Here is a 57671-nt window from a genome sequence, read left to right as displayed (position 1 = left end):
ACGACCCTTGACCAGGGCGCGCACGCCCTGCCCGGTGACCGAGTCGAAGGCGGTGGCCGCCGGCAGGTCCAGGCCGCGTTCGGTCGCGCCGGCGACGATCGCCGAGGCCAGCGGATGCTCGGAGGAGCGCTCTACCGCCGCCACCAGGCGGAGCAGCTCCGCCTCGCTGAAGCCCTCGGCCGGTAGGACGTCGGTCAGCGTGGGGGCGCCTTGGGTGATCGTGCCGGTCTTGTCCAACACCACCGTGTCCAGCTTATGCGCGGTCTCCAGCGCCTCGGCGGAGCGGATGAGGATGCCGTGCGTGGCGCCCTTGCCGGTGCCGACGGTGATCGACAACGGGGTGGCCAGCCCGAGTGCGCACGGGCAGGCGATGATCAATACCGACACGGCCGCGACCAGGGCGAACACCAGTGCCGGCGCTGGCCCGACCAGCGCCCAGACCACGAAGGTCCAGATCGCGATGGCGATGACCGCCGGGACGAAGTAGCTGGACACCTTGTCCACCAGGCGCTGGATCGGGGCCTTGGAGCCCTGCGCCTCCTGGACCAGTCTGATGATCTGGGCGAGCATCGTGTCCGCCCCGACCTTGGTGGCGGTGTACCGGAACGCGCCGGTCTGGTTGATCGTGGCCCCGATCACCGTGTCCCCGACCGTCTTGGTCACCGGGATCGGTTCCCCGGTCACCATCGACTCATCCACCGCCGAGCTGCCCTCCGCCACCTCGCCGTCGACGGGCAGCTTCTCGCCGGGACGGACCACGACCACGTCGCCGACGAGGACGTCCTCAAGCCCGATCTCGAACTCTTCCCCGCGGCGGACCACCCGCGCGGTGCGCGGCTGCAGCCCGATCAGGGCCCGGATCGCCTCTCCGGTGCCGGCCTTGGCCTTGGTCTCCAACCAGCGGCCCAGCAGGATCAAGGTCAGGATCACCCCGACCGCCTCGTAGTACACCTCGCGGGCCTCGACGGGTACCGCGCCGGGGGCGAAGGTCACCACCAGGCTGTACCCGTAGGCCGCGATCGTGCCGAGAGTGATCAGGGAGTTCATGTCCGCGGTGCGGTGTGACAGCGCCAGCCATCCGGTCTTGTGGATCGGCCAGCCGGTATAGACAAACACTGGGGTGATCAGCGCCAGCTGCACCCACGAGTTCAGCAACGCCTCGGGCACCCAGGTCGCCGCAAAGAACTCGTGGACCATCACCGCCAGCAGCACCGGCAGCGTCAAGACGGTGCCGACGATGACCCGGAGACGCAGATCCCTGATCTCCGCGGCCCGTTCCCGCACCTCGGCGTCCTCGCCCGGCGAAGTGCGCGTAGCGCGGTCACCGGTTCCGCTGTGCCGGGCATCACCGTGGTCCCGGTCGTCGTGGTTACCGACGTCGATGGCCCCGTGCAGCATGTCCATCCCGCAGGTGACCTCGTGGCGGCCCTCCGGCAGGGCCGGCAGCTCGACAGTGGTCGTTGCGAAGGCGGGCACCTCCACGTCCACCCCGAGGGCGGGGACCACGAACCGTTCCGAGCACGCCGCCTGCTCTTGGCGGGTCAGCTCCAGCCGGGTGGGCATACCGGGGGCGAGCCGCACGGTGTCGGGGTGGTAGCCGCCGCGGATCGTGACCTGCGCCACCTGCACTCCGTCATCGACCCGGACACCGGGCGCTGGCTCGGTCGGCACGTCGGTAACCGGCCGGGGTTGGTCGGCCACCGCGACGGCCGTCTCGGTCGGGATCATCGTGGTAGGTCCGGGCCGGTCCACCACGCGCACGCGCCCGTGCAGCATGTTCATCCCGCAGGCGAAGGTGTACTCCCCGGGCACCTCGGGTAGGAACTGCACCGCCGTCTGGGCGTTCGCGGGCAGCGTCTGATTGATCTTGAAGTCGGGGAAGACCACCCGCGAGGAGCACTCGCCGCTCTCCTGGCGGTCGAACACCAGCCGCACCGGCACTCCCGGCTGGACCTCGATCAGGTCCGGGCTGTAGCCGCCCTTGACGGTGACGGTCACTTCCTGGACACCATCGGCCACCTCGGCCCGGCGGGACTTCTTCGGCCCGAAGAAGTACCAGCCCAGTAGCACCGTCACCGCCAGCGCCACACCCACCACCAGCCAGTCGTTGAGATTCACCGCTCACACCTCCGACTCACGCACTGTCACGGTGAAGCCCCCGGCTCGCAGCGCCCCGCGCACACCCTCGATGTCCGGGGCAGGGGCGCCGACCACGGTCAGGGAGTACGCGTCCGCGGTGCGGTCCATCGTCGCCTCGTCGACACCCGCGAGGTCGAGGACCTTCCCGAGCACCTCGCCGATGCAGGCCCCGCACGTCAGGCCCTCGACCTCATACGTCGCCGTGCTCATCCGCCGTCTCCTTCCGCAACCCGATACCGGTAGGTGGTATCGCTCTTCCATGTAACGGCGGGTGGGGTGGGGTTTTGGCTGTGAAACAGTCAAGATTCGATGAAGACGCCGTCGTGCCCGGGCGGACGCGCGAGGCGCGGCGATGATGCTGGACCTTCTCCCGCGGTTGCTCCACCCCGGCGCTCGTCCCGCCGCGGCTGCGGTCAGGTGCGCGATGCGTCGGCGATCGATTCGATCGCCTCGTCCAGAACGGCGTCGAAATTCTTCGTCGGTCTGGTCGATGGCCAGGCCCTCGGTCAGCGCGCGGGAAAAGCTGGCGATCACCCCGTGATTTCGAGCCAGTCGGGCAGTGGCCTGGGCCCGGGTGTAGCCGCCGGACAGCGCCAGCACGCGAACCACCTGCGGATGGGCGACGAACTCCTGGTAGAAGTCGTCGACCTCAGGCAGGGTCAGCTTCAGGATGACTGCCTGGTCCTGGTCCAGCCGGTCCAGTTCGGCGCGGATACCCGTGCGGAGCTGCCTTTCCGCCTCGGTCTTGCGGGGGCTGTGGATGTCCACCTCGGGCTCGACGATGGAAACCAGGCCGGCACGCAGGATCTGCCGGGCGAGGGTGAACTGCTGGGCGACGACCTGGGTCAGGCTGGCACCGGGGAGACGGATGAACGAGCGCATCTTGGTGCCGAAGCATCTGCTCGCAGCGGCGCGGGTCAGCAGGGCGTCCAGGTCGGGGATCGGCTTCATGAGTTGGGCGCCGTCGGTCTCGGCGGCCAGGCCCCGATCGATCTTGAGGAACGGGACGATGCCCTTGACCGTCCACAGGTACTCAGCTGTCCGGACTCCCTCGATGTCCCGGTCCATGGTGTCCTCGAACAGGATGGCCCCGATCACGCGGTCGCCGTCGAAAGCCGGGCTTGTGATGATCCGGGTGCGCATCTGGTGCACCAGGTCGAACATCTGCTGGTGGCCGGTGTAGGCGTCCTCGCCAATTCCGTACAGTCCCAGCGCCTTCGGCGTGCTGCCCCGCTCTGATCCAGGGCTGCCACGAATCAGGTGCCGGTCCTGAGTCTTTCGGCCTGATCCATGTCCATACGTCAGTTCCTCGTGTTTCTCCTCTTCGTTCGGCGAATCGGTTCCCGCAATTCGCTCGCTGTCGATGGCCAGCCACAGGAAGTTCACAGGAAGTGCCCCTGCGCGTTGAAGGTCACCGAACTTGACGATGCCGCCGCCTCGCGCGGTGGGCGGTGGCCCGCCTTGGGTTTGTGGGGGAGGGGCGGACCGCCGCCAGCCGAGGGCGGTCACAGGGTCTGGTGCAGCTGCTCCATCTCGGCGATCTCAGCCTGCTGGTCGTCGATGATCTTCTGTGCGAGTTCGCGCGCCTGTGCGTTCTGCCCGTCGGTGAGTTCGTCCTCGGCCATGGTTACGGCGCCCTCGTGGTGGGCGATCATCAACTCCAGAAACCGCCGGTCGAACTCGGTCCCGGATAGTCCTTCGAGTTCGGCCATGGCTTCCTCCTGGCTCATCCCATCCATGTCCATGCCGCCGTGACCTTCCATGTCGTCCATCGGCGTGGTGCTCTCACCCCAGGCTTCCAGCTAGGAGGTCATCTGCTCGATCTCTGGCCCCTGGGCGGCGGAAATGCCCTCGGCCAAGGTCCGGACCTCCTCCGAGGCGGCCCGATTCACGGCCAGGTCGGCCATCTCGATGGCGCCCTCGTGGTGGACGATCATCATCTGCGCGAACATCGTGTCGGCGCCATTGTGGGCCTGATCGATCTCCCCCTCACCGGCCGGCCCGCTGGTCTGCGTCCCACCCGGGTCCTGGGTCACGGTGTCGGGCCCGGTCGGGTCAGCCTGGTCCTGCGGACTGCCGCAGGCGGCCAAGGTCAGGGCGAGGGCAAGCGCGCTGGCACCAGCGGCTAAGCGGGAGGTGATCTTCACGGGGAACTGCTCCTAAAGACGGTGACGTAGGGTTCCCTGCGAGTGAAGCAAGAACACGGGAACTGCCACCAGCCGGGCGGCCGATCTTCATCACCTCTTCATCGAATCCGGTCGAGACCTTCATGGCGCGCGCGATCGAAGGGCCCGCCGCGTGACCCGCCCACCGTGGGTGCACCGGCCAGCTGACCACCAGTGAGCATTCGCGACCGAACCCGGAAGATCACCGCGAACCAAGCCAGGTCGTGCGCCATCTCGGCCGGGGTCGTGGAGCATCGCTCGCGTGGGCCCGAAAAGATCCTGGACCTCCGGGGAAATCCAGGACCAGTGGCGAGCCGCGCCTCATGCAGCAGTCTTCGGCGGGGGCAGGAGGGGCAACGAGGCGCTGTCGGTCGCGCGTGGACTCGATTCCGTCCTGATTCGCCCAGCGGACATCGGGCAGGCCTCCACCGAGGCGGAGGCTGGCTGGAGGCTTCAGGGTTTCTTCGTCATTCCTCTACCCGAAGCACAAGCGACGTGCCCGAAGGTGGGATTGAACGAGGAGCAGCGGACATGGCACCCACCATCTGGTTGACGCTCACGGCGGTCGTCCTGCTCTATGTCACCCTCGGCATCTGGGCCGTGGCGACGATCTTCCCCGTCCGCGCCGACGATCAAGGAGAAGCATCCCATGCACACCAACCATCGTTCGCACCTGCTCAGCATGCTAGGGATCGCTGCGCTGGTCGTGTTGGCCCTGCTCGCCGCAGGCCGCTCGCTCGGTGAAGCGCTTCCACTGGCTGCCCTGCTCGCCTGCCCGCTGATGATGATCGGCATGATGTTCATGGGCCACGGCGCCCATGGTCACCCGCACCGGGGCGCCGATGCCCCACCGCCGGCCGAGCATCCCTCGGCAGACCGCTCACCCGGCGGCGGTAGCGAAGCCGTCCGCCGGTAGCGTCACGGTGAACGTGGCGCCCTGGCCTGGTCCCGCGCTGGTGGCGTTGACTGTTCCGCCGTGGGCGCGGACGATGGCGTCGACGACCGCGAGCCCGATCCCGGACCCGCCGTGGGCGCGGTCCCGGGCCGTGTCGGCCCGGTAGAACCGGTCGAACAGGCGGGGGAGGTGTTCAGCCGTGATGCCCTCTCCGTCGTCGGCCACCCGGAGCAGGACCGCCGGCCCCTGTCGTTCCGCGCTCAGCTCCACTCGTCCGCCAGCCGGGGTGTGCCGCAAGGCGTTGTCCAACAGGTTGGTCAGCACCTGCGCGAGCCGGTCGGGGTCGGCGTCCACCCGGGCTTGTGCCGCTGCGGCCGAGACCGCCCGTTCCAGGCGGACGCCACGCTCCAGGTAGCGCGCCTGCGCCTCGGCGTGCGCCGCGGCGAGCAGGGCGGTGACGGTGACCTCCCGGCGGTGCATCGTCAGCCCGCCCTCCTCTGCCGTGGTCACCAGCGCGATGTCTTCCCCGAGCCGGGACAAGCGGGCGACCTGGTCCCGCAGCAGCGTGATCGTCTCTTCGTCGGCGCCGCGCACCCCGTCCAGGATGGCTTCGAGGTAACCGTCGAGGGTGGCCAGCGGGGTGCGCATCTCGTGAGCGAGGTCCCCCAGCATCCGGGTGCGGGTTGTCTCGACCTCCGCCAGGTCCGTCGCCATGGTGTTGAACGCCTCGGCCAGGTCGTCGAACTCCCGGCCCAGCCCTACCCGGGGCACGCGAGCGGAATGATCGCCGGCTGCCACGCGGTGGGCGGCGTCGGTGGCCGCCACCAGAGAGCCGTTGACCCGCCGAGCCAGGAACAGGCTCACCACGACAGAGGCGACTAGGGCGGCGAGCAACGCCCCGGCCAAGGAGAGTGCCGAGGCGGACTGGAAGGCCTCCCCGGCGTGTTGGACCACGCCGGGCTCACTTGCCTGGCCCTGGATCATGTGGTCATGGAAGATGGCGGGGCCGACGGCGGCCACGACCACCCAGGCGGTCGCCCAGCCCACGAACACGACAACCGCCGTGGCTGCGAGCAGGCGCGCAGCCAGTCCCGACAGCCGTGTCATTCGCCGCTGCCCATCCGGTACCCCACCCCGCGGACGGTCTTGATGAAGATCGGGGTGGTGGGATCGTCGCCGAGCTTGCGCCGCAGATGCCCGATGTGCACGTCGACCAGGTGTTCATCACCCACCCAGCCCTCACCCCAGACCGCCTCGATGAGTTGGCGCCGGGTGAAAACCATCCGCGGTCGGGCCGCCAGCGCGGCCAGCATGTCGAACTCCGTGCGCGTCAGTTCCACCGGCTCTGCGTGCAGGTGGACCTCGCGGCCGGCAGCGTCCACCGTCAGGGCACCGAACCGTCTCGTCTGCGCATCCGGGTCAAGGCTCGAACGCGGGCGGCGCAGCATGGCCCGCACCCGGGCGAGGAGTTCACGCGGGCTGAACGGCTTGGTGACATAGTCGTCGGCGCCCACCGACAGGCCGATGAGCTTGTCGACCTCTTCCACCCGCGCTGTGAGCATGACGATGTAGCAAGTCCGAGAAGGTGCGCACCGTGCGGCAGACCTCGACCCCGTCGATCCCGGGCAGACCGAGGTCGAGGACGATCACGCCCGGGTCAAGCTGCCGAGTCAGGTTGATCGCCTCGCGACCGCTGCCCGTCGTCTCGACCTCGAACCCGTCGCGCTCGAAGTAACTCGCCACCAATCTCGCCAACGGCTCCTCGTCGTCCACGACGAGCACGCGCGGCAGGCCATCCATCGAAATCATGCCCCTATTCTCCCAAAGAGCGCGCCACCCGTCGGCGAGGCCATGCGCAGGGTGGTGAGCTATCTGGTGATGTCGATGTCTGTGGCGTTCTCTTGGCTCGGGCAGGTTTGTTCGAGCTGGAGGGTGGAGAAGTAGACGTCGAAGCGGTCCTGGAGCAGGGCGGTGGCCTGGTGCAGGACCCGGTCGCCGGTCGCAGGCAGGTCGGGCACGCGTAGGTGGGCGGAGAAGACGGTGCGCCCGGAGGTGATGGTCCAGGCATGGACGTGGTGCACGTCGGCCACCCCGTCAATGTCCTCCAGCTGTGCCGTCGCCTCGCGCACGTTCAGGTGCTCCGGAGTGCCTTGGAGCAGGATGCGCATGGCCGAGCGCAGGATGGTCCAGGATGCCCACAGCAGCACCAGCCCGAAGGCCATCCCCAACAGGGGGTCGATCGCCAGGAACCCGGTCAGCCGGATCACCACGGCGGAGACGATGATGATGAGGCTGCCGACGAAGGTCTGCAGGATGTGCCAGAACGCGCCTTTGAGGTTCAGGTTGGTCTTCTGCCGTTGGTAGAGCAGCCAGAAGGCGATCAGTTCGGTGACGATGCCGCCGGCGGCGACCCAGAGCATGACCGTGGTGGGCAGCTCGATCGGGTCGGCCAGGCGCATCGCCCCCATCCAGAACACGTACCCGGCCATGACGACCAGGAAGACCCCGTTGAACAGGGCCCCGAGGATCTCGGCGCGCCCCCACCCGAAGGTCTCCCTGCCGGTGGCCGGACGCTGGCTGAGGCGTTGGGCGACCAGCGCGATCAGCACGCCACCGACGGCTGAGAAGGTGTGGAACGCGTCGGAGAGCACGGCCACCGACCCCGACCACAGCCCCACGATCAGCTCGATGACGAAGTACACCCCGGTCAATGCCCCGGAGATCCGCAACGCGCGGCGATCTCCGTGGGCGGGGACGTGCCCGCCTGCGGCGTGGTCATTACTCATGCATTCTCCTGCTCGTCACTCATGCATTCTCCTGCTCGTCGGGACCGGGGTGTCCTGTGGTCAGCGGGCCTCGACGCTGGCCATCATGCCGGCGTCCTCATGGTCGAGGATGTGGCAGTGGTAGACGCTGCGCCCCGGGTGGCGGGCGAAGTCGACCAGGACCCGCACCCGGCCGCGGGCGGGGACGTTGACGACATCGCGCCGGGTCGGCTCCCTCACCGGTTGCCCGCCCGTCTCCATGAGCTGCATCGGCCACACGTGCAGGTGGAACGGATGGTCCATCGGGGTGGGGTTGGTGATGACCCACTCTTCCACCGTCCCGGCGCTCACCTGCTGGTCGATCCGGTCGGCGTCGAAGGCGCGACCGTCGAACCCGAGATCCATCATGTCCCGGCCGGGGCCCATCATCGTCCCCATGGTCATGGTGAACGCGATCTCCCGCTGCCCGGCGACGGGCTTGTCGCGCAGATCCGGAACCGCCGGACGGTCAGGCACCGGGCCCGGGGCAGCGGCCTCATCGCCGCTGACAGTCAGCGTGGCCAAGGTGCCCGGCCCGGACAGGCCACCGCCGCCCATCATCCCCATCCCGCCGCGGTCATGACCCAGCGTGCGCAACTCGCTGGTGCCGGCGCGCATGCTCACCAGCAGGTCGGCCCGGTTACCCGGCGCCAGCAGCACCTCCTCCACCGCCCGCGGAGCTGGTTCCCGGCCGCTGTCGACACCGAGCAGCTCCAGACGCTGCCCGGGCAGGGCCAGGCGCAGGTAGCGCGAGGTGCATGCGTTGATCACCCGCCAGCGTTCCCGCTGCCCGGGACGCGCCGACAGCTGCGGCAGGTGCTGACCGTTGACCAGGACCAGCTCCCCTTCGCGGCCCATCATCACCTCCGGGCCCGAGACCGAGGCGACCTGCCCGTCCGCAGTCAGCGAGAGGTCCGAGACGACCAACACCCGGTCCCGGCTGACCGGCACCTGATCGCCCTCGACGATCAGGGCACCGTACAAGCCGCCGAACAGCTGATCGGCGACCGTGCCGTGCCGGTGCGGGTGATACCAGAACACCCCGGGCGGGTGGTCCGCGGGCAGATCGAAGCGGTAGTCGAAGACCTGGCCGGGTTCGATGGACAGGAACGGGTTGTCCCCGTTGTCCTGCGGGGAGACCTCCAGTCCGTGGGTGTGCAGGTTGGTCGGGATGTCCAGCTCGTTACGCAGCCGCACCTCGATGCGATCCCCGGGCCGGACCAGCCAGGTCTGGCCCGGCACCGTGCCGTTGTAGGTCAGCACTCGGGCCCGCCGCCCAGCGACGGTCGACTCCTGGCGGGCGGCGACCAGTTCGACCCGCAGCACCCCGCCCCAGCTGCGCAGCACCTCCGGCTCCACCAGGGACCCTCCGCCGCCCCCGATCGAGCTGGAGCGCGGGGCTAGCCAGGGCAAGCCGCTCCACGACAACCCCACCCCACCGACCAGGACGCCGAAGCCGCCGAGCATGCCGAGCCGGAGCGCCTCCCGCCGAGTGATGGGCCTCACGCCTCAGGCCTCCCCGGCTCGTCCAGGCGCCGGCGGCGCTCGTCGTACTCGGTGTCATCGATCTCCCCACGGGCGTATCGCTCGTCGAGCACCTCCCGGGCCCGACTCCGCCCTGATCTGTGCACCTCGTCGGACCGCCGATCGCGACCGCTCAGCAGCCGGACCAGGACCACCATCAGCACGACCAGGCCCACGACAAACAGCGCCAGGAAAAGCCAGCCCCAGACCATGCCCCACCCGCCCATGTGGCCCCAGTTCCAACCCATACCTCACCTCCATCACTCAGTGCCCGCTCCGGACCGGGATCACAGGATGCACCGGGGGATTGGTCGTCCCCTCGATCCCAGTGGACATCGGTGACATCCGACATGTGCGGAGAACCTCCCGATCGAGTAAAGCAGATCGGCCCGCCGAGGCCCCGCCCCGCCCGTCGATCTTCATCGAATCTTCAACGCTCGACCACACTGAGGTCGGTGGGCCTGCCACAGAATGCGTTGTATGAAACGACCCGTGATCCTCCTTGCCGCGTTCGCCTTGGTGCTCGCCGGATGTTCCACCACCCCCGACGCGAGCCCGACGGCCAGCCCCCCAGCCAACACCGCCGCGCAGGCCGACTTTCTCGCGGCGCACGACCTCGATGGCATGGACGGGCAGCAGATCGTCGACCACCTCGACCGGATGCCCGTGGCCGAGCGGCCGACTGACCTCATGGCATCCGTGCGCGCGGACCAGCTTGTCCTCGCCGATGTTGAGCAGGAGGTCATGGTCCCGCTGGCAGAGGACCGGTTTTATCTATCCGTGGCGCCCTACGTCGATCAGACCCACGAGTGCTACTACCACTCTCTGACCACGTGTCGCGGCGAGCTGGCCAACGAGGACATCGGCGTGCGCATCGTCGACGAGACCGGCGAGGTCCTCGTCGATGAGCAGGCCACCACGTTTGACAACGGCTTCGTCGGGTTCTGGCTTCCGCGCGAGGTCGACGGCACCATCGAGGTCACCTATGACGGGCGCACCGGCCAGAGCCCGTTCTCAACCCGCGAGGACGGGGCGACCTGTTTGACCACACTCCGGATTGACGCCTGAGTATGAGACGCACCTCGGTCAGCGGGGACGGGCACCGCAGAGCCCGCGCCGGCAGACGCCGATTTCACCATCCTGATGGACCCCCGTTTTTCATGGAACCTTCATCGATTCACCGGCGTATCACCCATCGTGACGCCGTAGCGTCAGAAGGACCCTGCGGCGCCCGGTCCGCTCCGGCGTCGCACCCAATCACATGAGGGAGCAAGCCATGAAGACCGCCGAGATGATGAACACCTACCCGGCCGCGATCAACCTCGACCGAGACCTGCTCGCCCGCACCGTCGACGCACTCGTGGCGTGCGCCCAGGCATGTACGGCCTGCGCCGATGCCTGCCTGAGCGAGGAGATGGTGGCCGACCTGCGCAAGTGCATCCGCACTAACCTCGACTGCGCTGACATCTGCGCCACCACCGCCCGAGTCCTGTCCCGGCATACCGGCTACGACGCCAACCTCACCTGCGCCCAACTCCAGGCCTGCGCCCAGGCCTGCAAGTCCTGCGGCGACGAGTGCGAGCAGCACGCCGGCCACCACGAACACTGCCGCATCTGCGCCGACGCGTGCCGGGCCTGCGAACAAGCCTGCAACGAACTGCTCGCCGCCATCGGGTAACCCGTCGCCACCGACCGCTCGCCACTCAAGACGTGGGGGGCGTCCAGCGTCACCGGGCGGGCGGGCCAAGGGCATCCCAAATGTTGAGCGACGCCGCGTGCGCTTCCAAGCCACATGGCGCCATCGGAGGCCGTAGCCGCCAGCTTGAGCATTCACGGAGTCAGAGGAATACATGCAGAGCGCGCGGTCGGGCATGGCGCCCGGCCCGCCGAGGTGCTTGCTACCCGATTCGACCAACTGGCCTCGGGGAGGACTGCACCGGTGTGCTGCTCAGCCTCCAGCTACGGTCGTGCCCTTGGGATCAGGGATGCACTGCGGGATCAGGGATGCACTGCGTTCGCCAACGCGTAGCCGCAACTGGAGGCATGCGGGAGTGACCCTGCCTGAGGTCAGCGTCGACGACACCGACTGCCGGGCGCAGATCGACCGGCTCCTCCAGGACGAGCAGATCTCCCTCTGCACCCGTGTCGGTGACACGCTCTTATCCCGCCACGGGCTGAGCGATCCATTTAGCTGGATCGGGGGGGCGCCGCATGTGGGTCGGCGCGGACGCCGGGGGGTGAGCTCCGCTACTCGTTGTCCCCGCCGGTGTCGGAGCCGGGCGCGCCCGAACCCTGGGTGTTGTCGCCGTCCTGCACGACCCACTGCGTCACCTCGGGGAGGTCCTGGCCGTGCTTGCGGGTGTGCTGGCGGGCGCGTACTCGGGAGTCGAGCATCTCTTGGCGCAGGGACGACTCCCGCTCGGCCAGACCCACCCGGTCGATGGCGTCGATGACCAGTCGATAGCGGTCCAGGTCGTTGAGCATCAGCATGTCGAACGGTGTGGTCGTGGTGCCCTTCTCCTTGAAGCCGCGCACGTGGATGTTGTGGTGGTTGGTGCGCCGGTAGGTCAGCTGGTGTACCAGTGACGGGTAGCCGTGGAACGCGAAGATTACTGGCCGGTCGGCGGTGAACAGGGCATCGAAGTCGCGGTGGCTCAGGCCGTGCGGGTGCTCCCGCTCGTCCTGCAGCCGCATGAGGTCCACCACGTTGACCACCCGCACCTTCAACTCCGGCAGCCGCTCGCGCAGCAGCCTGGCCGCGGCGATCGCTTCCATCGTGGGCACGTCGCCAGCGCACCCGAGCACGACATCAGGTTTGCTGCCCGGCTCCTCAGAGCCGGCCCAGTCCCAGATACCGATGCCGCGGGTACAGTGCAGCACGGCCTCATCCATCGTCAGCCATTGCGGCCCGGGCTGTTTGCCGGCGACCACGACGTTGACGTAGTTGCGGGTGCGCAGCACGTGGTCGAATGTCGACAGCAGCGTGTTGGCGTCCGGGGGCAGGTAGATGCGGGTGACGTCGGCGGTCTTGTTCATCACCACGTCGAGGAAGCCCGGGTCCTGATGGGAGAACCCGTTGTGGTCCTGACGCCACACGTGGGAAGACAAGAGATAGTTCAGCGAGGGCACTGGTACTCGCCAGGGTATGTCCCGGCTGGAGTCGAGCCACTTTGCGTGCTGGTTGAACATCGAGTCGATGATGTGGATGAATGCCTCGTAGCTGTTGAGCAGCCCGTGACGGCCCGTGAGCAGGTAGCCCTCCAGCCAGCCCTGTACCTGGTGCTCGGATAGAACCTCCATCACCCGGCCTGTGCGGGACAGGTCGACGTCGGTGTCGAGCAGTTCTGCTTGCCAGGCCTTGCCGCCCGCTTCCACCGCGGCGCCGAGCCGGTTGGAGTGGGTCTCGTCGGGTCCGAAGACCCGGAAGGTCTGCCGGTTCCGGTCCACGACGTCGGCCACCCAGCCACCAAGTACGCGTGTCGCTTCCACGGTGGCGCCACCCGGTACTGGGACGTCGACGCCGTAGTCACGGAAGTCCGGCAGATCCAGGTCGCGGGTGAGTAGACCACCGTTGGCGTGCGGGTTGGCGCTCATTCGCCGCGTGCCGACCGGGTTGTTCTGCGCGACGAGGTCCATGATCCGCCCCTCGGGACCGAAGAGCTCCTCCGGGCGGTAACTGTGCATCCAGCTCTCCAGCAGACGGGTGTACTCCTCGTTGCCGCGGACGGCAGACATTGGGACCTGGTGGCTGCGCCAGCTGTTTTCGACCGGCAGTCCGTCGACCTCCTGCGGCCCCGTCCAGCCCTTCGGAGTACGGAAGACGATCATCGGCCACCGCGCCCGCTCGGTGAGGCGTCCGTCGGCAGCGCGAGCGCGGATGTCGACGACCTCGTCAAGGACCTGGGCAAGTAAGCGGGCGAACCGCCGGTGCGTGTTGGTGATGTCCTCGTCGTCGAAGCCGCCCTCGAAGAAGTAGGGCTTGTGGCCGTACCCGACTAGCAGCGACTCCAACTCCTGGCGCGGAATTCGATCGAAGATGGTGGGATTTGCGATCTTGTAGCCGTTGAGGTGCAGGATCGGTAGGACCGTGCCGTCCACCTGCGGGTCGAGGAACTTGTTGCTGTGCCACGCCGTCGCCAGCGGCGCGGTCTCGGCCTCGCCGTCACCGATCACTGCCACCGCGATCAGGTCCGGGTTGTCGAATGCCGCGCCGTAGGCGTGAGACAGAACGTAGCCGAGTTCGCCGCCCTCGTGGATCGATCCGGGCGTCTCGGGTGCGACGTGGCTGGGGATGCCGCCCGGGAAGGAAAACTGTCTGCACAGCTCGTCGACACCGCGGGCATCCGTGCCGACGTGGGAGTAAACCTCCGAGTACGTGCCCTCCAGCCAGGAGGCGGCTACGAGGGACGGGCCGCCGTGACCGGGTCCACTCAGGTAGATCATGTCCAGGTTGCGCTGGATGATCTGGTGGTTGAGGTGGGCATACAGGAAATTCTGCCCCGGGGAGGTCCCCCAGTGCCCGAGCAGCCGGGGCTTGATGTCTTCTTCCGCCAGTGGACGCTTCAGCAGCGCGTTGCCCATCAGATAGATCTGTCCGACCGCGAGATAGTTCGCTGCCCGCCACCACGCATCGACGGCCGCGGCGTCGTCGGGTGCAAGCAGGTATTCGGTGGTCTTGTCCTCGGCAGCCCCTCCGGCCACCCGCGCGTCACGAGTCATACCTCCACCATGTCAGCCCGCGCCCGAAGAAGTCTTCGCACTTCGCCCAGACGTCACTGAAGGAACATCGTTTCGCCACAATCGAACGGCGACACCGCCCCAGGTGTTGGGGGATGACGAGGGCGATGTCACCCAGAAGCGATTTCGTAACTGACCCACAGGGATAAGAAGCCCGACAGCAGGAACACCATGTAGCCGATTGACATTTCACCTGAGGAGCGGCGCTGCAGCGTAGTGCGCAGTTGCAACAGTGAGCGAGTGCCATGACCACCCCCGAAGTAGCGCAGGGACGGCAGGAAGAGTGCGCAGGACGAGTCCTAATTGGAAGCCCTCGTGCCGTGGGCGCCCAGCCAGCAAGAACGAAAAAGGGCCCGCAGTCGCCGTCGAGACGTGAATCGAAATCTGGTCTCCCTGGACGTGACAGAGCGCACGCAGCTGACGACGAGCGCGGCGGCCGGCTTCTCAGCCGTGCGGATCTCGCCCTGCTTCCGTCGATGAGCGACGCAGTCTCCCTTGGCAGCGCACAGAAGAGGTCCTCGCTTCGCCCTGTCTCCGAGTCGCCACACCTCTTGCAGATCGAAGTTGAGTCTGCTCCCGCGTAGGCCCGGGCTCTGGAACTAACGTGGCTGCATGAGCACTTGGGAAGGAGCAGTGCGCGGACTCGTGGAGTTCCCGGACGGCCGTCGCATCCGGGGCGCGGGACTCCGGCGTCCTCGCGGCGACATCGCGGCTCCTGAGTTCGCCCTCTACCTGCTCGGTAAGGACCCAAAGATCGAGAGTAGGCCGTACAGGTGGGTTCAGTGGCCGGACTTTCGTCGTCCCGACTCGACGGACGACGTGATCAGCGCACTACGTGAAGCTCATGTACGGGCGGAGTTCGAGCGCGTGGAGATTGCCTGCGGTGGCGGAGTGGGCCGCACGGGCACCGCCATGGCACTCCTCGCTGTCATGAGTGGAGTGGCGCCCGATAAGGCCGTCGCCTGGGTGCGCGAGAACTACCACCCGCGCGCAGTCGAAACCCGATGGCAGCGGCAGTGGGTCAGAAAGGCTGCGGAGCGCCTCGGTACGTGAGCGCTGGGGTTGCGCACGTCCTGAATGAGGTACGGGCCTGCAACCCCCTGCAATCGTGCTACGCGGTGCCCGCGGAGCATTAGCAATTATCGGTCTTTGAAGAATGCTGCTTTGAGCAAGTCGGCCGCGTCGGTGAGCTCCCCTGTCGCGACCTCCAGTTCGCCTCTGGTCACGGTGTCGTTGCCGTCCTCGGTCAGGACCCACGTGACGACCACCGCGCTCGCTTGTGGATCGCGCGCGAGGATCACGTAGTCGTCTTCGTCGCTCGTCCACGGCACGTTGGGACGAAACGACTCAGGTGTGACGGTGACTTCGGCATTGTTGCCGTGATTGCTCCAGTTCACCGGGTATCCGCGCGCCGCGATCCGGAGGTCGGAAGGGTCGAATCCGATTCCGTATGGGTCCTGCCTTCGCACGATGGGTTCGACCACCTTCCTGTAGTCGGCGTCGTCGGATTCGCGGTAGTCGAACACTTCGCAGTCGTGGAAAGTCACGATGAGATGGGGCTTGGCGACGAACCGGTCGTGGCTGAGGACCCGGATGCCTATGCCAGAAAGAGCAACACCCAGGAAGTGCCCTCGCCCGCGCTCGGTATGGGTGGGCTTTTCGCTCCGCCACGCTTCAAGTCGTTTCGCTCGTTCCCCGGGCTCTGGTGGCTGCGTTCTGCCGAAAACGTTCCGGACGAGAAGTGCTGACGGCGAGGCGTCTTCTGTCGGCTTTCGCGGCTTATTGAACTCTTCTTCCTCGAACTCGTAGAGGCGCTCCAGTACTTCGTTGACCCGTTCAACCCGGCTGATGGCTCCGTGGATTTCGACGTCGAGATTGATCGGTGACTTGCCGCCGCCACGAGCCCGTTCAACGAGAGCCAGAACTTCACCTGCTCGTGCGGGGCGGGTGTTGCTGGCTCCCCGCATGTAGATGGCCCCGTCATCGAGGTTGTCTTGACGCTTCACTCCCTGAAAGCTCTTGTGGCACGGGAAGATCGTCTGTCCGTCCTGCGGTGGCTGTGCGACGACGAACAGCACCTCGCGGTCGTCGTCGATACTGATTCTTCCGAACTCGAACGCGGGAAACTGTGGTCCCAGGTAGGGCCGGAGCCGGTCTTCAAGCTCGTGCGCCTCAACACCACGAGGAACACCTTGCGACCGGCCCTTCTGCGCGCCAATAGCGAGTACGGCGTAGCCGTGGAAGTGACGGGCGGCTTCCTGGGGGCGACGGTTGGCAGCTCCGAGAAGGAACTTCGCGACCTTCGCAACACCTTCAGTGCTGGCCAGGTCGAGACTGCTCTTGATTTCCAGGTAGCTCGCCTCGGCTTCGTCGCCGACCGCGAGCACATGATCCAGAATGCTGCGGAGTGCGCGCTCACCGAGGGGGATCATGTCGGCATCCATATCGTTACCTCCCCCCGCCAGTTCTTCGTATCAACGGTACCGGTGCCGTCAGCTACGCACGTGACGCCACGTCCACGCCCGCTGACCTGTCCCGCTGGGTACTGGCGCTACCGAACGTCGACAGGGCAGGTCACCGCCACGTGGAGGTGTCGGCCATCGGCTCAGCGGTCCAGATCGCTCGGTGCGCTGATGCGCTTGAGCCGCGCGGCGACTGCGATGGTAACGAGCGCCACGGCCGTGGCGACGGTGTTCGGGATCACCAACGGCCAATCGTGTCGGGACAGTCCGTAGAAGACCCAAAGCAGAAAGCCGGGGATGAGTAGGGCGAAGTACCCGAGCGATACATCGTCGGCAGAACGGGTTCGCAGCATCCGGTGAATCTGCAAGGCGGGTGCGATCGCCATCACGACTCCCCACTCCGCTGCCGCAAGACCAAGGACGTCACTGAGCACCATGTGGGCCTCCTACTGGTGGCCCTGGCTCTGGTCCTCGTCCGTACAACACGGGGGGCGACACGAGGATGTAACAATAGTAGCGATCGCCCGGAGGAGGTCGCCATCACGCGACGAGACTCACCTAATGTGCTCGCGAAACGGGTCGCGTGCCTCAGATGGGTTTTGCTCGCGAAACGCGGTGCCGTCCTACTCGGTTGGCGGGGCTGTGGGCGGTGGGCTGGCCGGATGGGTTCAGGGTTGTCGATGGCGGCACGTCGGGAGATCACGAAGAAGTACGCCCGTCAGTACGCGGGGGCGTCGAAGAAGGTCAAGGGCCGGATGCTCGATGAGTTGTGCGGGGCGACGGGGTGGTCGCGGGCCAACGCGCGCCGGGCGCTGGCCGCGGCCCGTGCCCGTAGGGGGCCGGCGCGGGCTGTGGTGCGCAAGCCGCGGGGGCGGGGGTACTCCTATGACGCGTTGAAGGTGCTGATCGAGGTCTGGACGCTGGCCGGAGAGCCGTGCGGGAAGTACCTCGCCGCGGTCATGGCCGACACCCTGGCTGCGTTGGAGGCCCACGGCGAGCTGGGCAAGGTCGCCGACCGGCTCACCGATGAGGTGCGCGCCGAGCTGGTGGCGATGTCCCCGGCCACCATCGACCGCTACCTCGCCCCGACCCGGGCGGCTCGGTACCCGCCGGCGAAGGCCGCGACCCGGCCCTCGGCGACGCTGCGCAGCGAGCTGTCCGTGCGCCGCTCGACCGATGAGATGGAGGCCCGGCCGGGGTTCTTCGAGGTCGACCTGGTCGCTCACTGCGGGCACTCCCTGGCCGGGGAGTTCGCCTGGACGCTGACCGCGACCGACGTGTTCACCGGGTGGACGAGCAACGTCGCGATCAAGAACCGCGCCCACCGGTGGGTGGTGGGCGCGATCGAGCTGATCGCCGACACCCTGCCCTACCCCGTCGTCGGGCTCGATGCCGATAACGGCGGGGAGTTCATCAACCACCAGCTCGTGGCCTGGTGCGCCCAGCGGGCGGTGTTCTTCACCCGCTCCCGGCCCTACACCTCCAACGACAACGCCCACGTGGAGCAGAAGAACGGCGACATCGTGCGCAAGAACGCCTTCCGGTACCGCTACGACACCCCCGCCGAGCTCGAGCTGCTGGGCGAGTTGTGGGAGCTGGTCAACCTGCGCAAGAACTACCTGCTGCCCACCAAGAAGGCCACCGGGTGGCGCGAGACGCCCGCCGGGCAACACGTGCGCGTCTACGACGCCCCGCGCGCCCCGTACCAACGCCTGCTGGACTCCGGGATCCTAAGCCCTGAGCAGGCCGCTGAGCTTGCCGCCGTGCGAGCCGAGCTCAACCCCGCCGACCTGACCCGGCGCATCAACACCATCCAGCACCAGCTCATCGACCACGCCCGCGCCAAGACCCTCGCCCTACGCGACGCCTCCTGACAGCCCCTCACGCGAGCAAACACACCTGAGGCACGCGATCACGTTTCGCGAGCAACTTGACATCAGGCACTACGTCACGCAACGTGCACCTGCGTGGCATGACAGTCTCGATGCGGGTGATGAGCGCCGGTGACGGATACAAGTACCTGCTGCGCTCCGTGGTCGCCGCCGACGGTGACCGCTCCCTCGCGACGCGGCTGACGCGGTACTACGTCGAGGCTGGTACCCCGCCGGGACGGTGGCTCGGCTCCGGCCTCGCCGGCCTGGGTGGTGGTCAGCTCACGACCGGGGACCAGGTTTCGGAGCCGCAGCTCCAGCTCTTGATCGGGATGGGCCGCGACCCCGTCACCGGCGAACCACTCGGAAGAGCCTTCCCAGAGTACGCCCCAGTCACCGAGCGCATCCAGCAGCGCGTCGACCAACTGCCGGCTGAGTTGGGGCCAGCAGGCCGGGCCGAAGCGATCGCGCAGATCGAGACCGAGGAAACGGCCCGGGCGAGTCGGCGGGCGGTGGCCGGGTTCGATTACACCTTCTCGGTGCCGAAGTCGGTCTCGGTGCTGTGGGGCGTCGCCGATGCCGGGGCGCAGGCGTTGATCGCCCAGGCCCACCATGAGGCGGTCGCGGAGGTGGTGGACTTCATGGAACGCGAGGTCGCCGCCACCCGTACCGGTATCACGGCCGGCGATGGCGCGGTCGCCCAGGTCGACGTGACCGGGGTGATCGCCACCGCGTTCGATCACTACGACTCCCGTTCCGGCGACCCGCAGCTCCACACTCACGTTGTCGTATCCAACAAGGTGCAGACGGCGATGGACGGGAGATGGCGGTCGCTGGACGGACGGCCGATGCACGCCGCCGTGGTCGCCCTGTCCGAGCACTACAACGCGGTGCTGGCCGACCGGCTCACCCGCACCTTCGGCCTCGGCTGGGAGGCGCGCGAGCGAGGACGGGACCGGAACCCGTCCTGGGAGATCACCGGCATCCCGGAGGAGCTGATCGCAACCTTCTCGACGCGCTCGCACGACATCGAGGCCGAGACCGACCGGCTCATCGCCGATCACGTGGCCACGCATGGTCGGCGGCCGTCTGCGGCGACGATCGTGAAGCTGCGCGCCCAGGCCACCCTCGCCACCCGACCCAACAAGGAGGTGCGGTCACTGGCCGACCTGACCGCCGAATGGCGCGCCCGCGCCACGACGATCCTCGATCAGGACGCGACGGCCTGGGCACGGGCAGTGACCGGCACCGAGACTCCGGTCACGTTGCGAGCCGATGATGTGCCTCTGGAGACAGTCGCCGCACTCGGGGCCGCGGTGGTGGCCGTGGTCGGTGAGAAGCGCTCGACGTGGCGGCGGTGGAACCTGCACGCCGAGGCCTCCCGGCAGACGATGGGCTGGCGGTTCGCCAGCGCACGGGATCGCGAGGCGATCGTCGGGATGGTCGTCGATGCCGCTGAGCAGGCCTCACTGCGGCTTACACCGCCCGAGCTGGCCACCAGCCCTGCCGGGTTCCGCCGCGTCGACGGAACGAGCGTGTTCCGGCCCAAGCACTCCACGGTGTTCTCCTCCGAGGAACTCCTCGCCGCCGAAGACCGGCTGCTCAACCGATCCCGCACCCTCACCGCACCGACGGTCCCGGCGGTAACGACGGAGCAGATCATTGGCCGCCCCGATGCCGAGGGGCGGATGCTCAGCGAGGATCAAGCCCAAGCGCTGATGAAGGTCGCCGTCTCGGGTCGAGTCGTCGATGTGCTGGTCGGTCCGGCCGGGGCGGGCAAGACCACCGCCATGACTGCACTACGGCGCGCCTGGGAGAAGCACCACGGCCCGGGCTCGGTGGTCGGACTGGCGCCCTCGGCGGTGGCCGCGCAGGTGCTGGCCGACGACCTCGGCATCGCCACGGAGAACACCGCCAAGTGGTGGACCAACCACCTCACCCACGGCACCACCTTCCAAGCGGGGCAGCTCGTCATCCTCGATGAAGCATCGCTTGCTGGCACCCTGTCCCTGGATCGGATCACCGCTCTCGCCGAAGATGCTGGGGCGAAGGTGCTGCTCGTCGGGGACTACGCACAGATTCAATCCGTGGACGCCGGCGGAGCCTTCTCCATGCTCGTCAACGACCGGGACGATGCTCCCGAGCTGATCGACGTCCATCGGTTCACCCATGCCTGGGAGAAGATCGCCTCCCTGGCACTCCGACACGGACGCACCCAGGTCATCGACACCTACCTCGAACACGACCGCATCCATGACGGCGACGCCGAGGCGATGACCGATGCCGCCTACTCCGCCTGGCGCGCCGACCGCGATCAAGGGCTGGTCTCGGTGCTGATCGCCGAGACCCGCGACGACGTCACCACGCTCAACGCCCGCGCCCGGGCCGACCTCATCCTCGACGGCATCCTCACCCGCGGACGGGAAGTGGCATTGAATGACGGCACCACCGCTGGCGTCGGGGACACGATCATCACGCGCCACAACGACCGCCGCCTGCGGAACAACAGAGCGTGGGTGCGCAACGGAGAGACCTGGACCGTCACCGCGGTCCGCGACGACGGCTCGGTCACCATCCGCCCCAACGGACGCCGCCGCGGCGGGTCCATCGTTCTTCCCGCCTCGTATGTGGCCGAGCACGTCGACCTCGGGTACGCGGTCACCGCGCACCGCGCCCAAGGTGTCACCAGCGACACGGCGCATGTGCTGGTGGAGCCGACCACGACCCGGGAGAACCTCTACGTCGCGATGACCCGCGGCCGCCGATCCAATCAGGCGTACGTGGTCCTCGACCGTCCGGACGACCACGCCCACCCGCACCCCGGCGACAACCCCGACGCCACCGCTCACTCCGTGCTTGACGGGGTGCTCCAGCACAGCGGCGCCGAGCTGTCAGCCCACGAGACCATCACCGCCGAACAAGAAACCTGGGGCTCCATCGCTCGACTTGCTGCCGAGTACGAGACCATCGCCGCCGCAGCTCAGCACGACCGCTGGGCCAGTCTCATCCGGGCCAGTGGCCTCACCACTGAGCAAGCCGATGCTGTGATCGACTCCGAGGCGTTCGGAGCACTCACCGGCGAACTACGCCGCGCGGAGGCGAACCATCACGACGTCGACCGACTGTTCCCGCGCCTCGTCACCGCGCGGGGATTCGAAGACGCTGACGATATCGCCTCCGTCCTCCACCATCGCGTCGCCCACGCCACCGGACGCCCAGCCGGTTCCGGCCGATCCCGAAAGGTGCCACGCCTGCTCGCCGGGCTCATCCCGCATGCGGACGGTCTGATGACGGACGACATGCGCCAGGCCCTGGAAGAACGACGGGAATTGATCGAGAAGCGAGCTGATGCCGTGCTCAACCGTGCGGTCACTGACGCCGAGCCCTGGACTGCGGCGCTGGGCGTCCCTCCCCGTGACCCGCGCAAAGCGCGTGCCTGGCGATGCCACGCCCGTACAGTCGTTGCCTACCGGGATCGGTACGCGATCAGCGATGACGCCGTCCTCGGTGCGATACCGCAGACGACGGCGCAGAAGATCGACCGGGCCAGAGCAGAAGCCGCGCTCCGCCAGCTCGCGCCCGAGGCGGAAGCAACCAAGCCCTATCAACGGACCGTTCCGGCTCGCCAAGGACCGGGCCTGTAGGAAGGGTCCCTGGCCTTGCGCTCCGGTGGCCGGCTCCGCTACCCGGCTGGACGCCGCGGGAAGTGATCTGGGCGTGTCGTCCCGGGGTCCCCACCGCTTGAGGTGAGACTCTTGGACTGTGCATCACATGGTTCTCTGAGTCGGGCGTCCTCTCCCCACGCCCCGCGGGAAGGAGAGAAGGATTGCCATCGCAACCAGGATCTGGACCCCTGCCGCACCCGGGGTTGCCCGACGAGGCTCACGGGAGTGCCCACGACCTCCGCGGTCGGCTTTGGTCCGATGAGCCCTCCACGATCGACTTCTTGTCAGCTCGCGCCATCGCTGAGACCGTCTCAGATGCCGTCCTTGATGACGCTCTCGACCCGCTCGCGATCGGGCTCTCGGGTCCGTGGGGAAGCGGCAAGACGACCGTGCTTGAACTCGTCAAGAAGGACCTCGACCAACGAAGCGACCCCGACGCAGCGAAGATCATCACCGTCCGCACGGACCCATGGCGCTACGACCCGGCCGTGGGAGCAAAAGAAACCCTGATCGGCGAGGTGCTCGAAGCCCTTGCCGCCGAACTCGCCCAGCAGGTGGCGGAACAGGACGGAGCACAGACCAGGACGGACAAGGCCAAGAAGCTAATGAAGAAGCTCTCTGATCGCGTCGACTGGTCCAAGGCAATCAGGTTGGCGGCCAAGTCCTCTCTGACGCTTCAGCTCCCGGGGATCGATGACGTGATCGGCCTCATCCGTGAGAAGAGTGACGAGGGCGACGATCAACCCGATCAACCTCGGGGCCTTGCAGGCTTCAAGGCTGAGTTCGCTGAGTTGATGGGGACGGACGAACTAGCGCACGTCAAGCGTGTTGCGGTCCTGGTGGATGACCTCGACCGCTGCCTGGTGGACACCGTGGTGGAGACCCTGGAAACGATCCGTCTGTTCCTCAGCGTGACCGGGATGTCCTTCGTCATCGCCGCTGACGAAGAGCGAGTGGCCGAAGCGATTCGCACCAAGCTGCCGGAATCCACCATGCCCCCGGAGCGTGCGGAATCTGACGAGAGCCTGCCAGCCGAACCGCCGTCGAAGCTGTACCTCCACAAGATTGTTCAGACCACCGTGCCCCTGCCGGCGCTCGGCGCGTTCGACACGGAGGCCTATGTCCTGCTGCTCCAGCTCCAAAACCGTCTTGAATCACCGCTAACTCAAGATCAATTGCAGCGCGTCATCGACGAGTGTCAGCGGCTTCGTGGCGTTGGGGTGCTCGATGATCTGCAGGCGCCGGACGGGCTTGACGTACAGCATGAACTCTCGTTCGCTCACCGTCTCACCACGATCCTGTACGAAAAGTTGCGGGGCAACCCCAGGCGCATCAAGCGCTTTCTCAACGATCTCAACATCCGCCGATCGATTGCGGCGCGCCGAGGCATCCATCTGGAATTCGAGGTGGTCGCCAAGCTCATGGTCCTGGAAGTGCTGCTTCCCGACCAATTTCAGGCGGTGCTGTCCTGGCTGCGGACCGGTGAACTTCGGGACCATCTGGAGTCTCTGGAGTCGCTGGCCAATAAACCCAAGATCACGCCCGAGGCGGAGTCGGTCGATCGCGTCGAACACGCGTCCCTCCTCGCGGACGGCGAGGAAGACAGGTCCGAAGGCCAGAGCGACGAGGTAACGATCCCCTCTCTCGCTGTGGCCACAGAGTTCGCCGACGATCTACTCCGATGGGCGAAGCTTCCCCCGGACCTGCACGAGATCGACCTCAGCCCCTATCTCCACCTCGCTGCCTCATTCCGTGGTGACCTTCTGGTCAGCGCGGAGCTCCCACAGCGGCTCCGCGATCTCGCTGCCCAGCTTGCCTCAGCACGAACTGTCGATCGCCATCAGGTCTCTGAGGAGAGCTTGGCAGCTCTCCCTCCGGAAGACATTGCACAACTCGTCCGCCACCTTTCGCTGCGCGCCCGCGACCGCATCCAGGAGCAACGCGGGGCGGTCACCGGCATCGGCCGGTTGGCCCAAGCACACCCTGCCGTCCGCGGCTCAGCCCTGGACGCCTTTCGCCGCCTCCCGGCCAAGGATCTCCAAGTCGGTACAGCCATTCACCTGGCTGGCCTGCAGATCCCAGGAATGCAAAACGTCATCGCACATCTCGCAAACCGCTTATCGGATGACGATAAGAGACAACGAGAGATAAAGAGGGCGTTGACCACGCCACCGCCGGGAAGGAGGCAGACCTGATGGGCACCAAAGGTTCGTACTCTGGGGGCGGCGGAGCCGTCGGCGACGACATCCGCGACGGGCTCGACGATTGGCTCGACTCCCTGCCCGGTGGCCCCGGCCCGCAAGACCCCGTTCCCGGTGACGGCCACCCAGAGCAGCTGCCGTTGCCGTCATCGCGGCCATCGCCGTCATCGCCAGCGGGCCGGATACTTCCAACAGCCGCCCTGTTCCGGTCATCCAGGGGCGGCGGTGCCGGACGGTCACAGCGCAACTCGACTGCCGCCTTGAGTCGGTCGACCGCGACGTCCGCGCGGTCGGCGGGCCGCGGCGCTGCAGCCGCCTATGCCTACAGGACCGGCGATGCCCAGACGCTGCGTGACCTCGGTCTTGACTACGACGCACTGCGCGCCAACCCCAACATCTTCGACGTTGCCCACCAGATCGCGCAGAAGGTCTGCGAAGACCTCCCCGATGGGACCATCGAGACCGCCGAGCAGCTCCAGGTCGTCGCCAACCTCGCCGAATGGCTCATGCAGCGTGACACCTCCGGCGCGGATGTAACCGTCGGCCAGATCGCCGAAGAAGCCGTAGCGCTGATCCTTGCCGAGGCATATTTGGTGGAAACAGCTTCCGCACTCAACACCAAGGACATGACGGGAACGCAGCGCGCCAGTTTTGAGAACGATGTGCGCCAAGCAGCCGAGGAACTGGCCGCTCACGCCAACCTCTCACCCACCGGCGCCAGCGCAGCGGAGTTCACCCGGGCCATCGAGGACGGCCTCGAATACCTCCGCGCCCTCCACGAGGAGCCGTGATGACCGAGTTCGACCTCAGGTTCCAAGTCCCCGCGACCGTCACCGCCCAAGCCGCGCAACGAACGCTGTACTGGCCGACCACTGGCACGGGAAGCTACAACACCCCTCTCGGTCCCCGTCTCGGGCACCTCGGCCCCGTCCGGCAGCCGAACGCTGACCTGTTCCGCCTCGCGGCCATGGTCTACGCCGCCGACCGCTCCGTGCCTCGCCAGGCCGGTCGAGTGAACTGGACCCGACGAAGCTTCGAACTGACCGTACCTGTCCTCGGCGACGCTGAGTCATGGAACAGTATTGCCCACGAGCTCGCGCGACTGCTGGACTTCCTCTCCGGCGATGAATGGCGGCTGACCTTCCGGAGAACGCGCCTTCCACGCGAGTCGATCCCTGACAACCAGCACCGCGATGCCGAACGTGTCGTGCTGATGAGCGGCGGCGCGGATTCGGCGATCGGTGCATTCCTGGCGCGTACGCATCCAGAGCCCCACGTGCTGGTGTCCCACGTCGGTGCCACTTCCATCTCCCCGATACAGCGAGAGGTCGCAGCACGAATCCGCGACCTACGCTCCACCGGCTCCGTCCAGCACCACCGCCAAGTCCGGTTCACACGCAGCCAGACCCAACCCGGCGGTCACCGCTTCCGGAATGAGAACAGCACGCGGACCCGGTCGTTCCTGTTTCTCGCTCTGGGGCTGGCGGTGGCATCCCTCAACGACGTGCCACTGTGGATACCCGAGAACGGCTTCGCCTCCCTCAACCCACCACTTGGCCCAGACCAGTTGGGAAGCTTGTCCACGCGGACCACGCACCCATGGTTCTTGACTGAGCTGTCCCGGCTCGCTCGGCAGGTCGGTGCCACCGCAGAGATCACCAATCCCTTCGCCCGGCAAACCAAGGGCGAGATGTTCCGCTGGCTCGCCGACGAGATCGGTGACGACAAGATCACCGGTGATTTCCTCAGCGTCACCAACTCCTGTGCCCACACCAGCCGCCGGTGGCTCGGTGTCACAGCGCAGCACCACTGCGGAACCTGCTTCGGCTGCCTCGTCCGCCGCGCCTCATTCGCCGCCGCAAGCCTGCCCGACACGAGTACTTACGTCTCAGACTCCTGGCCGAACGACCGCGTGAAATCACAGCTGCAGAACGCCTCCGTCCTGCCCAGTATCCGTGGCTTCGTCGCCCGAGGCATCCGCGTCAGCGACATTGCCGCCATGCGCCTCCCGGACGGCTACTCCGCCAGCGAAGCCCGTGATCTCTGCACCCGTGGCGCTTCCGAACTGGCGTTGCTCACATGAGCACGAACTGGCCGCCGCTTGACACGCACGCCCATATCGACGTCTCGATAGACCCCAGGGAACTGTTGAACCTGCGGGCTGTGATCTTTGCAGCGAACCGCAACCTACAACAATCCCAGCAGTCCCTAGACCGCCAGCATCGCGACATCCTGACGGTGTGGGGCGTGGGAGTGCACCCCGGGGTCAAGACGGCCTTGGAGGGCTTCGACCCAGCAACGTTTCACGCCCTGATGCAACGGACCGCGTACGTCGGTGAGATCGGCCTTGATGGAAGGACCAAGTCCCGCCTGCCTCTGCAACGTGACGTCTTCGCGGCCATCCTCCAACACCTCCAGCAACACCCACGGTTGACCTCGATTCACAGCCAAGGTGCAACAGCCGAAGTCATCGACGAACTCGAACGCACACCGATTCAGGGCGTCATCCTCCACTGGTGGCTCGGGGAACCAGCGCTCACCAAGAGAGCCGTCGAGCTGGGTGCCTACTTCTCCATCAACGCCTCCTCCGTCCGTCGAACAGAGGTGATCGACCTCATCCCTCTCGACCGCCTCCTCGTTGAGACGGATCATCCGGACGGCAACCGCTCGGCCCATCAGCCCCGACCGGGCAACGTATCCGACGTCGAAAGCGCCCTGGCGCGGAAGCACCACGTCAAGCCGTCCGTGCTGCGTGCCACCACGTGGAAGAATCTCGCCACGCTCGCGCACGTCTCCGGCACGCGTCCCCTACTGCCACCCCGGGTCGGCGCCATTCTGGATTCGATCCAGTAGTACGGCACTAACACAGGGAGGTCCTCAGCGTGGCAGCCATGATTCCCTCCTTCGAGGGGCGTGACAGAAGAGCGCACAAATGCCACGAGCGGCGCGTCACGCGAAAGCGTCGGCTCGCGCGCGCTGGACCCTTCGCTCACGCCGCTCACTCGCCCTAACCCCAATCAGGAGGACGACGCTGACCGGTCCCATGATGGCGAATTTCAGCGCGTTCCAGATGAACAACAGCACCAACAGGTACAGCCAGCCCGGCGCACCGTCGTCAACTAGGGCGTGTCTCCTAAGTCGTCAGCCAGATGGTGATGGCGCGTAGGACGACCGCACCCCGGTAGACGGTCGCGAGTTTGTCGTAGCGGGTGGCGATGCCGCGCCATTGCTTGTGGTCGTTGAAGGAGCGCTCGATGACGTTGCGACCGTTATAGACCTTGGGGTCGAACGCAGGTGGTCGACCGCCGGCTGATCCACGCTTCTTGCGGTGGGCGATCTGGTCCGATGGTTGCGGAATCACGACCTTGACTCCGCGGGAGCGGAGTTCGGCACGTATCGCGCGGGAGGAGTAGGCCTTGTCGCCGATCACGGCGTCAGGCCGCGTGCGCGGGCGGCCACGCCCGAGCCGCTTGACCGCGAGCTGAGCCAGCAGCGGCTTCAGCATCGGCGAATCGCCTGCCTGGCCCGGCGTCAGCGCGATGACCAGCGGGCGTCCCCGACCATCGACGAGCTGGTGGATCTTGGTCGACATGCCACCGCGAGAGCGTCCGAGTGCGTGGTCGGGTGGCTCGGCCCGTAGATCTGTGTAGTTCGGCTCAGCCCCCTGTGCGGCGACCAGCGGGGACCTCGACCCGGCTCAGCGTGGTGGCGTGCTGATGGGCGCGGTTGATCGTGGAGTCCACGCTAACCATCCAGTCGATCTCATCGGCCGCGTCGGCCTCGGCCAGGAGTCGGGCGTGGATCTTGTCCCAGGTGCCGTCGGTGGAGAACCGCTTGTGCCGCTTCCACACCGTCTGCCAGGGCCCGAACGAGCCCGGCAGATCGCGCCAGGCGATCCCTGTTCGGAATCGGTAGATCACACCCTCGACCACCTGTCGGTGATCACGAAACGGTCGCGACTTCACACCGTCCGAGGACGGCATCAGAGGCGCGATCCGCTCCCATTGAGCATCGGACAGGACCCGATCACGAGACATGCCCGCATCAAAACAGCCCTACGAGCCTGAACTTAGGAGACACGCCCTAGGACAGTCACGAAGCTGGCGGCATACAGGTAGGGGATGGCCACCAGCATCGCCGGGACACCCCACTTCAACCCAGGCCGTGTGCGGATCGCGTCGAGAGCGACGTTCGTGGGCATGTACCGGCGCAGGAAGTCGCGGGTGTGGGCGCTGGCGATCCAAATCGAGCGGAACATGAGCGCAGTCCTCTCCTCGTCTCCGGCGACAAGGAATCAAGGAGGACGTCTGGCCGGGGCCGGACGATCGCGCCACCGCATCGGACGATGGCGTAGCAGGTAGAGGCCGCCTATACCGCATGTTACCGCGGTCACTTCTGCGACGGAAGCGCTGGATCAGCACGCCCGCCTCGTACCCCGACGGGTCACCGTTCACGGCCGTGGCAGTCGCGCATAGCAACGCCCCGGGACAGTAGCCAGTTACGGACAGTGCCGGCAGAGAAGCCGAGGCGGGGACCGACCCGTTCCAGCGACTCGCCTCCCTCATACAGGCGGACCATCTCATCCACTTCCGCATACGAGGGAGAGCTTCGCCGAAGCTTGATACCTCGCGACCGAAGAAGCGCGGCCAAACGCTCACGGCTCACACCTACGTCCGAGGCAATCTCTCGCAGTGTCGCTCCCGCCTCGTAGCGGTTTTCCGCCGCGGCCAAGTCGTACTCGCTGACCCTTGTCGCCTGACGCACGCAGGCCGCACGACGGGGCTTGAAACTGCTATCTCGAAGTCTGATCGCATAGTGCACCGCGGCCACGTGCGACACCGGCGGGGCGAGTTTCGAAAACGCTCCCGCTAGGTCCACTCCTCAAAGGGTGGGTCAGACTTTCTAGTCTGACCCACCCTTCGTCGTATCCGGACGTCGTCGACCCCGTCACGCGACGAGTCGCCGACCCCGGGACGCCTCGCTCGCACCGTCTCTGGGGGGACCCGCGAATTCCGTGCCTGGGAACAACGGCACATATTTGGGTAGTAGCGTAAGCCTAACCTTGGTAAGTATAAGCTTGCCTAATTCCTGAGTTGTCCGTTCCGATGACGTCGAGCGCTGAGCAGCGCATCACGTCGCCGCCTGCTTGTCGTGGAGTCCAGATGGCTGCCCGCCCCCGTCCGTCCACCCCTGCCGCGAACCTGTCGCGCCGCGACCTCATGCGCTCGATGGGGGTTGCCGCGCTTGCCCTGGGCGCCCTGGGTGTCACCGCGTGCTCGAGCCGCGAAGCCGTCTCCGAGGCCGCCGGCACCGGCGCCGCGGGCGGTCCGATCACCGTTGTCGACCAGTACCAGAACACGGTCACCTTCGACACCCCGGTCGGCCGTATCGCGTCGACGATCATCCCGGTTCCGTCGATGATCATCGGTTCGGACCAGTCCACCGCCCGCAACGTCGGCGTCAACGAGGTCGCGATCTCGATGGCCTCCAAGGGCATGCTGGGCACGATGTTCCCGGCGTTCCTCGACACCCCGGTGGTCGCCGGCAACGACTTCGTGCCGAACGTCGAGCACATCCTGAGCCTCAACCCCGACGTCGTGATCCAGTGGGGCGACAAAGGCGACGACATCGTCGCGCCGCTGCGTAACGCCGGACTGAAGGTGCTGCTGCTCAAGTACGGCACCCAGGAGGATCTCGAGGCGTGGATCTCGATCTTCGGCGATCTGCTCGGCAAGAAATCGGAGGCCGACGCGGTCCTCGCGACGATGGCCGCCGACCGCAAAACCGTCGAGAAGGCGGCCGCAGCCCATGCCTCGGCGGCTCCGCGCGTCATGTACATGTACAACGCGCCTGACCTCAAGGTCGGCGCCGACAACAGCTACATGGACTTCTGGATCAAGCTGGCCGGCGGCAAGAACGTTGCCTCGGGTGCGGGTAAGGGTTCGAGCTTCGGTGTCACCCGTGAGCAGATCCTGGGTTGGGATCCCGAGATCGTGATCCTCGGCAACTTCGAACCGACGACACCCGCCGACATCTACGCTGATCCCCGCTGGTCGTCGTTGTCGGCGGTGAAGAACAAGCGGGTCTACAAGGCCCCGCTCGGCGGTTTCTCCTGGGACCCGCCGTGCTACGAGTCCAACCTGATGTGGATGTGGACCAACTCGGTCTTCTTCCCGGACGTCGACCACCAACTGCGCGGGCGCATCCGCGAGACCTACCGGACGCTGTACGCATACGACGTGACCGACGCCGACATCGATCGAATCCTGCACATGCCGGTCAACGCGGGCAGCGCGGACTATGACGACTTCCGCGCCTGAGCTCGTCGTCGAGCCCGAGAAGACACGTGCGTCGACGCGCATCGTGGTGCCGCTGGTCCTGACCATCGGCATCGTTGCGGTGGGCCTGATCTCGCTGTCGGTGGGTCGCTACACCGTTCCGGTCAACGAGGTCGCCCGCATCCTCGTCAACGAGGTGATCGCGTTGCCCCGCACCTGGACCGAGGCGGAGACCAACGTGGTTCTGGGCGTGCGACTTCCGCGCGTCCTGCTCGCCATGCTCGTCGGTGGTGGGCTGGCCCTGGGCGGCGCGGCACTACAGGCGGCGTTCCGCAATCCTCTGGTGAGCCCGCAGATCCTCGGGGTGTCCTCCGGGGCGTCGTTCGGCGGTGTCCTCGCGCTCATCTTCGGGCTCGGATCGGCTTTCCTCGTCGGTGGGGCGTTCCTGTTCGGTCTGGTTGCGCTCGGCATGGTGCTGCTGATCGGGCGCACCCGGGCGGGCGGGCCGATCCTCACCATCGTGCTCGGCGGTGTGGTCACGAGCGCCTTCTTCTCGGCGCTGGTCTCGTTCATCACCTACGTCGCCGACCCGTACACGACGCTGCCGTCGATCGTGTTCTGGCTCATGGGTTCTCTGGCCACGGCCGACATGGGGAAGGTGCTGATCGCCGCCATCCCCATCCTCATCGGCACAACGGTGCTGATCGGGCTGCGCTGGCGGATCAACATCCTCTCGCTCGGCGACGACGACGCGACCGCGCTCGGACTGAACCCGGGACGGCTGCGCGCGGTGTTGCTGACGATGGTGGCGTTCATGACCGCCGGTGCCGTGGCGGTATCGGGGGTGATCGGCTGGGTCGGCCTGGTCGTCCCGCACATGGCCCGGCTGTGGGTCGGACCCGACCACCGGATCTCGATGCCCACGACGTTCGTCCTCGGTGCCGCATACCTGACGATCATCGATACCTTGTCGCGCACCATCAGTGCCGGGGAGATCCCGCTCGGTATCCTCACCGCGATCATCGGTGCCCCGGTCTTCGTTCTGCTCCTGAGCAACTCGCGCAGACAGGCGTTCATCGATGGCTGACCACAGCGCCCTGGAATTACGGAACGCCGGCTTCCATTACCCGCGCTGCGACTGGGTGTTCCGGAACGCCAACCTGCGCATCGACGGAGGCATCACCTCCATCCTCGGCCCCAACGGGCAGGGCAAGACCACGCTGCTGCGCTGTATCGCCGGCTTGACGCGGTTGTCCGAGGGCACGGTCACCCACGACGCCGCGATCGGTTATGTCCCGCAAGCGAGTGCGTCGAACTTCGCCTACTCGGTGTTCGACATGGTCCTGATGGGGCGGGCCAAGAAGGTGTCGGCGTTCGCCACCCCCAGCCGTGCCGACGCCGCACGCACCCGCGAGATCCTCGAGCGGGTCGGGATCGCCGAACTGGCGACGCGCAGCTTCGCGGAACTGTCCGGCGGCCAGCGCCAGCTCGTGCTGATCGCACGAGCGCTGGTGTCCGACTGCAACTTCCTGATCCTCGACGAACCGGTCTCGGCCCTGGACCTACGGAACCAGGCCCGCGTGCTCGAGCTACTGCGGAATCTGGCGACCGAGGGGATGGGCATCCTGCTCACCACCCATCACCCCGATCACGTCCTACACCTCGGCGGGCGCGCCGTGGTGATGCGTTCGGTCGACGACATCCGCGTAGGGTCCGTTCCGGAACTCGTCACCGACGATGTGCTCAGCGAGCTGTACGGAATCGACGTGGTGAGTACGACCGTCGACGACCGCGGCGGCCCCCGCACCGTTCTCTACACCCGATATGACACGTTCGCGGATACAGCCCCGCGGCCGCCCTCCCTACAGAAAGTATTTCGATGAGTACCGAACCGACTGCGCCGCAGTCACTTCCAACTGTTCTGCACCTGACCATGGGATCGAACGCCGGCATGTCCGGCGGCACCGACGTCTCGGCTCAGGTCACGCCCGTCGACCTGTACTCGCTCGACGAATTGGATCTGACCACCGTCCGCGGGCTGCTGATCAACGGCAACTGCGACCAGATCTTCCTCGAACGACGTCGCGACCTGCTCACCGAGTTCGTCACCGCCGGTGGCCGGGTCGCGATCATGGGGCATCCCCTGACCCGTTTCCTGCCCGGCCTCGGCAAGTGGCGCAAGCTGCAGTACTTCGGCCCCAAGGACCTCGCGATCGTCTCCGGCGACGCACATCCCGTGTGGGAGGGAGTTGATCCGGTCGACGTCAGTTTCCGACGCGGGGTGTCCGGCTTCTACGCCCGTGGCTACAGTGACAAGCTGCCGGAGGGGGCGGTGGTGGCAAACCACATCGGCCGCAACGCACTTCCGGTCGACTACGCGTACCCGCTCGGCGCCGGCCAGGTGCTCGTCCACGGTGGCCTCGATGTCGGTGTCTACCAGGAGGACCCGAACACCTCCGCACGAATCTTTCCTCAGCTGCTCACGTGGCTCGCTCAGCAGGAGGCCCAGGTATGACCACGACCACCGATGCCGTCGCCGAACCCTTCACCCGCACCGACCGTGCGCCGCGCTCGCGCCGGCGCCTGGCGTTCGTCCACGGCGGCTCGCACTTCCATCTGCAGACCCTGAAGGACCCGGCGGTGATCGCGCATCAGCCCGAGTTCGTCTACCTCGGTGATCTCGCCGACGGGGATCTCGACGCGTTCGACACCGTCGTGCTCGCCGACCGGCTTCATCCCGAACTCGTTCGCAAGCACACCGCGCAGCTCCTCGCGGTACCTCAGCGTGGCGGAACGCTCGTCGTGCTCGGTGAGAACGCCGCCCACACCTGGCTTCCGGGCGTCTCGTGGAGTCCTCGTCCGACCAACTTCTGGAGGTGGCTGGAGGGCTCGGACCCGTTGATCCGTACGCGTAACCCCGAGCACGAGGCGTGGGAGTACCTGTCCACCAAGTCCGTGATCTGGCATCACCACGGGTTGCTGCACACCGAGGCCGACGTCGTACCGCTCGTGGTCGCGGAGGAGCCCGACGAGACCGGTGCACGCGCCGACGCGGGCGCGATCCTCTACGAGGACACCGTCAGCACGCCGGGCCGGATCATTGCCACCACCCTGGACCCCACATACCACCACGGCAACAACTTCATGCCCGGTTCGACGCGGTTCCTGTACTCGCTTTTGAGGTGGCTGGACAACACCGGCAGCTGATCGTCGGGGAGTGTCTCGGTCGCCAGCACCGGCCATGACTCGTTCCGGTACTCACAAGGACACCGCGGCAACCGCGACGAGGACGAATGCCGCGACGATGATCGCCACCCTGAGGTATGGACGGTCTGGTGATCACACGGCGTCGCTGCGCCGACCCATCTCTTTGACCACCCCGGACGGGTCCCACTGCAGGCGCCCCTTCTGGAAGTCCTGTGCGAGTCCGCCGGTGCCGTTGTCGTACTCGTCGGATATCGGCCAGCCCAGGGGTCCGGTCTCGTGGCCTTCCGCCGCCCAGCGTCTGCCGATGACACCGCGCACCGGGAAACCGTCGTGCCCGTAACGGCGGTACAGGGTTCCGCCTTCGAATGCCTGGATGTCGCCGACGCCGGGCACGACGGTGTGGCGCAGCGTCGGGTAGCCGAGGAATCCGGTCTCGTAGCCGTACTGCGCGTAGGTCTCCATCAGGTGTGCCGGAACGGCCGTAGCCTCGCCGTTCCGCACATCGGGATGCCAGTAGATGGAACCGTTGGCGAACCGGGCGAACCGTCCGATGCCGTCCGCGGTCGGGAGCTCCCCATGTGTGAGCCGGGCGCCGATCCAGGCACGGGCAACAATGGCTTCGGCGTCGATCTCGTTCTCCACGGGTACCGGTGGGCCGCCGGCGATGAGGCGGGCGACCTCGGCGCGGAACGACACCATGTCGAAGCTCGGGTCGATCTTGCCCTCCGACGACCACTCCTTGTGACCGACGCAATCCGACGCGGGTCGGCCGATCCGACGTAGGATCGCCGCACAGCCACGCCGGTAGGCATCCATCTGCGCCGCCGGCCAGACCTGACCCACGCCGTTGTTCACGCCCTCGATCCCGATGACATGCCAGTTCGCATTGTCGGTCGGCCACCCGGGATGGGAACCGGCGCCGGCATGCCATGCCACCCCGACGGCGATCACCCGGAACGTGCCGTCGCGCTCGAGGACGAGTTGCGCGAGAGGCCCCGGCAGGCCAGGCCTCCCGTTCTGCACGACCGGCCAGTCGTCAGGGCCGCCGCCTGCGGTGTGGTGGCACATCACGCCGCGCAGGTCGCGGAAGTCCCCGTGCCCGCGGCCGCGCCAGCCGGCGTGTTCGATCACCTTCAGGCCCTCGGCACGCAACACGTCGGCCAGCCAGATCGGGTCACCGGTCCATGCCACCGGGATCACCTCCTCGACGCGACTCTCCGAAAGTCCACCGTTTCAATGATTTTCGCTGTTGATTCGAGCCTACGCCGACGTGTGGATCGGTCTGGGGACTCGGACGCGACCGCTGGTAGAGCCCCCGGTCGGGCGCGGGCTCTACAGTGGCTGGGTGGTCGAGTCAGCTGTCATCCGGGTGAGTGCGGTGGTCCTTCGGGATTCCACCGGCGCAGTGCTGACCGTGCGTAAGCGCGGCACCATCCGATTCATGTTCCCCGGGGGCAAGCCCGAACCCGGCGAGAGTGCGCTGCAGACCGCGATCCGGGAGTGCCGGGAGGAACTACAGCTCGAACTCGATCCTTCTCAACTCCAGCCGCGCGGCGACTACCGGGCCGCGGCCGCCAACGAGGACGGATTCGACGTCGAAGCAGCGGTCTTCGTCTGCTCGACGGTGCTCGACCGGGAGGTAGAGGGCCTGAATCCCGCGGCCGAGATCGCTGAACTGCGCTGGCAACCGCTCGACGGATCGGTGTTGCCCTCGGATCTCGCGCCGCTGACCGAATGTGTACTTCCTGAACTGATGTGAGGATGCATTCGCGAACTAGCTTGTGATCTAAGGCAGCAGTTCTACTGCAGGGTGAGTCGCGGCGTCAGGGGCTGTCCGACGCAGGCGGTTCCGGATCGGTAGAAGGTTGGGCCAGGGTCAAGGACAACAACCCGGGTATCGCGCGCTGTATGTCGTCCCGGGAGATGGTCGGTAGCCCTTCGTGTCCGTGGATGTAGCCGATCCCGGCGTACACCAGGACGCCGGACAACAGGCGGGCCTGACCCGGGTCCATTCCGAACTGACGCACGATGGCCTCGACCGCCTGGAAGATCTCCGCGTCGATGTTGCGCACCGTGTCGGCGATGTTGGCGTTGCTGCGCGCCCGGCTACGGATGGCGCGTTCCACCGTCAGATGATCCTTGCCGATCAGCATCGTCGACAAAGCGATCAGGCGGCCGTCGGACGGCATCTCGGAGAGCTCGTCCACGTCGGTGACGCGTCGGCGGTTCTCCTCCTGCCAGCGCACGGCCATCGCTTCCCACAGGGCGTCGAGGTCTCTGAAGTGCCAGTAGAAGCTGCCCTTGGTGACTTCCAATGTCGTGCACAGGCGGGCGATCGTGACCCCGTGTTCACCTCCGTCTTTGGCGGTGAGCAGTGCGAATGCGGCGTCTACCCAGTCGGTGGCGTGCAGGCGTGAGCTTCGACGGGACTCGGGCATCTGTTGGGCGGTCCTCTCCGGTTGGCGCGGACGATGCTCGTGAACGAGTACACCACGACGACCCGGCATTCGAGGGTTGCACGGAGCTGTGCCCGGAGAACCATACCGGTGGTATGGTTCATCAGTTTCGAGTCGTCCGGGGTAGGGGATCGCGTGGGGCAGAGGATCAATCGTCGGCAATTTCTGTGGGGGACAACCGCCGCCACCGCGGCGGCTGCGATGGCGGGCCGTTTCGGCACCCTGCCGGCAGCCGGGGATCCGCTGCCGGCCGCGAAGCTCCCGCCCATCAAGCGGCCGACCATCTTCCATTCACCGGAGATGGCTCCGTACGTCGACGACCTTCCCGTGCCGGGCACGATCACCTCGTCGCCGTCGCAGCCAATCGAGATCGTCGCCCGCACCACCAGCAGCCGGTTCCATCGCGACCAGCCGAAGGTGCCGACGATGGCGTATAACGACGAGTCGTACCTGGGACCCACCATCGAGGCGCATGTCGGCGAGCAGACCACCGTGCACTATCGCAGCGAGCTCGGCAAGCATATTCTCGCGGCGGATCTGGACACGTCGCTACATGGCGTCTCCGAGCGGTACCGCGACGAGCCGGTCACCTCGATGCATCTCCACGGCGGGGTCACCCCACCGCAATTCGACGGCAACCCTGAACGGCTGATGCTGCCGCATCACGGCACGGCGCTGTTCGAGTTCCCCAATCGGCAAGAGGCCGGCCACCTCTGGTATCACGATCATGCGATGGCGATCACGCGCGCCAACGTCTACGCCGGGCTCGCCGGGATGTACTTCCTGCGCGACGACCACGACACGGGTACGCCCCAGAACCCGCTCGGTCTTCCGGCCGGTGAGTACGAGATCCCACTCATCCTGCAGGAGAAGATCTTCCGCGCCGACGGCCATCAGTCACTGCGCTCGACGCCGGTGGTCCCCCAGGGGATGTGGGAGGGCGGCGCCGTCGGCGACCGCGGCCTGGTCAACGGCAAGGTGTGGCCGAAAATGACGGTGGCCCGCGGGTTGTACCGTTTCCGGCTGATCAACGCGGCGTCGTTCTCGGTGTGGAATCTCTTCTTCTCCAACCGCATGCGCTTCTGGGTCATCGGCAACGAAGGCGGCCTGCTCAACGCGCCGGTCCCCACCCGTTCGTTCCAGGCGGCGCCCGGCGAGCGCTTCGATCTACTCGTCGATTTCAGCTCATTGGCTCCCGGCGAGACCGTGGATCTGTGCAATGATCTGGCACCGCCGTTCCAGGCTGCGATGCTCGGGGAGGTGGCCATGACACGGTTCTGCTGTTTCATCGCCGGCGCAGCACGCGGCGACCGCCGGGGCGTCCCGACGACGCTTCGGGGCGGTCGGGGACGTCCCGCACGAATCCCGCCGATCGCCACTCCGCAGCGCGTCCGGAAGGTCAGCGTCTCCCAGCCCTATGAACTGCGTGTTCCACCGGCCATCATGTCGTTGAACAACCTGCGCTACTCCGACCCCCAGATAGAGAAGCCGCGGGCGGGCACCACCGAACGCTGGGACATCATCAACATCACCCCGGACCCGCATCCGGTCCACCTGCACCTGGTCATGTTCCGCATCCTCGGACGACGGCCCCTGCGCACCGTCGAGTACCAGGCGGCGAACCCGCAGCCGCCGATCGGTACCCGCTGGGCGCCGGATCCGAGCCGCTTCTACGCCGGACCGATGCGGGGGCCGGCCGCCTGGGAAGCGGGTTGGAAGGACACCGTGCACGCCACCGGCGGGCACGTGACCTCGATCGTCGTGCGCTTTCCGACGGCCGACGAACTGGGGTTCGACCCCGACGCGATCTTCTCGTCCGATCCGACGAAGTCTTGGACGCGCGCGTCATTCGGCGAGGCGGCGGCCCGGCCGGCACCGGCGTCGCCCCACAATCACGCCGGTGCCAGACCCGTGCACGGCATGGTCACCAAGGATCTCCAGGGGTACGTCTGGCACTGTCACATCCTCGACCACGAGGATCACGACATGATGCTGCGATACCGGGTGGTGCCCTGATCGGAGACGGCCTCGCGCGGAGGCGCCGTCGAGTGTTCCGCGGAACGCTCGACGGCCGCTCCCGGTGGCTTCATCCCCGGCGCTTGCGGCCCCACAGCAGGTAGATCGCCGGCGCGATCCCGGCGGTCGAACCGAACGACAGGCCGATCATCCAGGCACGCTTGGGGCCGTTGATCTCCTCGGGGCGGCGTCCGGCCAGGTCCCGCAGGGCCCACACGCGGGTTCCGGCGTCGATCGCGGCGACGGCCACAATGGCGACCTTTGTGGTGGGGGACAGCTCTTTCCAGCTCTTCTTCGACTTGCTCATGGACGAGAATCCTAGCGGTGGCCGTCGGTGGGCCCGCCGAAGCTCGCGTCAGACACGGCCTCGCAGAATCAGATTCCAGTACAGGCGGGGAAGCACGTAACGGTCGAACGCCCAGGCGCTGCGACGGGGCTTCAGGGGATCGACGAAGGACGGCAGCGCTGAGGCCAGGTTTCCGTCCCGGTCGAATTCTGCCGCGATGAGGCGATGCGATGCGGTCGTGATCGGGGCGACGGTGTACCCGTCGTAATCGCGCATGGTCCCGCCGTCACGTGCGGCGAGAACGTTGTCGGTGAGGATCTCGACCTGCCGACGGAGTCCGCCTCCGGACGGATCGGTGGCGATTCCGGCACCGTCGCCGATCGCCCAGACCTCAGGATGGGTGCGATGACGGAGAGTGTGCGGATCAATGTCGACGAGGCCGCGCTCGTGGTCCCCGGCGAGTCCCGACTCCTCGATCATCGACGGGCCGCGGAAGGGCGGCACCACATGCAGCATGTCGAACTCCAGCTCCTCGGTGTGGTGAGCCGACGTCGCAGTGACCCGCCGGCCGTCGGGATGTATCTGCACCCCGGTATCCAGGAGGACACGGATTCCGAGCTCGCCGAGACGGGCGAACAGGCGGGCGTCGAGGTTGTCGACGCCGAGCAGAGCCGGGCGATCCACGACCAGGGTGATGTCGAGGGTCGGGAGGATTCCGGTACGTTCCCAGTGCGCGGCGGCGAGGAACAGCGGCTTCAGGGTGGTGCCGGTGCAGCTGACCGGGGATCGCGGAACCGTGAACACCGCTCGACCACCGCGCGGCATCGAGGACACCAGCTCCCAGGTCTTCTCCGCCCGGTCCAGGTAGTTGCTGGTCACCGACGGGTCGTCGATCGCCTCACCGATGCCGGGCATCGCATCCGAGTCGGGCACGAGACCGACCCCCAGGACCAGATCCCGGTACCCCGCGACGATTCCCGACGCACAACGGACCGTCCGTCGGACGGCATCGACCGACGTCACCGAATCCCGCAGCCAGGTCGCAGATTCCGGGGTCACCGAACGCTGGGTGCGCTCGGCGTCGCGAAGTGTCGCCTGTCCGCCACCGACATAGGACAGCAACGGCCGGTAGGTGTGTACGGCCTGCGGCTCGATGATCGCGACGTCAGAGACGCCGCGCCGGATCAGGCGTGCTGCGGCACTGATGCCGGCGTTGCCGCCGCCTACGACGACGACGTCGAACCGGCGGGTCTCGCTGGATGTGGTCATGGCCGCGGGTACCCGGTGGAACCGCCGAGAAACTGCACGGGTCCGCCGAAGTCACCGCACGTAGCGCAGGAAGACGTCGTCGCCGTGCGGGACGGCGTGCTTGAGCCGGAATCGACGAGGGGTGTCGAGCGGGCTGCGCACCGCGGCGGCGGGGTCGGTCACCGGGTTGCCTTCGGCGGTCACCTGGGGTGCCAGCGTCACGCAGAACTCGTCGACCAGGTCGGCTTCGGACAGCTTGTCGAGCAGGCTCGGGCCACCTTCGCAATTGATGCGCCGCAAGCCTCGGGCGCGTAGTCCGGCGATCGCGGCGGTCAGATCGATGCCGTCGTCACCGAGCGCGATGATCTCCGCTCGACCCCGCACCGCGGAGGTGTCGGCCTGTGCCGAGGTGATGACGATCGGACGATGTTCGGGCGGAACGTCGAGCGACCGCTCGGGCAGTGTGCAGGTCAGCGTGACGATCGCCAGGCGCGGGATGTCCGACGCCCCTGGCCACCGGTTGCGCGACCGCAACTCGGTCAGTTCGTCGGACAGCGTAGGGGGACCGTACTTCTCGACGCGTGCGGTGGCGGCTCCGACGAGCACGACATCCGACAACGCGCGGAGAGCGTGGAAGAGAGCGCGGTCGGCCGGCGAGGACAGCGGGCCGACACGGCCGCGGAAACTGACCGAGCCGTCGATGCTCATCACCATGTTGGTGCGGAGTCCCTCGGGGAAGTCGGCGTAGAGACGTTCGGCGAAGGCCGGCGCGTCGAAGCCGGTGCCGTTCAGGATGTCGGTCTGGTCGCTCATGCGTCGTGTCCCGGCTCGATGTGGCGGGTGTCGGCGAAGCTGACCCACGAATCCCGCTCGGGATCGTCGACGAGAATCGCGCCGTCGACCGGCTCGACGATGTGCGCCGTGTGGTCGCCGACATCGATGCGGTCGAGAATGCGTGCGGCGAACCACATCTCCGAGTCCTCGAGAATCGGCAACCCGTGCGGTCCCGCCGACCATCGGCAGCGCGCGAACTTGTCGATCTCGTCGCCGGTCTGTCCCCCGAACAGTTCCGCGAGTTCCCGGTGATCGCTCGGTATCAGGTGCACCGCGAGATACTCGGCGGCTGTCGCGACACCGTGCGTGTGATTGGCCTGGGAGATCCCGATCAGGAAGCGTCGTGGGTCGATGCTCGTCTGGGTGGCGAACCCCACGAGACATCCCGAGCGTCGACCTTCGGCGACGGTCGTGATCACGAACACCGGGTAGTCGATGACTTCGACCATCTTGTCGAAAGCGTCCGTGCCGACCACATCCACCTCTTCCTCTCGCGGTACGCAATGCCGTGAGTTGGTACCCGGTCGGTAGAGGTCTCAACCCTGCGGAATTCGGACGGCACAGCACAACCGCCACCTCCGCGGTCGAACCGCCGGGCTGCACCTGGCGTTCCCGCACGGAGATGGCGGCTCTGAGCGTCGAGCTACGCGGCGTCGGCGATCTGCTGACGCTGCGCGGTGTACATCTCGGCGAGGTTGCTGGTCACCTCGGAGCTGACCGACGGTGCGCTGTCACTGAAGGTGTTGTGGGACACCGAGAACGAGACGCCGCGCTCCTCGCCGACGACCAGCGTGCCCACCATGTGGACCTCGATGTCGGAGATGGAGAACTGACCGGTCATCCGGACGGCCTTGTAGTCGCCGCTGATGGGCAGGGTCTGCTCGTCGAGTTTCATTGCCACGGGGATGGTCTCGCCGTCCTCTTCGAGGTTCAGCGTGAAGGTCTCGCAGGCGGAGAGGATGTCGTCGAAGTCGTCGTAGCCACCATCGGCAGGCTTGGTCACGTCGGCGCTGTACTGGTCGAGGCCGAAGAACACCTCGCCGCCGTCGACGGTCTCGGAGAGTTCGCGCTGCGCGAAGTCGGCGCTGGTGTCCGGGGTGTTCACCAGTTGCGCGCACTTCTCGTTGTCGACGGTGGTGCCGTCGTCGTCGGACTGCTCGGTCTCCAGCGTGAATTCGCCGGTGATGTCCGGGAATTCGGACTCCGGCAGCAGCATGGCGACAGCCGACGCGGTCGGCACCTTCGGCTCGTCGGAGCTGTTGTCACCGCCACCCAGCGTGAACGCCAGGACGACGGCCACGACGACGATGAGCACGAGCAGGAGTCCGCCACCGCCGATGAACCACCACTTCTTGCCACCGCCGGACGACGGGGGCGGAGGCGGTTGCTGACCGTAGGGTTGCTGCCCATAGGGCTGCTGACCGTACGGTTGTTGCTGCCCATAGGGCTGTTGCCCGAACTGGCCGTAGGGTTGCTGCTGCGCATAGGGCTGCTGGCCATACGGCTGCTGGCCGGGGGGTTGCTGGCCATACGGCTGCTGGCCGGGCCCGGGTTGTCCACCCTGCGGGCCGAGCCGGGTGGGCTCGTTCGGATCGTAGGGACTGCCCACGATTGGCTCCTTCTCTCAGCGGAACACGACCCACGGCTCGCGGCGGTCGTCGACTCGGGGAGAGTACCGCGCACACTGACGCCCTCGGCGGTGTCCGAGAAAAACGAATCGTGAGTGATGCCTGGATTGTCGCTGCAGGTCAATGCTGGTTCCGGGCTGCGGCGTGACCGTGTCGATCCGGACCGTTGCCACCGCGCGAGGCCTGCCGTGTTTCATGCAGTCGAATGAGGATGTCGACCCGCGGCCGCGGGCGGTCCTCGAACTGAGGGACGCGGAAGGTCAATTCTTGGCATGAGATCGGTGAACCCGCAGACACCGCAGGGGCGACTGCGTTCCACTCGGTAGGCGGTGGTTGGGACCGGCTCGGCGCTGCCGTGCCTGTAGTCGACGAGCCGGGCGAAGGAGACAGGTCTCATGACAGCAAGTACTCCACGCCGGTTGCTCGCCGAGTTGTTCGGCACCTTCTGGTTGGTCTTCGGCGGTTGCGGCAGCGCGATCTTCGCTGCCAAGTACGTCGCGAGCGCCGGCGATGACAGAGACACCCTCATCCAGCTGGGCATCGGGTTGCTCGGCGTCGCGCTGGCGTTCGGATTGACGGTCGTCACGATGGCCTACGCCGTCGGGCATGTGTCGGGCGCGCACTTCAACCCGGCAATCACGCTCGGTGCGGTGGTCGGCGGCCGCCTACCGGTCAAGGATCTCCCGGGCTACTGGGTCGCGCAGGTCGCCGGCGGCCTGCTCGCCGGCACCCTGTTGTACGTCATCGCCAGCGGGAAGCCCGGATTCGAGGCGACCGGAAACATGGCGGCCAACGGTTACGGCGACCACTCGCCGAACAACTACACCCTGCTCGCCGTCCTGATCGCCGAGGTGGTCCTCACCGCGTTCTTCCTGCTCGTCGTACTCGGCGCCACCGACGACCGGGCTCCAGCGGGATTCGGCCCGCTGGCCATCGGTCTGACGCTGACGCTGATCCACCTCGTCTCGATCCCGATCAGCAACACCTCGGTGAACCCGGCACGTTCGACGGCGGTCGCGTTCTTCAACGGGAACGGTGCCCCCGGCCAGCTGTGGTTGTTCTGGCTTGCCCCGTTGCTGGGCGGCCTCATCGGCGGCATCCTGTATCCGCTAATGTTCCGGAACGGAACGTTCGCGCTGGGCAGGGCGCCCGACGAGCCGGCCCCCGCTCCGAGTCCGGGGGAGCCCCGGGGCTGACCGGGCACGGCCGAGGTCATCGGTGGTGCGACCATTGACCGATGACCGCAACTCTCGTAGCCAAGGACGTCGCGGGCGGATACGCCCACCGCGTCCTGTTCGATCACCTCGACCTCACCGTCGCTCCCGGCGATGTGGTCGGGGTGGTCGGAGCGAACGGGGCGGGCAAGACGACGCTGCTGCGCGTCCTGGCCGGCGACCTCGCGCCGCTGGCGGGATCGGTGTCGCGGGCACCGTCGGACGCCTTCGTCGGCTGGCTTCCGCAGGAACACGAGCGGATTCCGGGTGAGACCGTCCGCGAGTACGTCGGGCGTCGCACCGGATGCACGGCCGCCACGCAGGCGATGGACGCTGCCGCCGCGGCACTCGCCGACGACTCGGCCCCGGACGATGCCGCCGACGTCTATGCCGCGGCGCTCGACCACTGGCTCACCACCGGTGCCGCCGACCTCGACGAACGACTGCCGGCGGTGCTCGCCGACCTCGGCCTCGCCACCGATCTCATCGACCCGGACACCACCCCCATGACCGCGCTGTCCGGCGGCCAGGCGGCCCGGGTGGGACTGGCGGCATTGTTGTGCTCCCGCTTCGACGTCGTGTTGCTCGACGAGCCGACCAACGACCTCGACCTCGACGGCATCGCTCGCCTGGAGGAGGTCGTCGCAGGCCTCCGCGGCGGCGTCGTGCTGGTCAGTCATGACCGAGAGTTCCTCGCGCGCACGGTGACCCGGGTCCTCGAACTCGACTCGGCCCAGCACACCAACACCGTGTACGGCGGCGGGTACGAGAGCTACCTCGAGGAACGCGAGGTGGCGCGACGACACAAGCGCGAGGAGTACGAGGAGTTCGCCGCGAAGAAGGCCGATCTGGTGGCGCGGGCGCGCACGCAACGTGAGTGGTCGAGCCAGGGGGTCCGCAACGCGATGCGCAAAGCGCCCGACAACGACAAGATCCGACGCCGTGCCGCGACCGAATCCAGTGAGAAACAGGCACAGAAGGTCCGGCAGATGGAGAGCCGGATCGCGCGCCTGGACGAGGTCGCCGAACCGCGCAAGGAATGGGTCCTCGAGTTCACCATCGGCTCGGCGCCGCGATCGAGCTCTGTCGTGTCGACGTTGAACAACGCCGTTGTGCGCCAAGGCGATTTCGTGATGGGGCCGGTCTCGATTCAGGTGAACGCCGGGGAGCGCATCGGGATCACCGGGCCCAACGGCGCCGGCAAGTCGACGCTGCTCCGGCTCCTCCTCGGCCACCTCGAACCCGATTCGGGCTCCGCGCAGCTCGGTGCCAACGTCGCGATCGGTGAGATCGACCAGGCGCGTGGGCAGTTCACCGGTATGACGCCGCTGGCCGACCGTTTCGCCGAACTCGTACCCGACCACACCATGGCCGACGTTCGGACGCTGCTGGCCAAGTTCGGCCTGCGCGCCGACCATGTCGACCGGGCGGTCGGCGAGCTGTCGCCGGGGGAGCGCACCCGGGCCGGGCTGGCGTTGCTGCAGGCTCGAGGCGTCAACGTGCTGGTGCTCGACGAGCCGACCAACCATCTCGATCTCCCGGCGATCGAGCAACTCGAGTCGGCGCTCGACTCCTACGACGGCGCACTGCTGCTGGTCACCCACGACCGGCGGATGCTGTCGAACGTCCGCGTCGACCGGCATTGGCACGTCGAGCGTGGTCGCGTCACCGAGCAGTGACGCGTTGGGCCTGGTCCTCGCCGAGGGTGGCGTAGACCGGTCGACCTCAACTCGGGGCACAGACTTCGGATGAAGTCTGTATGTCGGGCTGAAGTCTGGCGGTGCCGCGGTGACGCATGACGAGTACTGGCGTAGGGGTTGACATACAACCGTCTGGTTGTATGTTGGAGGTGTGGCCGGAACCACTGGCACATCGCCAGACGAGGAGGACAGGGCCGACGCCCTGTTCCACGCGCTGTCCGATCGCACCCGTCGCGACATCCTGCGACGCGTGCTCGCCGGTGAACACTCGGTCTCGGTACTCGCCGCGAAATACGACATGAGCTTCGCGGCAGTGCAGAAGCATGTCGCCGTGCTGGAGAAGGCGGGCTTGCTGACGAAGCGTCGTCAGGGGCGCGAGCAACTGGCCAGTGGCGATGTCGCCGCGGTGCGTTCGGTGGCCTCCATGCTCTCCGAACTCGAACAGGTGTGGCGCGGCCGTATCGCGCGCATCGACGACCTGCTCTCGCTCGAAACACCAACAACTGCAACACCATCGGAGGAATGACCAATGCCTGTCATCGATGTGACCCCGGACCTCGACGCCCGCACGATCACCATCAACGCCGAGTTCGCCGCCCCCGTCGAACGCGTCTGGCAGATCTACGCCGATCCGCGTCAACTCGAGAAGATCTGGGGCCCACCGACCTATCCCGCGACCTTCGTCGACCATGAGTTCAAGCCGGGCGGCAAGGTCACCTACTACATGACCAGTCCCGAAGGTGAGAAGTTCGGCGGTTACTGGAAGGTCGAATCAGTCGACGAGCCACACGGTTTCACCTTCCTCGACGGTTTCGCCGACGCGGACCTCAACCCGCTCACCGACATGCCCGAGTCGCGTAACTCGTACGCGTTCGTGGAGAAGGACGGCAAGACCGTCGCCACCTACATCAGCACCTACGACTCCGCCGAAGCGCTCCAAGAGGTGCTCGACATGGGCGTCGTCGAAGGAGCTACCAGCGCGATCAACCAGATCGACGAGTTCCTGAACTCCTGACGCGTCAGATGTTCGAGTCCAGGGACGGGAACCCGTCGGGCAGTTCGGCGGCCGGCGTGTCGCCGAACGTTCCCGTCTTCACGTCCAGGCCGTGCGTGTAGGCGGCCATCGAGATCGAACCGGCCGCGTGGCCGTCGACGAGCAGATCGAGCGGCGATTCCTGTGCGAGACCGGCGATGTAGAGAAGCGGCAGGTAGTGATCCGGTGTCGGCACCGAGTTGTCGAAGTCGGGATGGCCGTCGAGGCTCAAGACGTCAGAGGGGTTGTCCTGCAGTACTTCACGGGCGGCGTCGTCGAACCGATGGGCCCAGTCGTAACCGGTGTCGGCCCTGGCGAAATCGATCGCGTGCAGATTGTGGACGATGTTGCCGCTGCCGATGATGAGCACGCCCTGCTCGCGAAGCGGCGCGAGTTTGCGGCCCAGCTCGTAGTGATGCTCGAAGTCCTTGAAGGCGTTGAGCGACAACTGCAGAACCGGGATCGAGGCGTCGGGGAACGTGTGGACGAGCACCGACCAGGTGCCGTGATCGATGCCCCAGCTGTCCAGATCGTGGCCGCACCACGTGGGTTTGACGACGTCGGAAACCATCTCGGCGACCTCGGGGTCGCCGGGAGCGGGGTACTCGACGTCGAAGAGGTCCTGCGGAAACCCGTAGAAATCGTGGATGGTGCGCGGGCGGGGCATCGCCGTGACCGCCGTCGCATTGGTGTACCAGTGCGCCGAGATCACCAGGATCGCCCGCGGCTTCGGAACCGCCTGCCCCAGCGCTCGCCACGCCTCGGTGTACCGGTTGCGCTCCAACGCGTTCATCGGATTGCCGTGTCCGATGAACGCGGCCGGCATCGTCGGTGGGGCAGTGGTCATGGTCGCCGCCTCGGGTCGCGCTGGTCGGGTCACCGGCGACGCTACGCCACGCGTTCCCGCGTGGGCTGTGATCCGGCCACGGCGCAGGCTCCGCCGGGGTGGATCAGGTGCCCGTGGGTTCGATGACCAGGCGGCGGAGTCGTCCCTGCTCGTCGAGGCCGAACCGGTAGTCGAGATCGACCACGCCGCCGGGGAAGTCGCCCTCGAGCCGAGTGGTCACCACGGCTCCGTCGGTCGGCGAGCTCGATGCGCCCACCACGGTCGTGGTGTAGGTGTACTCACTCGCCTCGCGATCGAGCCAGTCGCGGATCGACGCGATGCCGACGTGGTCGCGGCCATCATCGGTGACCGCGGCGTCCTCGGTGAACAATGCGGTGGCTGCGGTTCGGTCGTTGCAGGTCGTCAGCCGCATGAAGGCGCGGACCGCGTCCGGACAGTCCGCAATCGAGGTGTTCGTCACGAGGATCTCCCAGGGGTTGGTGCTACGACAGAAGTAACAAGTCACTGCTAAATTAGCACCAACTGGTGACGAGAGGAACCCGATGGCCACCAAGATCAGGCTCGAGGATCGAGAATGTCCGTTGTCGACGACGTTGGGGATCGTCGGGGAATGGTGGACGGTGCTGATCCTGCACGACTGCTTCGACGGCTACTCGAGGTTCGACGAGTTCCGGGCGAACATCGGACTGTCGTCGAGCATGCTGACCAGCAGACTGAAAACCCTTGTCGAGGGCGGCATCCTGGAACGGCGCCGATATCAGGAGAATCCTGTTCGACACGAGTACGTGCTCACCGAACTCGGCCGCTCGTTGCGTCCGGTGCTCGTCGTGATGGCGGCCTGGCGCAATGCGCAGTTGGCGCCCGACGAACGGTCGATGATCCTCGTCGACGAACAGACGCGCCGTGAGGTCGAACCGGTGGTCGTCGACGCCGACACCGGTGAGCGTGTCGACGGGGCCGGGTTCGTCTACACGGCCGGGCCCGCGGCGGGCCCGGAGACGAGGGAGCGTTACGGAGATTCCGACGGTCGAGCCGCCCGCACCTAGCTTTCGTCGGATATGTGCCATACCCGTCGAATCCGGGTATGCGGTGGCTGTCGGTCACAGATGCTGACCGTATGGCGAAGCGCTGGTCGGGGATCGTGGCAATACTGATGGTCGCCGCCCTCGCGGCCTGCGGAACATCCGGTTCGTCCTCGGATTCGCCGAGCTCGGCCACCTCCTCGGACCCCGGGAAGGCTGCCGAGATCGAGCAGATCGTCGAAGGCGTGATGACGTCGAAGCATCTCAAGGCAGTGATCGTTCGCGTGACGCAGGACAACGACGAGGTGATCACCAAGGCGTTCGGCGAATCCCAGACCGGTATCCCGGCCACCCCCGACATGCACTTCCGCAACGGCTCCGTCGCCATCGCGTACGTCGCCGCGGTTCTCCTGCAGCTCGTCGACGAGGGGGTGGTGGCCCTCGATGACACCATCGGCAGGTGGGTCCCGGAGATTCCGCACGCCGACGAGGTGACGCTCGGCCAGTTGGCGACCATGACCTCCGGATACCAGGACTACGTTCTCGGCAACGACGCGTTCGAGACGGAAGAACTCAACAATCCGTTCAAGGCGTGGACGACCGGCGAGATGCTCTCGTACGCAATGGAAAAGCCGCTGCTGTACAAGCCCGGCACCAACTGGAACTACGCCCACACCAACTACGTGGTCCTCGGTCTGGCGCTGCAGAAGATCACCGGTAAGCCCGTCGAAGATCTGCTCCGCGAACGGATCTCGGAGCCACTGGGTCTGAGTAACACCGTGTCGAACCTGACCGCGGCGATCCCCGATCCGGCCCTGCACGCGTACTCCTCCGAGCGACGCGGAATCCTGAAACTGCCTCCGGAAGCGCCGTTCTACGAGGAGACCACCGGCTGGAATCCGTCGTGGAGCATCACCCACGGGGCCATCCAGACGTCGAACATCTACGACGTCGAGGCCACCGGACGCAAGCTCTTCGCCGGTGAGACGCTCTCGAAGGAGTCCTACGAGACGATGACGTCGACGAGGCTCCGCGGGATCGCCCGGCCGTTGCCCGGATGCGCGACGTGCGTGGCGATGAACGAGCGCTACACCTACGGGATGGGTGTGGTCCTGACCGGGGACTGGCTCGTCCAGAACCCGCTGTTCAACGGCTACGCCGCCGTGGTCGGCTACCTTCCCGACCAGAAGGTCTCGATCGCCGTCGCGGTGACCTATGAAGCGGCGGCCTTCGGACCCGACGGTTCCTACGAGAACGGTGGCAACCCGATCTTCTCGCGGATCGGGGCGCTGATGGCACCTGATCACGCGCCGCTGATCCCTCGTGACTAGAGCCGCCGTGGCCCGGTGCCTAGGGTGGGGTACATGGTCGACCGCCTATCCGATGATGATCTACGGGTCGGGAACCCCGAGCGTGAGCGCGCGATCGCGCTGCTGAACGATGCCTTCGCAGCGGGATATCTGGAGATCGTCGAGTTCGAGGACCGCTCCGGACTGGTGTACACGGCGAAGACCCGCCGCGAACTCCGCACGGTGCTCGAGGATCTCCCCAGCGCCGCCAAGCTGTTCCCCGGACCACCCGCTGCCGCACCGACCGGCCCCGCCGCCGAACCGCTCCACCTCGACGCGGACTGGAGCGAGGTCCGACGCAAGGGCGTGTGGGAGGTGCCGTCCTCGATCCTCGCGACAGCGTCAGTGGGTACCGTCGACCTGGACTTCACCGCGGCGCGGTTCACCGGACCGTCGACCTCGGTGCAACTGCAGGTCTCGGCGTCGACGGTGAAACTGAAGCTCGGGCCCGAACACGAGGTCCGTCACCGCGACCTCCACCTGTCCGGTTGGTCGAAGGTCAAGGACAAGGCCGGAGCCCCGACGCGGCCCGGGGGAGCGGTCATCGAGTTGATCGGATCGGCGTCCGGCATGACCTCGGTCATCATCCGCCGTACCTGACCGGTTCGCCACGGCCTCCGTGTGGTCGGGGAACGCGACGCTCTCGCGTGACGAGAGTGGCGCCGTGCCAGGATGTTCTGCATGATTCTCGCCGAGTCCGCGTCCACCGACACCTCGGTGATCGTGTCGCTGTTCTGGATCGTCCTCATCGCCGCGGTGTGCCCGCTGCTGTCGAGGCTGTCCCGCGGGTACGTTCCCGATGCCGTGTTGCTGCTGGTCTTCGGCATCGTCATCGGACCGCACGCGCTCGACTGGGCCGATCGCACGGGCATCGACATGCTCAGCCAGCTCGGTCTGGGCATGCTGTTCCTTCTCGCCGGCTATGAACTCGACCCGAAGCTGTTGAGCGGCAGAACCGGTCGCGTCGCGCAGCTGTCCTGGGCGGTGAGTCTGCTCATCGCCTGGGGATCGGTGGCACTGGTCGCCACGACCCTTGCGCTGGGGCTGGGCGAGGCCGGCTTCACCGCCCACATCGCGATCGCGATCACCCTCACCTCGACCGCGCTCGGCACCCTGCTGCCGATACTCAAGCAGGCGGGCCTCGACAACACCCGGCTCGGGCGTGCGGTGATGGCGCACGGCGCGGTCGGCGAGCTCGGACCGGTGCTCGCGATGTCGCTGTTGCTGACCAGCCGGAGCTTCGGAGGAGCGGTGATCGTGCTGGTGCTCTTCGTGTTGGCCGCGTTGCTGATCGCGGCTGCCCCACAACGCATCCTTGCGCGCGTCCCCGGGATCGGACGGGCCATCGGTGAGATGGCCGGTGGAACCGTGCAGCTGCCGGTGCGCGTCGTGGTCCTGCTGCTCGTGTCCCTCATGACGGTGGCCGCGGTCTTCGACCTCGACGTCGTGCTCGGTGCGTTCGCCGCGGGACTGATCCTCCGCCGACTCATCGGACCCGAGCATCCGCATGTCGGCAAATCCTTGGAGGTCATCGGGTTCGGGGTCCTCATCCCGATCTTCTTCGTCACCTCGGGTATGAACATCGACGTGTCCGCGGTCGCGTCGAAGCCCGGCACCTGGGTGGTCCTGGTGCTGGCCATCGCGATCGCCCGCGGCGTCCCGGTCTGGTTCAGCGCTCGTTACCTCGACGACGAGCACTTCCTGAACAACCCGCGCGAGCGCGGTCAGCTGGCTCTGTTCGCCGCGACCGGACTGCCGATCATCGTGGCGGTCACCGAGGTCGCGGTGTCCTCGGAGCTCATCTCCGCAGCCCTCGCCTCCACCCTGGTGGCTGCCGGCGCGACGACGGTACTGCTGTTTCCCCTCGCTGCCCGGCTCATCGGGAAGTCCACTCCAGCAAGCGATCCGACGACCACGTCGTGACGATCCGGTCCGGGTCGATGCCGTGCTCGACGGCGCGACGCGCACCCAGGACCTTGAACTCGAGCTGCCCGGGTGCGTGAGCATCGGAGTCGATCGCGAACAGACAGCCGGCCTCGAGAGCGATCTCGATCAGTTCGTCGGGCGGGTCCACGCGCTCGGGACGCGAATTGATCTCCACGATCGTGTCATTCGCCGCGCACGCCTCGAACACTGCACGGGCGTCGAAGGTCGACGGGGGCCGGTGGCCGCGCCCGCTGAGCACTCGGCGGCCGGTGCAGTGCCCGAGGACGTGGACGCGCGGGTCGGAGACCGCGGCGACCAGACGTGCCGTCATCGCGTCGTGGTCCATCCGCAGGTGAGAGTGCACGGAGGCGGTCACGATGTCGAGACGCTCGATCATCTCGTCCGATTGATCGAGTGCGCCGTCGTCGAGAATATCGATCTCGATGCCGCGAAAGAGACGAAAACCGTTCGCCTGCCTGCTGTTCCACTCATCGATCGCCTCGATCTGGGCAGCCAGCCGTTCGGCGCTCAACCCGTTGGCGACCGTCAGTCGAGGTGAGTGATCGGTGATGGCCAGCCACTCGTGACCCATGGCGTGTGCGGCAGAGGCCATCTCGTCGATGGGAGAGCCGCCGTCACTCCATTCGGTGTGCGCGTGGAGATCCCCGACGACGGCGGCGACCAGGTCGTCGGCACCTTCCGGCGGGTGGGTCGGATCGTCGTCCTGCAACCGGGCGAGATACTCCGGGACCCGGCCGTCGACGGCTTGTCCGATGACGGCCGCCGTCGTCTTGCCGATCCCTTTCACCGTGGTGAGGGTTCGGCCCGACGCACGGTCCCGCAGCTCGTCGGAGGAGAGTCGTGCCGCGGCCTGGGCGGCGCGCCGGAACGCCTCCACCCGATAAGTGCTTTCCCGCCGCTGTTCGAGGAGCCAGGAGATACGGGCCAACGCCTCCACCGGGTCGACCGGTGCGCCGAGTGGTTCGAGCGCCCTCACGTCTGCACCCCACAGACGACTACCGCCCGGCGCACGAGTGCAGCCGGGCGGTGGTTCGGGACGGGCGAGGAAGTCCTCACGCGTGACCGGTCAGTGTGCGGCCTCGAAGGCCTCGATGATGCTCTGCGGGATACGGCCGCGGTCGCTGAGCTCGTAGCCCTCGCGAATGGCCCATTCGCGAATGGCCTTGGTGGTCTCCTTGTTGCGCCCGCCGCCGGTGGCTGCGGTGGTGGCCGTCGTACGCTTGCCCACCCGGCCGGTCTGGCGCGAGATGTCGAGGTACTTCGAGAGCGAATCGCGGAATTGCTGAGCGTGCTTCGACGAAGTGTCGAACTCGTAATTCTTGCCGTCGAGTGACCACCGAACGGTTTCGTACTGATCCAAAACCTTGCCGTCGAGATCGTCGATGACCTGAACGATTTCCTTCTTCGCCATGAAACGCTTTCCCCTCGATTTGTGTCATGCGACCAACTCGGCCGTGGGGGTCTATTAAACCTTATCCACCCCGTTTTGATCTATTCTTCGGTGCACAGCTTAGACCCAAACTATGAGTAGTCGCTGAGAACCCCCGCCTAGACCATAAAGTATCGAAATGACTCAGGGAAGTCGGGACCCGAGAATTCTTAGGAAGTGGGCACTGTACTGCTGTCGGATGGCCGCAGTCGGGGTGTCTCGGGGCGAGTGGTGGCCCGTGATGTCCGAGTTGTGGACGTGATGGTCGTCGCACGTCGGGCTGATTCGTCCGATTCTTCCGGGGAGAGTGCCACCAGATCTTCGGGCGCACGATCAGCCGCATAGATTGTTCGGTATCCGCTGTCGGTCACCGAGAATCCCGCTTTCGACCGCGATTCGAGACAGAACAAGCCGACTGTCTCGACGAGGCAGGAGAATCGGGAAATGGAAATCGTGTACCCGAAGTCGACTATTGATGAGCGATAGAGAACCGGATAGCGATTGGTGCAGGCACCGCGTTGCGGGCCGTCCGAGCTGAGGATTGCGTAATCGGGTGCCCAGTCACAGGAGGCCGGCTCCGTGGACGGACGGGAGCGTCGCGTCGTGGGGCCGGAGTCGCCACCCTCGTTGATACGGCAGGCCAGTGACGACCTCCCGTTGGTGCCCGTCGAGCAATTGACTGATCGATCGGGTGTGGAGAAATGGAAGCCCGACGAGTCCTGTATCGGTGAATCGGGCGTGACCGATCCCTGATGAAAGCGCGAATTGTCGACCCGGGGAGCGAGTGCGACGACTCGCCCAATTGTCCAATCGGGAAGATTCTGTGCCGTGTCCTCACCCGTGGTGGTGGTTGTCGATGCCGACTCGAGCTCGGTGAGGGTCGACAGTTCGTTGGTGGGCGGAATGACGATTCGTGAAGGCGTGGTGTCGGTGGGTAACGAACATCCCGCAACGGTCACGATTGTCGCGGTGATCACGATCGCGAACGAAGCGCAGATCACGCGGCCGAAATGAGCCGGCCGCCGGCGGGGGACGGGTACGGGCCGCCGCGATCGATTTCCGTACCCTTGCATTGTGTCGACCCCCAAGATCGTCCTGTTCTACGTCTTCGTCCCGCTGCCCGATCCGGAAGCCATTCGGTTGTGGCAGCTGTCGGTGTGCGAGTCGCTCGGGTTGCGAGGCAGGATCATCGTGTCACGACACGGAATCAACAGCACCGTCGGTGGCGACATCGCCGCGGTCAAACGCTACGTCAGAGCGACCCGTTCGTACCCGGGGTTCGCCGACGCGGACATCAAATGGTCGGACGGGACCGGCGACGATTTCCCGCGCCTGAGTGTCAAGGTGCGTCCGGAGATCGTGACGTTCGGAGTTCCCGACGAGATCGTCGTCGACGAGAACGGCGTGGTCGGCGGCGGTATCCGGCTGTCGCCCGAAGAGGTGCACCAGCTCGTCGACGAACGCGGTGACGAGGTCGTCTTCTTCGACGGCCGCAATGAGATCGAGGCCCAGGTCGGCCGGTTCGACGGGGCGGTCGTCACCAAGGCGCAGACCACCCGCGACTTCATCCCGCTGCTCGAGAGTGGCGCCTACGACCACCTCAAAGATCGTCCGGTGGTCACCTACTGCACCGGTGGCGTCCGGTGCGAGGTCCTCAGCACGGTCATGCGCAATCGCGGGTTCAGCGAGGTCTACCAGCTCGACGGCGGCATTGTCCGCTACGGCGAGCGCTACCGCGACGACGGACTCTGGAGAGGATCGCTCTACGTCTTCGACAACCGCATGAGCACCGAGTTCTCCGATCACGCCGAGGTGCTCGGACAGTGCGTCGAATGCGGCGCGCCGACGAACAATGTGGCCAATCATCCCGATCGCGAAGGCCGGGACCTCGCGGTGATCTGTCCGGCATGTCTGGCCTGAGCGCGTCCCGATCGGCTCGGCCGCCGGTTCCGGTGATCGTCGTCGCCGGTTTCCTCGGGTCGGGCAAGACCACGCTGCTCAACCACCTGTTGCGCACCGCGGGTGCCACCGGCACGAGGTTGGGTGTGCTGGTCAACGACTTCGGCTCGGTCAACATCGACGCACTGCTGGTGTCCGCGCAGGCCGACGGCGCGGTGAGCCTCAGCAACGGGTGCATGTGCTGCACGGTCGACGCCGACGGACTCGCCGACGCGCTGACCTCTCTCGTCCGCCCGAGCGCGAAGATCGATGCGATCGTCATCGAGGCCAGTGGTATCGCCGAACCCAGGTCGCTCATCCGAATGGTCACCGCAGTGGCGGAACCCCGGGTCCGCTACGGCGGTCTGGTCTATGTGGTCGACGCCGCGCACATCCACACGTTGCGTGAAGAACACCCAGAGGTCGACGCGCACATGGCTATTGCCGATCTCATCCTGGTCAACAAGGCCGACCTGATCTCCGACACGGATCTTCGGGGCGTCGAAGAGCTTGTCGGCCAGCTGAATCCGACTGCAGCAACGCTGATCACGCAGGAGACCCGCGTCGACCCCGCGCTGCTGTTCGACATCGACGAGACGGCCGTCGACGACGAACCCCGTAGCGGCCAACTGACTCTCGACGAACTCTTCCTCGAAGAGCACGGGCACTCCGATCGCCAGCATCTGCACGCCGGGTACGAGGCGGTCGCCTTCCGCAGCGACGAACCCCTGGACCCGCGGCGGCTCGCGAGGTTTCTGGAGCGGCCCCCGAGCGGCTGCTTCCGGATCAAGGGCATCGTGCACTTCGACCTGCCTCGCTACCGGCAGAAGTTCGTCGTCCACGGTGTGGGCGGTTTCGTCCGGGTCGAGCGCGGGTCCTGGGAGTCGCAGACCCCGTCGACCGAGCTCGTCGCCATCGGTCGAGGCCTCGACCCCGACGCGGTGCATGCCGAACTGCACGCCGCGATCGCGCGGCCGGAGGACGCGGCCGACGAGCACGGCATCCTCAGCGTCCTGCGGCATGTGCCGGCCTGACCGCCGATCCTCGCGACACGTGTCGTGGATCACCCGACACGCCGGGTGAGATGTCACATCTGGCTAACGAAATCCCAAAGGTCCAGGTCTTCCATTTCGCAAACTCCGCGAACCCTGTTTCACTGTTAAGTCTGTTACCAGTGTGACCGATGGTGCCTAACGGGAGGAGTGAGGCGAATGGCCAGAGCTGAAACGCGTGGTCGTCGCCTCGAAACGCCGATGTTCCAGAAGATGATGAAGAAGCGCATGATGACGACCGCCTTCGCCGTGACGGCGGTGGCGTCGACCGTGATGGCGTCCAACCTGGTGGTGGCCCCGGCGCAGGCCGCGCCCGCCCGGGGGGCCGCGCTGGCAGGTAAGACGATCTTCCTGGACCCGGGTCATCAGGCGAGCGCCGCCGGCCGCAGCCTCAGCGCGCAGGTGCCCGACGGGCGCGGCGGCAAGAAGGATTGCCAGACGACCGGCGCAACCGGGGTGAACGGCGCGAGGGAGCACACCGTCAACTGGCAGATCAGCCAGCTGGTGAAGGCCGGCCTGGAAAGCCAGGGCGCCCGCGTCGTGCTCAGCCGGCCCGACGACCGTGGCTGGGGCGGCTGCGTGGACGAGCGCGCCGCCGCGGCGAGCCGATCCGGGGCAGCGGTGGCGGTGAGCCTGCACGCCGATTCGACGAGCCGCGGAGCGGACGGAGCCAAGAAGGGCTTCCACATGATCGTGCCGTCGTTGCCGATCTCGGACCCCACCGTCAACCGCGTGCAGTCGGGTGAGGGGCGCAAGGCGTCGAATGTCATGCGCGATTCGTTCCTCGCCGCGGGATTCCCGTCGGCCAACTACGCGGGCGTGAGTAACGGCATCCAGACGCGTCCGGACATCGCCGCGGTCAACCTGACCAAGGTGCCTGCCGTTTTCATCGAGATGGGCAACCTGTCCAACCCGGCCGAGGCCGCCGCACTGGCCGGACGCGACGGCCAGCTCAAGTACGCGATGGCCATCACCGACGGCATCCTGAAGTACGTCAACGGCAGCGCGGCAACCGGCTCTGCCCCCGCACCGTCGGTGCCGCTGGCCGACGACGCCAGCGGGCTGTCCGTGGTGATCCCATTCGTCCAGCAGCTGCTCGCCACCGAGGAGCCCGAGGCCGTCGTACAGCTGCTGACGACCCAGGGGCAGGACGTGTCGGCGCAGGTCCTCAAGGCGATGCTGACGATTCTGTACGGCCTGTTCGACGGGAAGCTGCCGATCGGCTGAGCCTGCCCGCCTCCGGCGACTAACCTCGGCCCCATGGGCATTCGAGATCTCCTGGTGATGGACACTCCGGTGCCGTCGTTGCGTGGACGCAAGGTACTGATCACCGGCGCGGCGAGTGGGATCGGACGCGCGACCGCCGAGGCGGCGGCGGCCCAGGGCGCCGAACTCGTGCTGACCGATCTGCACGCCGACCAGCTCGACGAGGTGGTCACCGGAATCCTCCGTGCCGACGGCACCGTGCTGTATCACGTCGCCGGAGACGTCTCCGACTACGACTGGGTGGCCAACTTCGCGCGGCAGGTCGACGCCGAGGTCGGCGTGATGGACGTCGTGATGAACATCGCCGGGATCTCGGCGTGGGGCACGGTCGAGAACCTCGAGCACCGGCACTGGCGGTCACTGGTCGACGTCAATCTGATGGGCCCGATCCACATCATCGAATGCTTTGTGCCGCAGATGGTCCGACGAGGCGCCGGCGGCCACATCGTCAACGTCTC

Annotated in this window: 51 protein-coding genes and 4 pseudogenes (2 of these 55 cut by a window edge); 30 read left to right on the top strand and 25 right to left on the bottom strand. The window is 66.7% G+C overall.

The features are described from left to right. From PWF70_RS17645 to PWF70_RS17630, 4 genes and pseudogenes are all read right to left on the bottom strand, one after another. Positions 1–2118: the 5' portion of a heavy metal translocating P-type ATPase gene (locus PWF70_RS17645; RefSeq protein WP_286352696.1), read on the bottom strand. It extends 972 nt beyond the left edge of the window; 2118 of the gene's 3090 nt are visible here — the first part of the coding sequence; the start codon lies at positions 2116–2118; its stop codon lies off the left edge, out of view. 3 nt (positions 2119–2121) lie between these two features. Beyond that, entirely contained in the window at positions 2122–2349 is a 228-nt protein-coding gene (locus tag PWF70_RS17640) for a heavy-metal-associated domain-containing protein (RefSeq protein WP_094452566.1), read from the bottom strand. Between the two features lie 203 nt (positions 2350–2552). Further along, positions 2553–3392, bottom strand: a pseudogene (locus tag PWF70_RS17635) (fructose bisphosphate aldolase). Positions 3393–3644: 252 nt separating this feature from the next. Then, positions 3645–4091 (bottom strand): annotated as a pseudogene (locus PWF70_RS17630) (DUF305 domain-containing protein). An 862-nt stretch (positions 4092–4953) separates the two neighbouring features. Here PWF70_RS17630 and PWF70_RS17625 point away from each other — a divergent pair. Next, positions 4954–5220, top strand: coding sequence for a DUF2933 domain-containing protein (locus tag PWF70_RS17625; protein ID WP_286352695.1), 267 nt, complete (start codon positions 4954–4956; stop codon positions 5218–5220). Here the strand turns inward: PWF70_RS17625 and PWF70_RS17620 are convergent. The 5 genes and pseudogenes from PWF70_RS17620 to PWF70_RS17600 all read right to left on the bottom strand — a co-directional run bounded on the left by PWF70_RS17620 (position 5185) and on the right by PWF70_RS17600 (position 9775). Further along, positions 5185–6306 (bottom strand): sensor histidine kinase, encoded by a 1122-nt coding sequence (locus tag PWF70_RS17620; protein WP_242896772.1) that lies wholly within the window; start codon positions 6304–6306, stop codon positions 5185–5187. The two genes, PWF70_RS17625 and PWF70_RS17620, sit on opposite strands and share 36 nt — an antisense overlap. Then, positions 6303–7008, bottom strand: a pseudogene (locus PWF70_RS17615) (response regulator). The gene PWF70_RS17620 and the pseudogene PWF70_RS17615 overlap by 4 nt, the downstream one beginning before the upstream one ends. 59 nt (positions 7009–7067) lie before the next feature. Beyond that, positions 7068–7985 carry a cation diffusion facilitator family transporter gene (locus PWF70_RS17610; protein WP_286352694.1) on the bottom strand — a complete coding sequence of 306 codons (918 nt, stop codon included), beginning with the start codon at positions 7983–7985 and terminating at the stop codon, positions 7068–7070. A 60-nt stretch (positions 7986–8045) separates the two neighbouring features. Continuing rightward, entirely contained in the window at positions 8046–9509 is a 1464-nt protein-coding gene (locus tag PWF70_RS17605; RefSeq protein WP_286352693.1) for a multicopper oxidase family protein, read from the bottom strand. Next, positions 9506–9775 (bottom strand): SHOCT domain-containing protein, encoded by a 270-nt coding sequence (locus PWF70_RS17600; protein ID WP_094452552.1) that lies wholly within the window; start codon positions 9773–9775, stop codon positions 9506–9508. The genes PWF70_RS17605 and PWF70_RS17600 overlap by 4 nt, the downstream gene beginning before the upstream one ends. A gap of 232 nt (positions 9776–10007) precedes the next feature. On the opposite strand from PWF70_RS17600, the gene PWF70_RS17595 reads away from it, so the two are divergent. Together PWF70_RS17595 and PWF70_RS17590 are read left to right on the top strand one after the other, a co-directional pair. Then, positions 10008–10595 (top strand): CueP family metal-binding protein, encoded by a 588-nt coding sequence (locus PWF70_RS17595; RefSeq protein WP_119076079.1) that lies wholly within the window; start codon positions 10008–10010, stop codon positions 10593–10595. Between the two features lie 208 nt (positions 10596–10803). After that, positions 10804–11205: a four-helix bundle copper-binding protein gene (locus PWF70_RS17590; protein ID WP_094452548.1), complete on the top strand. Its 402-nt coding sequence runs from the start codon at positions 10804–10806 to the stop codon at positions 11203–11205. 569 nt (positions 11206–11774) lie between these two features. Here PWF70_RS17590 and PWF70_RS17585 read toward each other — a convergent pair. After that, the gene (locus tag PWF70_RS17585; protein ID WP_094452546.1) at positions 11775–14246 is read right to left on the bottom strand and encodes a phosphoketolase family protein; all 2472 of its coding nucleotides are present in this window, start codon (positions 14244–14246) and stop codon (positions 11775–11777) included. A gap of 630 nt (positions 14247–14876) precedes the next feature. Between PWF70_RS17585 and PWF70_RS17580 the strand changes: the two genes are divergently transcribed. Beyond that, positions 14877–15317 (top strand): protein-tyrosine phosphatase family protein, encoded by a 441-nt coding sequence (locus tag PWF70_RS17580; protein ID WP_094452544.1) that lies wholly within the window; start codon positions 14877–14879, stop codon positions 15315–15317. A gap of 86 nt (positions 15318–15403) precedes the next feature. On the opposite strand, the gene PWF70_RS17575 is transcribed toward PWF70_RS17580, so the two are convergent. Together PWF70_RS17575 and PWF70_RS17570 are read right to left on the bottom strand one after the other, a co-directional pair. After that, positions 15404–16708 (bottom strand): hypothetical protein, encoded by a 1305-nt coding sequence (locus PWF70_RS17575; RefSeq protein WP_286352692.1) that lies wholly within the window; start codon positions 16706–16708, stop codon positions 15404–15406. A gap of 161 nt (positions 16709–16869) precedes the next feature. Further along, positions 16870–17163 (bottom strand): SemiSWEET family sugar transporter, encoded by a 294-nt coding sequence (locus PWF70_RS17570; RefSeq protein ID WP_286352691.1) that lies wholly within the window; start codon positions 17161–17163, stop codon positions 16870–16872. Between the two features lie 243 nt (positions 17164–17406). Here PWF70_RS17570 and PWF70_RS17565 point away from each other — a divergent pair, with 243 nt between their 5' ends. The 6 genes from PWF70_RS17565 (at position 17407) to PWF70_RS17540 (ending at position 27316) form a co-directional block, all read left to right on the top strand. Continuing rightward, on the top strand, positions 17407–18600 hold the full coding sequence (locus PWF70_RS17565) for an integrase catalytic domain-containing protein (protein WP_286352690.1): 1194 nt from the start codon (positions 17407–17409) through the stop codon (positions 18598–18600). Positions 18601–18698: 98 nt separating this feature from the next. Beyond that, positions 18699–22241, top strand: coding sequence for a MobF family relaxase (gene mobF, locus PWF70_RS17560; RefSeq protein ID WP_286352689.1), 3543 nt, complete (start codon positions 18699–18701; stop codon positions 22239–22241). A 302-nt stretch (positions 22242–22543) separates the two neighbouring features. Further along, positions 22544–24457, top strand: coding sequence for a KAP family P-loop NTPase fold protein (locus tag PWF70_RS17555; RefSeq protein WP_286352688.1), 1914 nt, complete (start codon positions 22544–22546; stop codon positions 24455–24457). A gap of 266 nt (positions 24458–24723) precedes the next feature. Then, positions 24724–25254: a hypothetical protein gene (locus PWF70_RS17550; protein ID WP_286352687.1), complete on the top strand. Its 531-nt coding sequence runs from the start codon at positions 24724–24726 to the stop codon at positions 25252–25254. Continuing rightward, complete coding sequence (locus PWF70_RS17545) at positions 25254–26546, top strand: hypothetical protein (protein WP_286352686.1); 1293 nt, start codon at positions 25254–25256, stop codon at positions 26544–26546. The genes PWF70_RS17550 and PWF70_RS17545 overlap by 1 nt, the downstream gene beginning before the upstream one ends. Further along, on the top strand, positions 26543–27316 hold the full coding sequence (locus tag PWF70_RS17540) for a TatD family hydrolase (RefSeq protein ID WP_286352685.1): 774 nt from the start codon (positions 26543–26545) through the stop codon (positions 27314–27316). The genes PWF70_RS17545 and PWF70_RS17540 overlap by 4 nt, the downstream gene beginning before the upstream one ends. A 280-nt stretch (positions 27317–27596) precedes the next feature. Here PWF70_RS17540 and PWF70_RS17535 read toward each other — a convergent pair. Both PWF70_RS17535 and PWF70_RS17530 read right to left on the bottom strand, forming a co-directional pair. Next, a pseudogene (locus PWF70_RS17535) lies at positions 27597–28500 on the bottom strand (IS5 family transposase). 32 nt (positions 28501–28532) lie between these two features. Further along, positions 28533–28721 carry a hypothetical protein gene (locus tag PWF70_RS17530; protein WP_286352684.1) on the bottom strand — a complete coding sequence of 63 codons (189 nt, stop codon included), beginning with the start codon at positions 28719–28721 and terminating at the stop codon, positions 28533–28535. Positions 28722–29625: 904 nt separating this feature from the next. Here PWF70_RS17530 and PWF70_RS17525 point away from each other — a divergent pair. From PWF70_RS17525 to PWF70_RS17505, 5 genes are read left to right on the top strand one after another with little or no spacing between them, the layout of a single operon-like run. Then, positions 29626–30783, top strand: a complete 1158-nt coding sequence (locus PWF70_RS17525) for an ABC transporter substrate-binding protein (RefSeq protein WP_279957994.1) — start codon at positions 29626–29628, stop codon at positions 30781–30783. Next, complete coding sequence (locus PWF70_RS17520) at positions 30764–31828, top strand: FecCD family ABC transporter permease (protein WP_005198472.1); 1065 nt, start codon at positions 30764–30766, stop codon at positions 31826–31828. Before PWF70_RS17525 ends, PWF70_RS17520 begins: the two co-directional genes overlap by 20 nt. Then, a complete protein-coding gene (locus PWF70_RS17515) occupies positions 31821–32624 on the top strand; it encodes an ABC transporter ATP-binding protein (RefSeq protein WP_286352683.1) in 804 nt (267 codons plus the stop codon). The genes PWF70_RS17520 and PWF70_RS17515 overlap by 8 nt, the downstream gene beginning before the upstream one ends. After that, complete coding sequence (locus PWF70_RS17510) at positions 32621–33256, top strand: hypothetical protein (protein ID WP_042375664.1); 636 nt, start codon at positions 32621–32623, stop codon at positions 33254–33256. The genes PWF70_RS17515 and PWF70_RS17510 overlap by 4 nt, the downstream gene beginning before the upstream one ends. Then, complete coding sequence (locus PWF70_RS17505) at positions 33253–33948, top strand: hypothetical protein (RefSeq protein WP_035751027.1); 696 nt, start codon at positions 33253–33255, stop codon at positions 33946–33948. The genes PWF70_RS17510 and PWF70_RS17505 overlap by 4 nt, the downstream gene beginning before the upstream one ends. 132 nt (positions 33949–34080) lie before the next feature. Here PWF70_RS17505 and PWF70_RS17500 read toward each other — a convergent pair whose 3' ends face one another. Continuing rightward, positions 34081–35139, bottom strand: coding sequence for an N-acetylmuramoyl-L-alanine amidase (locus PWF70_RS17500; protein WP_035751340.1), 1059 nt, complete (start codon positions 35137–35139; stop codon positions 34081–34083). A gap of 154 nt (positions 35140–35293) precedes the next feature. Between PWF70_RS17500 and PWF70_RS17495 the strand changes: the two genes are divergently transcribed. Further along, the gene (locus PWF70_RS17495; RefSeq protein ID WP_035751341.1) at positions 35294–35707 is read left to right on the top strand and encodes an NUDIX hydrolase; all 414 of its coding nucleotides are present in this window, start codon (positions 35294–35296) and stop codon (positions 35705–35707) included. Positions 35708–35771: 64 nt separating this feature from the next. Here the strand turns inward: PWF70_RS17495 and PWF70_RS17490 are convergent, their stop codons facing one another. Beyond that, positions 35772–36386, bottom strand: coding sequence for a TetR/AcrR family transcriptional regulator (locus tag PWF70_RS17490; RefSeq protein ID WP_035751030.1), 615 nt, complete (start codon positions 36384–36386; stop codon positions 35772–35774). A 153-nt stretch (positions 36387–36539) separates the two neighbouring features. On the opposite strand from PWF70_RS17490, the gene PWF70_RS17485 reads away from it, so the two are divergent. After that, positions 36540–38420 carry a multicopper oxidase family protein gene (locus tag PWF70_RS17485; RefSeq protein ID WP_279956960.1) on the top strand — a complete coding sequence of 627 codons (1881 nt, stop codon included), beginning with the start codon at positions 36540–36542 and terminating at the stop codon, positions 38418–38420. 70 nt (positions 38421–38490) lie between these two features. Here the strand turns inward: PWF70_RS17485 and PWF70_RS17480 are convergent, their stop codons facing one another. The 5 genes from PWF70_RS17480 to PWF70_RS17460 all read right to left on the bottom strand — a co-directional run bounded on the left by PWF70_RS17480 (position 38491) and on the right by PWF70_RS17460 (position 42397). Next, entirely contained in the window at positions 38491–38727 is a 237-nt protein-coding gene (locus tag PWF70_RS17480; protein WP_035751034.1) for a hypothetical protein, read from the bottom strand. Positions 38728–38775: 48 nt separating this feature from the next. Beyond that, positions 38776–39975: an NAD(P)/FAD-dependent oxidoreductase gene (locus tag PWF70_RS17475; RefSeq protein WP_286352682.1), complete on the bottom strand. Its 1200-nt coding sequence runs from the start codon at positions 39973–39975 to the stop codon at positions 38776–38778. A 51-nt stretch (positions 39976–40026) separates the two neighbouring features. Beyond that, the gene (locus tag PWF70_RS17470; protein WP_035751039.1) at positions 40027–40767 is read right to left on the bottom strand and encodes a pyrimidine reductase family protein; all 741 of its coding nucleotides are present in this window, start codon (positions 40765–40767) and stop codon (positions 40027–40029) included. Then, positions 40764–41237: a flavin reductase family protein gene (locus tag PWF70_RS17465; protein WP_050918639.1), complete on the bottom strand. Its 474-nt coding sequence runs from the start codon at positions 41235–41237 to the stop codon at positions 40764–40766. Before PWF70_RS17465 ends, PWF70_RS17470 begins: the two co-directional genes overlap by 4 nt. 194 nt (positions 41238–41431) lie before the next feature. Continuing rightward, positions 41432–42397: a hypothetical protein gene (locus PWF70_RS17460; RefSeq protein WP_035751043.1), complete on the bottom strand. Its 966-nt coding sequence runs from the start codon at positions 42395–42397 to the stop codon at positions 41432–41434. Positions 42398–42811: 414 nt separating this feature from the next. Here PWF70_RS17460 and aqpZ point away from each other — a divergent pair, with 414 nt between their 5' ends. The 4 genes from aqpZ to PWF70_RS17440 all read left to right on the top strand — a co-directional run bounded on the left by aqpZ (position 42812) and on the right by PWF70_RS17440 (position 46345). After that, positions 42812–43612 carry an aquaporin Z gene (gene aqpZ / locus PWF70_RS17455; RefSeq protein ID WP_035751045.1) on the top strand — a complete coding sequence of 267 codons (801 nt, stop codon included), beginning with the start codon at positions 42812–42814 and terminating at the stop codon, positions 43610–43612. 41 nt (positions 43613–43653) lie between these two features. Beyond that, a complete protein-coding gene (abc-f, locus tag PWF70_RS17450) occupies positions 43654–45309 on the top strand; it encodes a ribosomal protection-like ABC-F family protein (protein ID WP_035751047.1) in 1656 nt (551 codons plus the stop codon). Positions 45310–45481: 172 nt separating this feature from the next. Then, a complete protein-coding gene (locus PWF70_RS17445; protein WP_006357373.1) occupies positions 45482–45856 on the top strand; it encodes an ArsR/SmtB family transcription factor in 375 nt (124 codons plus the stop codon). Positions 45857–45859: 3 nt separating this feature from the next. Next, a complete protein-coding gene (locus tag PWF70_RS17440; RefSeq protein WP_035751049.1) occupies positions 45860–46345 on the top strand; it encodes an SRPBCC family protein in 486 nt (161 codons plus the stop codon). 4 nt (positions 46346–46349) lie between these two features. On the opposite strand, the gene ygiD is transcribed toward PWF70_RS17440, so the two are convergent. Both ygiD and PWF70_RS17430 read right to left on the bottom strand, forming a co-directional pair. Then, positions 46350–47189 (bottom strand): 4,5-DOPA-extradiol-dioxygenase, encoded by an 840-nt coding sequence (ygiD, locus tag PWF70_RS17435; protein ID WP_462433822.1) that lies wholly within the window; start codon positions 47187–47189, stop codon positions 46350–46352. 124 nt (positions 47190–47313) lie between these two features. Further along, positions 47314–47670 (bottom strand): hypothetical protein, encoded by a 357-nt coding sequence (locus tag PWF70_RS17430; protein ID WP_006357376.1) that lies wholly within the window; start codon positions 47668–47670, stop codon positions 47314–47316. An 82-nt stretch (positions 47671–47752) separates the two neighbouring features. On the opposite strand from PWF70_RS17430, the gene PWF70_RS17425 reads away from it, so the two are divergent. From PWF70_RS17425 to PWF70_RS17410, 4 genes are all read left to right on the top strand, one after another. Further along, a complete protein-coding gene (locus PWF70_RS17425; protein ID WP_035751052.1) occupies positions 47753–48256 on the top strand; it encodes a winged helix-turn-helix transcriptional regulator in 504 nt (167 codons plus the stop codon). Positions 48257–48327: 71 nt separating this feature from the next. Next, entirely contained in the window at positions 48328–49563 is a 1236-nt protein-coding gene (locus tag PWF70_RS17420) for a serine hydrolase domain-containing protein (RefSeq protein ID WP_035751344.1), read from the top strand. Between the two features lie 33 nt (positions 49564–49596). Beyond that, positions 49597–50181 (top strand): DUF1707 SHOCT-like domain-containing protein, encoded by a 585-nt coding sequence (locus tag PWF70_RS17415; RefSeq protein WP_035751054.1) that lies wholly within the window; start codon positions 49597–49599, stop codon positions 50179–50181. 81 nt (positions 50182–50262) lie between these two features. After that, positions 50263–51504: a cation:proton antiporter gene (locus PWF70_RS17410; RefSeq protein ID WP_006357380.1), complete on the top strand. Its 1242-nt coding sequence runs from the start codon at positions 50263–50265 to the stop codon at positions 51502–51504. Here the strand turns inward: PWF70_RS17410 and PWF70_RS17405 are convergent. Next, positions 51458–52504 (bottom strand): PHP domain-containing protein, encoded by a 1047-nt coding sequence (locus PWF70_RS17405; RefSeq protein ID WP_035751056.1) that lies wholly within the window; start codon positions 52502–52504, stop codon positions 51458–51460. The genes PWF70_RS17410 and PWF70_RS17405 overlap by 47 nt on opposite strands. A gap of 90 nt (positions 52505–52594) precedes the next feature. Next, positions 52595–52939 carry a histone-like nucleoid-structuring protein Lsr2 gene (locus PWF70_RS17400; protein ID WP_006357382.1) on the bottom strand — a complete coding sequence of 115 codons (345 nt, stop codon included), beginning with the start codon at positions 52937–52939 and terminating at the stop codon, positions 52595–52597. A gap of 846 nt (positions 52940–53785) precedes the next feature. On the opposite strand from PWF70_RS17400, the gene PWF70_RS17395 reads away from it, so the two are divergent. The 5 genes from PWF70_RS17395 to PWF70_RS17375 all read left to right on the top strand — a co-directional run. After that, a complete protein-coding gene (locus PWF70_RS17395) occupies positions 53786–53971 on the top strand; it encodes a hypothetical protein (protein ID WP_042375637.1) in 186 nt (61 codons plus the stop codon). A gap of 60 nt (positions 53972–54031) precedes the next feature. Then, positions 54032–54877, top strand: coding sequence for an oxygen-dependent tRNA uridine(34) hydroxylase TrhO (gene trhO, locus PWF70_RS17390; protein WP_006357384.1), 846 nt, complete (start codon positions 54032–54034; stop codon positions 54875–54877). After that, positions 54865–55929, top strand: coding sequence for a CobW family GTP-binding protein (locus tag PWF70_RS17385; protein ID WP_035751059.1), 1065 nt, complete (start codon positions 54865–54867; stop codon positions 55927–55929). The genes trhO and PWF70_RS17385 overlap by 13 nt, the downstream gene beginning before the upstream one ends. A 219-nt stretch (positions 55930–56148) precedes the next feature. After that, positions 56149–57174 (top strand): N-acetylmuramoyl-L-alanine amidase, encoded by a 1026-nt coding sequence (locus PWF70_RS17380; protein ID WP_035751063.1) that lies wholly within the window; start codon positions 56149–56151, stop codon positions 57172–57174. 33 nt (positions 57175–57207) lie between these two features. Next, positions 57208–57671: the 5' portion of an SDR family oxidoreductase gene (locus tag PWF70_RS17375; RefSeq protein ID WP_006357387.1), read on the top strand. The gene runs 460 nt beyond the window's last position; the window shows 464 of its 924 coding nt (coding positions 1–464); the start codon lies at positions 57208–57210; the stop codon falls past the right edge of the window.

This window comes from Gordonia sp. Swx-4 (assembly GCF_030316175.1).
Classification (GTDB): Bacteria; Actinomycetota; Actinomycetes; order Mycobacteriales; family Mycobacteriaceae; genus Gordonia; species Gordonia alkanivorans.
The sequence above is the reverse complement of the archived record's forward strand: the minus strand, read 5'-3'. Positions and strand labels throughout refer to the sequence as shown.

Coding starts and splice junctions, on each gene's coding strand:
- PWF70_RS17640 (WP_094452566.1), bottom strand. CDS start 2,349: ATGAGCACGGCGACGTATGAGGTCGAGGGCCTGACGTGCGGGGCCTGC.
- PWF70_RS17625 (WP_286352695.1), top strand. CDS start 4,954: ATGCACACCAACCATCGTTCGCACCTGCTCAGCATGCTAGGGATCGCT.
- PWF70_RS17620 (WP_242896772.1), bottom strand. CDS start 6,306: ATGACACGGCTGTCGGGACTGGCTGCGCGCCTGCTCGCAGCCACGGCG.
- PWF70_RS17610 (WP_286352694.1), bottom strand. CDS start 7,985: ATGAGTAATGACCACGCCGCAGGCGGGCACGTCCCCGCCCACGGAGAT.
- PWF70_RS17600 (WP_094452552.1), bottom strand. CDS start 9,775: ATGGGTTGGAACTGGGGCCACATGGGCGGGTGGGGCATGGTCTGGGGC.
- PWF70_RS17595 (WP_119076079.1), top strand. CDS start 10,008: ATGAAACGACCCGTGATCCTCCTTGCCGCGTTCGCCTTGGTGCTCGCC.
- PWF70_RS17590 (WP_094452548.1), top strand. CDS start 10,804: ATGAAGACCGCCGAGATGATGAACACCTACCCGGCCGCGATCAACCTC.
- PWF70_RS17585 (WP_094452546.1), bottom strand. CDS start 14,246: ATGACTCGTGACGCGCGGGTGGCCGGAGGGGCTGCCGAGGACAAGACC.
- PWF70_RS17580 (WP_094452544.1), top strand. CDS start 14,877: ATGAGCACTTGGGAAGGAGCAGTGCGCGGACTCGTGGAGTTCCCGGAC.
- PWF70_RS17575 (WP_286352692.1), bottom strand. CDS start 16,708: ATGGATGCCGACATGATCCCCCTCGGTGAGCGCGCACTCCGCAGCATT.
- PWF70_RS17570 (WP_286352691.1), bottom strand. CDS start 17,163: ATGGTGCTCAGTGACGTCCTTGGTCTTGCGGCAGCGGAGTGGGGAGTC.
- PWF70_RS17565 (WP_286352690.1), top strand. CDS start 17,407: ATGGCGGCACGTCGGGAGATCACGAAGAAGTACGCCCGTCAGTACGCG.
- mobF (WP_286352689.1), top strand. CDS start 18,699: ATGACAGTCTCGATGCGGGTGATGAGCGCCGGTGACGGATACAAGTAC.
- PWF70_RS17545 (WP_286352686.1), top strand. CDS start 25,254: ATGACCGAGTTCGACCTCAGGTTCCAAGTCCCCGCGACCGTCACCGCC.
- PWF70_RS17540 (WP_286352685.1), top strand. CDS start 26,543: ATGAGCACGAACTGGCCGCCGCTTGACACGCACGCCCATATCGACGTC.
- PWF70_RS17530 (WP_286352684.1), bottom strand. CDS start 28,721: ATGTTCCGCTCGATTTGGATCGCCAGCGCCCACACCCGCGACTTCCTG.
- PWF70_RS17525 (WP_279957994.1), top strand. CDS start 29,626: ATGGCTGCCCGCCCCCGTCCGTCCACCCCTGCCGCGAACCTGTCGCGC.
- PWF70_RS17520 (WP_005198472.1), top strand. CDS start 30,764: ATGACGACTTCCGCGCCTGAGCTCGTCGTCGAGCCCGAGAAGACACGT.
- PWF70_RS17515 (WP_286352683.1), top strand. CDS start 31,821: ATGGCTGACCACAGCGCCCTGGAATTACGGAACGCCGGCTTCCATTAC.
- PWF70_RS17510 (WP_042375664.1), top strand. CDS start 32,621: ATGAGTACCGAACCGACTGCGCCGCAGTCACTTCCAACTGTTCTGCAC.
- PWF70_RS17505 (WP_035751027.1), top strand. CDS start 33,253: ATGACCACGACCACCGATGCCGTCGCCGAACCCTTCACCCGCACCGAC.
- PWF70_RS17490 (WP_035751030.1), bottom strand. CDS start 36,386: ATGCCCGAGTCCCGTCGAAGCTCACGCCTGCACGCCACCGACTGGGTA.
- PWF70_RS17480 (WP_035751034.1), bottom strand. CDS start 38,727: ATGAGCAAGTCGAAGAAGAGCTGGAAAGAGCTGTCCCCCACCACAAAG.
- PWF70_RS17475 (WP_286352682.1), bottom strand. CDS start 39,975: ATGACCACATCCAGCGAGACCCGCCGGTTCGACGTCGTCGTCGTAGGC.
- PWF70_RS17470 (WP_035751039.1), bottom strand. CDS start 40,767: ATGAGCGACCAGACCGACATCCTGAACGGCACCGGCTTCGACGCGCCG.
- PWF70_RS17465 (WP_050918639.1), bottom strand. CDS start 41,237: ATGGTCGAAGTCATCGACTACCCGGTGTTCGTGATCACGACCGTCGCC.
- aqpZ (WP_035751045.1), top strand. CDS start 42,812: ATGACAGCAAGTACTCCACGCCGGTTGCTCGCCGAGTTGTTCGGCACC.
- abc-f (WP_035751047.1), top strand. CDS start 43,654: ATGACCGCAACTCTCGTAGCCAAGGACGTCGCGGGCGGATACGCCCAC.
- PWF70_RS17440 (WP_035751049.1), top strand. CDS start 45,860: ATGCCTGTCATCGATGTGACCCCGGACCTCGACGCCCGCACGATCACC.
- ygiD (WP_462433822.1), bottom strand. CDS start 47,189: ATGCCGGCCGCGTTCATCGGACACGGCAATCCGATGAACGCGTTGGAG.
- PWF70_RS17425 (WP_035751052.1), top strand. CDS start 47,753: ATGGCCACCAAGATCAGGCTCGAGGATCGAGAATGTCCGTTGTCGACG.
- PWF70_RS17420 (WP_035751344.1), top strand. CDS start 48,328: ATGGCGAAGCGCTGGTCGGGGATCGTGGCAATACTGATGGTCGCCGCC.
- PWF70_RS17415 (WP_035751054.1), top strand. CDS start 49,597: ATGGTCGACCGCCTATCCGATGATGATCTACGGGTCGGGAACCCCGAG.
- PWF70_RS17410 (WP_006357380.1), top strand. CDS start 50,263: ATGATTCTCGCCGAGTCCGCGTCCACCGACACCTCGGTGATCGTGTCG.
- PWF70_RS17400 (WP_006357382.1), bottom strand. CDS start 52,939: ATGGCGAAGAAGGAAATCGTTCAGGTCATCGACGATCTCGACGGCAAG.
- PWF70_RS17385 (WP_035751059.1), top strand. CDS start 54,865: ATGTCTGGCCTGAGCGCGTCCCGATCGGCTCGGCCGCCGGTTCCGGTG.
- PWF70_RS17380 (WP_035751063.1), top strand. CDS start 56,149: ATGTTCCAGAAGATGATGAAGAAGCGCATGATGACGACCGCCTTCGCC.